The sequence below is a fragment of the Siphonobacter sp. SORGH_AS_0500 genome (assembly GCF_031453245.1).
Lineage (GTDB): Bacteria > Bacteroidota > Bacteroidia > Cytophagales > Spirosomataceae > Siphonobacter.
On sequence record NZ_JAVIYT010000008.1, the window covers coordinates 173,015 to 230,685 of the forward strand.

Below are 57,671 nucleotides of genomic sequence, written 5' to 3' on the forward strand. Positions count from 1 at the left end.
AGCAGCGTTTCACGTCATATCGACCCGAATGCGACTTCTTTTCTGGACGCTTACATTTTCAGTTGGCTTCACCCTTTTCCGGTGGCTGTCGGGCTGTTTACCGTAGCCATTTGCGGCTATCTGGCCTCGATTTATTTAATTGGAGAAACCGAAACACCAGAAGAGCGGCAGCGTTTTATGGCGAAGGCCTGGATGATGAACTGGGCCGCCGTTGCTTGTGGAGTTATTGTGTTTACCGCCGCTTATTGGGAGAACATTCCTCTGATTCAATGGGTATTCGGAGAGATTTGGGGAATCCTGGGCGTAGCAGCGGCAACCATTTCAGTCATGACACTCTGGTTTTTTGCCCGTAAAGGATTTAATAATATCCTTCGAATATTAGCTGGGTTTCAGGTAATGATGATTCTCTTTGTGGCGACCTATCAGCATTTCCCTAATATCATTTTACTCAAAAACGGAGGTTACCTGTCGCTCTTAGAGCATAAGGGTGACGACAAAACCATCGTTGCTCTAGGTTGGGCTTTAGTATTGGGAAGTCTATTCATCCTGCCATTTCTGATTTATCTCATGTATAGTTTTCAAAATAAAGATAGAGAAGATTCCACGGTGTACGGAGATGTCTAGGCTCATTAGTAAAAAAGGCGAACTCTTTCGGAGAGTTCGCCTTTTTTAGGCTAATACGTTCAGGTAACCTTTCTGATTCTCTATCGCTAGCGTTACTTCTGGAACATTTTCCAGGATCTCATCATCGGCGTGTACGTGTGGCCCATCCCAACGAATCCTGAAATGACGTCCTTTAATGGCTGGAAAAGGAAATGTTTTTTCTGAACCATCGCATAAACTCAGGATGTATTTTCCGAACGTTTCTTTTTCTTCTTCACTGATACGAATCAGCTCAAACCATCCATCGCCAAATTCTGAATAAGGAGCCAAGGCCAGATTGGGGCCAATAGATTTGATATTCATGATTTCCAGAAGGATATATTTTCCGGAATAATCCTGACCATCCACCTGCAACTGACAATCCCGGGCTTCGGCTGTCATGATTAATTCATACAAAACGGTTAAGGCAAAATTGAGTTCTTCTTCCGGCTTCTCCGGTTTTTCTACCGTTTTCATTACCTGCATCAATCGTGGAAATAGTCCACAGCCAAAGGCTTCAATGAAGAAATGTTCTTCCGCTAACCCCCTGATAAAACCCACATCAAAACTTTGCGGGACTTTTTCTTTCCAGGATTTGATAAGGTCTTTGGTATCTTCCATTGCTCCCAGCGTTTTTGCAATGTTGTTAGCAGTACCGAGTGGTAACACCGTAAAAGGAATAGAAGTGGGAACGCTTCCGTTTAATACCAATTCTTTAGCCACGCTTCGAACAGTGCCGTCGCCTCCGGCTACCACCAATAGATCGGTTGCAGAGGGCAGATGTTGGGGCCAGTCTTCATCTTTGGCCGAAGAGTACTCACAATGATAGCCTTCGTTTTCGATCGTTTGGATTAGTTGCCTTTCCGAATGCTCCTCTTCCCCTGCGGACGGATTGTGAATGAGTTTTATAGTTTTTATAGCCAGAGTCATCGTCTGAAGTATATAGTGGTGCTGAGTACTGATTCTTTAGGTAAAGCCATTAATAGCTAATGAACCATTTGAAAACAATCTCTGAAATATCTGTATTCGTTAAAAAGAAGTAGAAAAGGCTCCTCAAATCTACTCACTTCTCCCCTGCCCTGGTTTTCTTGCATGCAATCCTACTGCATTCAAAACTCTCTAATCATTACTGTTATGCGAATTTTAGTCACTAATGACGACGGGATTTATAGTCCGGGCATTGCGGCTCTAGCCCGAATCGCTACCAAATTTGGCGAAGTATACGTCGTTGCTCCTGATGTTGAACAGTCTTCAATGGGTCATGCCGTTACGCATTCGCGACCCTTAACTATAAAAAAATCAACGAATTCTTTCGGTGAAAATATCTCTGCTCACCGGGTTAACGGCACCCCTGCCGACTGTGTCGCTCTGGGCACGCACCTGTACGCGGACGTGGATGTAATTCTCTCGGGTATTAATATGGGTCCTAACCTGGGTAACTCCATGTGGCACTCGGGAACACTGGCAGCAGCGAAACAAGCGGCTTTGTTTGGCCTGAAAGGCATTGCCCTCAGTACACCCGTAGGTAATGCTGACCCGGATTTTGATGCTCTGGCTCCTTTTGTTGAAAAAGCCATTGCCCTGGCATTAGAAGACAACCTATCGAATCTTATTAACATCAACTTCCCCCCTAACCCTACGGATTTGGTTTGGACGCGGCAATCCGTTCGCCAATACGATGGCCATGTGGTTCCGGGGGTTGACCCTATGGGCCGTAAACATTACTGGTTTACGGTATCTCCGCTGGAACCTGCCGAAGAAGGTACCGATCGTTGGGCAGTTGAAAATAACCTGGTTTCGATAACTCCGTTGCGACTGGATCTGACTGACGAACAAGCTTTGCTCCGCGTATCGAATACCAGTGTTTAAAATTTAGAATCCGTAAACATTTAAGCGGTCGTTGATAGGCTGGTTTCCCGAACGCAGGAAGGAACTCTTTAGGGCGTTCGTTTATATCTCAAAAACTGTCATTCAGAGCGAAGAATCTTATGACTTTTGGGGGCAGGCGGTAACTTCACTAAGCTAGCCCCGTCCCATTCCAATAGAAGGTCTCTCCCTTCGTTCGAGATGATAGAATCGGAAGTATAACGGCAGGTTTCTACCTGCCGTTATACTTCCGATTCTGTCATTCACAGTAAAATTGAAATCTTCTTTTTCATAGATTCCTCACTAATGCGGGATCTATTGTTTCAAATAAATCAATTGAAAGGCTCTATAATTTTGGATAAAAAAAGTTCTTTCTATATTTGTCATAGAGAAAATTTTATCCTTAAAGCCTATGCTTACGCCTGAAAAAGCGATCCGGTTTTTAAAATCTAAACCCGCTTTGAATTTATCCCAAATCGAAAAAGAAGCGGGAATTCCTTCAAAAACTCTTCACAAAGCTCTTTCTGAACAGAACGATATTCCAGCTAAACATTTACAGGCCTTGGATACAGCTCTGCGGAAATACGGTTATTCCGACGATCAGCTTAATAAAGCTCAGGTTATTTCCATCGTTAATCACAAAGGTGGTGTCGGAAAAACGACAACGGTTATTAACCTTGGCAAAGCTCTGAGTTTGCTCGGCAATCGGGTGTTACTTATTGATATGGATTCACAAGGTAACCTATCCCAGTGTTTCGGTGTGCACGATCCACAGGAGCAAATCATCGATGCTCTGTTGCATAACTCTCCCCTACCACTCATCCCAATTACAGATACCTTATATCTAACGCCTTCTGATATACGCATGGCGTATAAAGAGTCAGAACTGGCGAATGCCATTGGGGCGGATCGGCGTTTGGCGTTAAAACTGGAAGAAGTCCGTGAGCATTTCGACTATATTCTGATTGACTGCCCTCCCAGCCTCGGTATCTGCACTACCTGTTCGTTGGTTGCTTCTACTTCCTGTGTCGTTCCTATTCAGCCTGAAGCCAGTGCGTATCACGGCGTAGAGAGTTTATTTAACCGAATCGCTGAAATTCGAACCTACATCAATCCTACGCTTACGGTAAAAGGCATCGTGTTTACTATGGTTCATAAAAACCAGAGTGTGCACAAGAGCATGATGTCTCATATTCGGGAGAATTACAAAAACTTCCCAATCTATAACTCCATTATTGAAGTCTCAACCGTCATTAAGCAGTCGCAGGTGGCGAAAGAAGACCTATATACCTATTCACCCAAATCGGTTTCCTGGCAGCAGTATGATAAGCTGGCAACTGAACTAATCGCTCTTTAATATGGCTAAAAAAGACTTCATGAATTTAATGAAGGAAAAGACGACGAATCTGAAACCTTCCATTTTGTCTTCCGAAGAACATATTAAAAGTCAGATCACGATTCTTCAGGAATTAAAAGAGCTGATTCCACCCCTTACGCCCGACGAGCTTCAGCAGCTCGAACAGAACATTCTGAAACATGGCGTAAAGGACCCGGTGACGATTTGGGAAACGACTACTTCCATTGCCGGGATTGACGAACAGTCATTGCCCGTTTATATTCTGATTGACGGCCATAACCGTTTCTCCATTGTTCAGACCCATCACCTGGATTTTCGGATTAATCTAGTTCATTTCGGGTCTATGGCTGAGGTGAAGGATTACATGATTGACCACCAATTGGGCCGCCGTAATCTGACTCCTGAGCAAGCTTCTTACCTGCGTGGACTTCGGTATTTACAGCAGAAAAATGTACGGGGAGGTAATCAATATTCCCCCGAGCAGGAAAATATTTCGGTTAATCTCGGGAAGGAATATGGCGTGAGCAGCCGAACCATCAAGCGGGACGGAGACTTTGCAGCAGGCCTGGAAAAGCTTACGACTGAGTTTAAAAGCGATATTCTTTCGGGTAAACAGAAGCTTCCCAAAGCTAGTATTAATGCGATTTCAAAGGTTAAAACGAAACAATTATTCAATACACCTGAAGAGGTTCAGAACGCCATTTCCGCATCTCCTTTTTCAGAAGATGTGACGGAACGTCGACAATTACAATTGGAAATCAAGACTTTAGCTTCTGGTCCTTTAACTAAAGAAATTTGCGAGACTTTGGTTCAACGCATTCAGCAATTCCAAAATTTACTCCAACCAAAGTGACAGCTTGTCACTTTGGTTTTCACATCTTAGTCTCCAAAAGCAAAGTGACAGCCTGTCACTTTGCTTTTTTTATTAGCTTATTCTAAGACAAAGGGACAAGCTGTCACTTTGGTTTTTGTATCGATTATTTGCTTCTCTATGTGATCAAAGAAACTGTCTGTTCCTTTTGTGTCATAGGCTCAGTAGACACAAAGTGACACATTGTCCCTTTGTCTTTTCATTCATTGGTTCATTCTGTGAACTACCGTTAAAAACAGCGTTTCCATCTGATCGAGCAACCAGAGCCTCCTTCCCTTTGGGAACGTCTTGGGTTATGCAGAAACTTTACTAACTCGTAGCGTCGTCCCCTTCTACAGAAGGTTTTTTACCAGGTTAGAGATGATAGTTGGAAAATTTAGTTTATAACGCAGAGCTAACCGCCCGCAATCGTGTTCCCGGATTACATCCGGGGCTATTGATATTGAACCCCGCTGGAGTTGTTATTCAAATCGTCTTATGACAAATAACCCTGGAGGGGTTAAACACGGATAGCCCCAGGCTGGATAGCCCCGGATGTAATCCGGGGAAGCAACATGCACCAACGAAAAATTTTCCCTACACCAAGTAAAGCCACAAAAGGCCCTCAGCTTCTTCGCTTGGTTTCCCGCAGTCGATCGGTTCTAGCCGAGTAACTACGATTTTCTATTTACGAATCTGTAAAATTGTAAACGCAGTTTAACACAAATTTTGGTTTTGAAAGCGTAGAGACGAATTACGACCAGCTGTTGCGAGATTCCATCTCGTCCCTATCTAACGGCACGTTCCCATCTGCCGTTAGGCTCTCAAGTCTGCGATCTAAAATGAAGCTTACCTACTTTGCCATTCTCTATCCGTGAAGGTTTCAGAAGCCATGATTCGGAGTTGGCTTCTGCAAGTATAAATTTTAGATAACCGTTCATAATTTTGAAAAACACAAAACCAAAGGGACAGCGTGTCCCTTTGGTTGGATAAGAGCAGTGACTGATTTTTTAAATCTTTCAAAAATTATTGATAAGTAGAGCGGTGATTAACTCAGGATTGAAAGCAACCTTATCAGTATGCATACAATTAGTCAATGGCAAGAATGATGGACCATTCACTTGGTTGGTATGCGTTTGTCACCAGTTGCCGCCCCAGACTAATTGGACTAATGATGAAGCTCATCCTTTGCTGAATAGTAGATAAGGTAAGCCTCCTACAACGAGCACCAGCGAAAACTTACAAAGGCTCCTATGTTAGTTTATGGGAACGATGTCCATACAAAAGGTAAGTCTTCCTTAGTACATCGGTGACTCAAGGTTAAGCCGCTATGAATTGAGTTATAGATCAAATAGCTAGTGCCCATCACTTTCATTTCAAGTACAAACATCAGGTTAAATCTGAGTTGAGTTATTAGTATAAATAGGACAAAGCCGTAAGGCATTTTTTATAATATAATTCAGATAAAAAACACAATCTTACTCATATACTTAAATAAGTAAATTAATTACTTTTTCGTTGGTGACTCTCCCTAATTATTGAGGGCAATTTGTGATAGATAAGTTTCGTCTTCTCTTTCTATTCATGAGTCTTCCCATCAGGTTAATAACTCTCCTAATAATTAATTGATTCAATAACTGTTGTTCCGAAGCGAGTAGGAGGTAGGCGAACTATCACAAATTGTGAGTAAAATTTGTAAGCCTTTCAAAGCTGACTATTGAATGTCTGGAAGATAAACCGTTAGGATTGAGGAGCAGGTATAATCTTAGAAAGCATCCTGAAAAACAAAACATTACTCATTAGCTGGTAAACAGGGAGTAAGGCTAAGAAATAGAGCAACTATCACAATTTGTGACAAATGAATTAGAAACTTCAAGCGTGCTATTTTCACTAAAACTGATCAAGATCGTTAACATGAATGTTAGTTAACTATCTAATATTCAATACATTAAAAAAACAATGTGTGATAGTTTGAGTAAAAAGAAAAGTAACAAAGCCCTTATTCATCATGTATTATCATTAGGCCTTAACTTCCTCATTCTAAAGATATTACTGCTAACATATTGTGATAGTTTTTGTTCCTAGTATTTCATTCACTATCCGCCACTGCCTTCCGTACAGAATTCACAATTTGTGATAGTTAACTCTCTATAAACTTCCTACAATCTAAACCATATGAGTCATTCCATTGATTTACAGATGATTATCTCTAACAAATTGTGATAGTTAATAAGATGGATAGGAGACCCCAGCAAGTCTATCACTAAAACCACGTGGGAAAGTTTGGTAGAGGGCACTCACAAATTGTGATAGTTTGTAGGATGCGAGATAGCTATTGTACGATTGTCATCTTATGAAACCTATTTAAAGTACTGATTATAAATAGTTTACATACATTAAGTTAGAAACTATCACAATTTGCACGTGCCCGGAACCTGAATATTCAAGTATCACAAAAACACTTCCATTCTATTTTCCAATCATAAGCTCCATTTCAACATTTACTTTTTTCTTCATTTCACCTTTAAAAACCCTTCAAAAAATCATCATCAATTTCTGTTTGACTGTTTTTATATATTATTTATATATATTTCCCTTAAAAAATCAGTTTGTAAATCATTCACTATCAATGTGTTATGAACACATTTTGGGATGAACTATCACAGATTCCACGTCTAAGTATCACAAAATGCACGTGCATCTATCACAAAATGCACGAATAAGTATCACAAAAATCACGCAAGTTTATTACCTTGCAGACGTGGAATCTGTGATACTTATTGAGATCGCTTCCCTAAACCTCTGATGTAAGTCCTTTAATCGCGTCTGGAAGTGGATAAAAAGCCTGTTACTCGTAAAAATGTCCGTAAGAAAAAGCGAAACAACACCGTCGTTCTGATTCGTAAATCTAACGCTCTGGTGGAAGCTCATTACAAATTTACGATTTGGGAAACCCGTGTGTTTGCCAAAATGATTTCCATGATTGATTGGGAAGATAGCGACTTCAAGGAGTATAAAATATTCTTTCGGGACATTATTCAGGATTTCGGCCTTCGCAAGGATGGACGAACCTATGATGACCTGAAAGAAGGGGCTAGAGGATTGATGAGTAAAATCATCAAACTCAAAGTAAAAACAGAAGGCGTGTACGAAACGCTGGAAACACCCATCATTGGGGGTATTAAAACGCCTGACGATGTGCATCGGAAAATTGTGCAGTCAAAACGATTCGACGACGACCGGGTTTATCTGAAGGTATCCTTTCACCCTGATTTAAAACCTTTTTTAATTGAGCTGAAAGAACGGTATCTTGTATACGAAATGGCAAACATTCTCGATTTGTCCAGCCCTTATACCGTTCGGATCTATGAGCTACTCAAGCAGTACGAGAAACTAGGGGAGAGAACCATTGAATTGCAGGAGTTGAAAGCCATGCTGGGCATGGAAGAAGAATATAAACTCTACGGTCACTTTCGGGATCGGGTGCTGGAGAAGGCGAAGGAAGACCTGCGTAAATACACCGATATTCGGTTTGAATACGAAGGGGTACAGGCCAAAAATTATCCTTACGAGTTACCCGTTAAACTGAAATCTAATGCGGTAGTCGCGATTCGTTTTTATAACATCACTAAAAACGACGCAAGCCAGTCGCCAGGTAAGCCTTTTCTGAAAATCAGCAAACCGACCAAAGTCGAAGAACCAGAGGAGATTCCATACGCTGAAGAAGTTCCTCAGGTACCGTATTTCGACGAAATCTACGCATTGGTCAAAAACTACGTTTCGGATCAGACCGTTTTGCAGTGGCTGAGTAAGTCATCAATTGAACACATTCGTACCAGCATTCAAACCACGCTGAAACAGACCCGAAAGAAAAACTCGTCCATTCAGAATATTGGAGGGTATCTGAATACGCTCATTCTGTCTCCGCCCTTATTCGGTGGGGCAGAGGCACCTAAGACGGTTACTCAAGCTCCTCAACTAGACCGGAAAGCGATTCAGGATGAGCTGGATCGCCTGAAAAGTCAATGGTACGAAAAGCAGTATGAACTCATTCGCGACTTCTTATCCATTCGCCCGGGTTTACGGATGGAATTGTTTCAGCAAGCCAAAAAGACGGTTCCGTTTTCGTACGATCCTAAAATGACGGATGAGCAGAACTACAAGGAAAAAATGCTGTTTGCCACCGCCGTTTGGGAGTTAGCCCGTACCTATTGTCAGGATGAACTGAGCGTTCTCGAAAAGAAATATTTACCCAGGCTAAAGGAAATGGAAATCAAACTATCTGCCTGAATTTTTATCAGGAAGTACATTTCATTACCTTACCAGCTCGTATGCGTTTTTGTAACAAACCTTGACCTCTATGACTACTTTGCAAACACGCCGGAGTTTCATCAAGTCTGCGGCTGCATTGTCATTGTTTAGTATTGTTCCCCGTCACGTTTTGGGCAAGGGGTTTCTGGCTCCGAGTGATCAGTTAACAAAAGGAATTATTGGTTTGGGAGGGATGGGGAGAGGGCATATTCCTTACGCAGGCACTCGCGTAGTCGCTCTTTGCGATGTGGATGAAACCCACCTGAAACAAGGGCTAGAACTGGCTGGTGGAGCGGGAATTAAAACGTTCAAAGATTACCGGGAACTGATTCAGTTACCCGAAGTCGATATTGTTCATATTGCTACGCCGCCGCACTGGCACGGCCTGATGGCTATAGATGCCGCACGAGCCGGGAAAGACATCTGGTGTGAAAAACCCATGACCCGAACCATTGGCGAAGGCAAACGGGTCAAGGAAGCCGTGGAACAATACGGTCGTATGTTTCGCCTGAATACTTGGTTTCGGTTCGAATCCACGTTTTACGGGATGAAAACTACCGTGCGTCCCATTAAAAAACTGGTTGAAAGTGGATTACTCGGTTGGCCGTTAAAAGTTACTGTTAGTAAACACACGGGGTTTGACTGGAAATTTTACTGGGTGGGTAAAACCAATCTGGAAAAGCAACCCGTCCCCAGCGAATTGGATTATAATGCCTGGCTTGGCCCGGCACCCTATAAGCCTTACAATGCTCACCGGGTGCATGGCACCTTTCGCGGGTATTGGGATTACGATGGGGGAGGGCTGGGCGATATGGGCCAGCATTACCTGGACCCAATTCAATATTTTCTGGGAAAAGATAACGAAAGCCCAATCAGCGTAGAAATTGATGCTCCTCAGCAGCATCCCGAGGCTGTAGGTACCTGGCGAAGAATTGAATACACGTATGCGGATGGCTGCAAAATTATTCTTGATGGAGAAGGGAAGGACGAAGGCATCCCTTACATCGAAGGACCGAATGGGAAATTGTATCCTGAATTCAAATCAGATATTCCTGATTTGAAGAAAAAGCTGGACGCCTTTCCAGACCCGTCCCCACAGGTAACGGATTTTCTGGAGTCGGTTCGGGAACGTAAACCTTTTGCCCTGAACGAACAGAATGGCTATCGGTCCTGTACGCTTATTAACATGGGCATTGTGGCTTTACGGTTGGGACGTTCACTCAAATTCGATCCTGATCGTCAGGAATTTATTGATGATGAAGCCGCTAATCGCCTCATTGATCAGCCCATGCGGGCACCCTGGGTTATGGGTTCATAGATGTTCGTTCGTAAATCGCTCTCAATCATGAAAAAAACGTGGTTACTCTTCAGTCTGGTATTTCCTTCCGTAGCCTGGGCTCAAAGTGATAAAATAGAAACGACGCTGGATCAGTTTCCCGCCGCAGATGCGGAGCATTTGCGTTCGGCTCTAACTGAACTCAATAAGTCAGGAGAATCCGGAATTCTTGAACTGGCTGCAGGATTAAATCAACCCGGCGACCATAGCCGGGCAGAATTTGCATTATGGAGTTACTCGGCTTACGTGGCCAAAGGTAATCACCCGGCAGATCGTCTACGCAGTTCACAGGCTTATCAGAAAGCTCTGAAAGCCAGTAAAGATCCTGAGGCACAAGCTTTTCTCATTACCCAATTACAACTGGTGGGCAAAGACGAGGCCGTACCTACACTGGCTACTTACCTGAGTGATGAACGTTTGGCCGATCCTGCTGCTCGGGCTTTAGTCAGTATCAACACGCCCGCCGCTCAGAAAGCCATTGCTTCAGCTTTACCAGCCTCAAAAGGAGCCGCTCAACTAGCGGTGCTTGAGGCGGCTGGAAAAATGCGAATCCAGACGGCTCAGCCCCTCTTTCTCAAATGGGCTAAAAGCCCGGATTTGAACGTGAGAAAACTGGCACTGTATGGACTGGCAAATCTGGGCTTCCCCTCGGCTCAGCCCCTTTTGCTGGCTCAGGCTTCAAAGGTTCATTACGAGTACGATCCCAGCGAGGCAACGAATGCGTATCTGTTGTGGCTAAAGCGGGCAGGCGAGAACCCAAAGCAGACCGGAGTGGAGAAAAACGTTCTGGAGCTTATTAAATCATCGAAAGGGCAGACGAGGTTGGCTGCGGAGCAGATCGTGCTGGAGAAGGCAAATAAAGCGGCATTTACGGCTTTTGTAGAGCGAGTTAGTAAATCAGACTATTCTGCGGCTGATAAATTCCATCTTTTGAAGCAGGCGATGGAAAAAGCATCGACTACGGAACAGAAACGGGTAGTTCTGAAAGAATTGGCTCAGGTGGATTATCCGGCGGCCTTGTATTTGGCCAGTACTTTTCTGGAAACAAAAGAACTTCAGAAAACAGCCGCCACAACCGTAGCCGAGTTATCGCTGGATCTTCCTGAATTATGCACGTTTAAAGACCGTGAACTCATTTCCAAAACCTTTCCTTTCATTTCCAGTACTTTACAGGAAGAATTGCGGAAACATCTTTCCATCATGCCCGAACTATATGGGTTGAAAGAGGAGGAAAAGAAAGAAGGCTTTAAAACCCTGTTTGATGGTTCCAATCTGGAGCAGTGGACGGGTAACAAGCAGGATTATATCATCGAAGAAGGAAACCTTGTGATTCGCCCTTCGGGTAAAGGCCAGGGAAATCTGTACACCAAAGATGAATACGCTGATTTTGTATTCCGTTTTGATTTTCAGCTAACCCCAGGAGCCAATAATGGTCTGGGGGTGCGGGCACCGCTTGAGGGAGATGCGGCGTATACCGGCATGGAACTTCAGATTCTGGATAATGATGCTTTCGAGTATAAAAACCTGCAACCGTACCAATACCACGGTTCCGTGTACGGGATCATCCCGGCGAAGCGGGAGGCGATGAAACCCGTAGGCGAATGGAACTCCGAAGAAGTTACGCTGAAAGGCACGCGTGTAAAGGTCGTCCTGAATGGAGTGACCATCTTGGATGGTGACACGGCTGAAGCCACCAAAGAAGGCACGCCGGATCATAAAGAACACCCCGGACTGAAAAGAACATCCGGCCACATCGGTTTTCTGGGACACGGATCAGTCGTAAAATTCCGAAACATGCGAGTAAAAGAATTATAAGCATTTCGCTTCTCATCCAAAGCCCCACAAATAACGTATAGTTTATATCGTTAGTTGTGGGGCTTTGGTTTGGCTCACGTGGCGATGATTAGCTACCGTACGTATGCATAGATTGAATAACTATTTCTGAAGTACAAATCATAAACAGACAATAGATCATGTAATCGCATAAAATTGATTTTTAGTCTACAAAATCTATAGATTATACTTGTATTTAAAAAATGCCCTTCTACCTTTGCCTCGATCTTTGGTTCTGCCTACACTTTAATAGGATAATCATCTTATAAACCTCAAAGACTGAGCAAATTCCGCCTGATACTTTGCTCATGCCTTGGAAAGTTTGTTGAAGTCTTAGATATATAGTCTATTTATTCTATATATCTACTAGTAATTAATATGTTATTGAAAACCATTTGAAGAGCAAGATTTTGATGAAACCTTACCTGTCTTCCGTACCCTTATCATGGAGGTTAACCCTTATTGCAGGAGGACTCAGCCTGAGTAGTGGGCTTGCGGCCCGACCTCCTGAAACCCATGCCTACGTATATTCCCAGCCCCGCATTCAGATTAACGGAAAAGTGCTCGATGAGAATGGCAGTGGTATCCCTGGAGTAAATATTCAGATCAAAGGCTCTTCGAAGGGAGTCACGACGAATGCCAATGGGGAATTTCAAATACCAAACACCGAAGTTTCTACGCGATTAATTATCTCATTCATCGGGTATAAAACCCAGGAAATTGTGGTTGGTAATCAGACGAATCTACGGATTCAGTTAGTGCCTGAGCAAAGTCAGTTGAGTGAGGTTATCGTCGTAGGGTACGGTACTCAGGAGCGTAAAAATCTGATTGGCTCAATTAGCAAGATTGATCCTTCAGAAACAAAAAATATACCGACGGGAAGTTTCGATGCCCAGCTACAGGGTAAAATTCCCGGCGTTCAGATTTCCAGTAATACGGGCGTTCCCGGCGAAACGGTAAATATTCGTGTTCGCGGAGCGACTTCAATTAATGCCGATAATGATCCTCTGTACGTCGTAGATGGCGTTTTTATCAACAATACCAGTTTGCAGTCCATCGGGACAGGTGGGAAAGCCACGTCTCCCATCGCTGACATCAATCCTAATGACATTGAAAGTATTGAGGTTCTGAAAGATGCCGAGGCAACGGCTCTGTATGGTTCTCGCGGGGCCAATGGGGTAATCCTGATTACCACCAAAAGAGGTAAGTTCGATCAGAAACCAAAGATTAGTTTTAACGCTTCGACGGGCTGGAATAAGGCCGCACGGCTTTGGGACTTGACCACTGGCCCCGAACACGCTCAATTAGTTAACGAATGGTGGATTAATACCGGAAAAGATACGCCCTCACTCAATCGTACCGAAGCAAATCGTCCCTTCCGGCCTGTCAGTGAAGGCGGTCGGGGCTTACCCGAAGAGCAAAAAACGTATGATCGATTAGGTGAACTTTTTCGAACGGCCCATCTGCAAAACTATGATCTCTCGCTGGCGGGAGGTACTAACGATACCCGCTATTACATTGGCGGAAGTTATACCCAGCAGGAAGCCATCATTAAGCCCATCAACTTCGAACGAGCCAGCTTTAAGATTAACCTCGATCAGAAGGTAAATGACAAAGTGCAGGTAGGGGTGAGTAACATTCTGAGTCGAACGTACCGCAATCAGGCCCGGGCCGGGGATGGCCCACAAGGTGGATTGCTGCAAGCGGCCTTACATACGCCTACGTATCTTTCTCCGTATGAAAATGGCGTACTGGTAGGCCGGGCAGGTTTTGATAACCTAACGCTACTGCTTGAGAATTATGACGTTCACTCCATCAGCCTGCGTTACATTGGTAACCTCTACGGCGAAGCTGAATTGTTACCCGGCTTAAAGTTCCGCACGAGTTTCGGGGTTGACTATAATGGTTACGACGAATCTGAATACTGGAACAACCTGCTCATTGCGGGAAGTCCTTCGGGTTTAGCGACTTCTTCACAGACGCAATTCTCCAGTCTGTTAAATGAGCAAACGCTGGCTTATCGCAAAACAGTCGGTAAACACGGTTTTGGACTTTTAGTAGGGAATAGCTTGCAAAGCGATGTACTGAAACGTACTTACGCCGAAGGTCGTGGTTTTGCCAACAATGCCTTTACCCAGATTTCTTCGGCCTCTACCACGGCTGGTTCGCAGAGCTGGAGTAAGAACACCCTGGCTTCCTTCTTTGCCAAAGCCGATTATAATTACGCTGGAAAATACCTGGTCAATGCCAGCGTTCGGGCCGATGGTTCTTCGCGTTTCGGTAATGACCGGAAATGGGGCTACTTCCCATCCGTCGGAGCTGCGTGGCGAATCAGTCAGGAAGAGTTTTTGAAGAGCGTACCGGTGCTGAGTGATTTGAAATTACGGGCTAGTTACGGGATAACGGGTAACCAGAACGGTATTGGTAATTTCGCCGCACAGGGATTGTGGACCGGTGGAGCTTCGTATCAGGGAAATCCCGGGATCGCTCCCCAACAGTTAGGCAACCCCGATTTGCAGTGGGAGAAAACCCGGCAATGGAACGTGGGTCTGGATGCGTCCTTGTTTGACGGACGGTTATCGGCTGAATTTAACGTGTATAATAAATACACTACGAACGGACTATTACTGCTAACGCTTCCCAGTACTACTGGTTTTAGCACGTATTGGAGTAATGCCGCTGAAATCAGTAACAAAGGTTTTGAAGTAGCCTTGCAATCGGTGAATATTCGAACGCCGGAATTGAAATGGACCACGAGTCTGAATTTGGCTCGTAACGTCAATAACATCGAGAAACTCGAAACGCCTTTACGGTATGGCAGTCGTGATCTGATTCTTCAACAACAGGGTTCGCCGTTGTATTCCTTCTGGGTATACAAGCAGTTATACGTCGATCCGCAGACGGGTAATGTGGTGTATGAAGACGTAAACAAAGATGGAAAAATTACTACGGCTGACCGTCAGATTCTCGGTAGCATCTGGCCTAAGCTCTTCGGTGGATTGACCAATAACCTGACTTACAAAAATTTTGATGTGAATCTGTTCTTCTCGTTTTCGTACGGGAATAAAATCTACAATCATAACAAATTCTTTGGCGAGGGCGGGGGAGCCCGCGATGCCGCTCGCGTGATTTTCGCGAGTAACAATGCTCGCTGGCAGAAACCCGGCGACATTACTGACGTGCCTCGTCCTGATGGCGTAAATGTGAATAATTACCGGGACGGCGGAAGTCGTTGGCTGGAAGACGGCTCGTTCTTACGACTACGTTCGCTCACCGTGGGGTATACGTTCCCGAAAAACTGGTCGAAAAAAGCAGGTCTCGAAACCCTGAGACTCTACGCGGCGGGCAGTAATCTCTGGCTCTGGACAAAATACACGGGTCTCGACCCCGAATCAAGTGCCAGCAGTGATCAAAACCAGCAGGGGATTGATCTCGGTACGCCACCCCAGCCCGTGGGTTTGCAACTGGGTATTAACGTGACTTTATAAATGACATCCATGAAAGTACATACCTATCTTATTACGTTATTCAGTATCACGGCTTTAGCGTCTTGCCAGAAGTTTCTGGACGTGAAACCCAAGGAATCCATTTCGGATGCCGTGACCATTACCGATAAATCTTCTGCTGAAACCGCCGTTCGTGGCGTATACAGTGCTCTGGCTGGCAGTAATTACTATGGGACCAACTTTCAGGCCATCGGTTATTTGTCGGGTGATAATGTGCAGTGGACGGGCTCGCAGTCAATTGTGCAGGAATTTATTAACCACCGGGTAAACGCCGATAATGGCATGGTCAGCGGTGTCTGGACTGCTATTTATCAAACCATTAACCGGGCTAATAACGTTATTGTGAAGGTTAATGAAGTAACCGATCCTACGCTGACGGATGCCCTGAAAAAACAGTACATCGGCGAAGCTTACTTCATTCGGGCACTGGCTTATTTCGACCTGGCTCGTATCTGGGGTGGCGTTCCGCTCATTACGCAGCCTACTGTTCGTCCGACGGATAACCGGGGTATTGCCCGTAGCACCCAGGCTGAAACGTACGCTCAGGTCCTTAAAGATCTGGACGCTGCTGAGCCTTTGTTAACCAATACGGTGGATCGCTACCGGGCTACGCAGAAAACGGTTTGGGCCTTAAAAGCCCGGTATTATCTCTATCAGAAAGACTGGGCTCAGGCGGAAGCGTATGCCACCAAATTGATCGGTGAAACAACCAATTATAGTCTGATTAAACCTTACAGTGCCTTTTTTGCGAATAACGTTCGCGGTACCCAGGAATCCATTTTTGAGATTTTCTATAACGGAACCACCGAAATTAATGCTCACCGGGGGCAGTGGCAACCGCAAACAAACGGTGGTACCCGCCAGTGGGCACCGAGCGACGCTCTGGTAACCTTGCTCAATGATGCCTCTGTAGCAGGAAACCGTAACACCTTAATTGCGAAGGATAACCAGAATCGTTGGTACGGCAATCTGTATTACCGCAACCCCGGTTCAGATCCTTCTTACGTCTTACGCATTGCTGAACAGTACCTCATTCGGGCCGAGGCCCGGACGCAGCAGAATAAGCTAACCCAGGCGGCTAGTGATCTCAACGCGGTTCGGGATCGGGCGGGTTTAACCGCGACCACCGCCACTACTGCCGATGCTTTATTACTGGCTATCGAAAACGAACGCCGGCTGGAATTTGCCCTGGAACCGCATCGCTGGTTTGACCTCGTTCGCACGAACCGGGCGGGAGCCGTACTAGGAGTAACCGACCCTAACCGCTACGTTCTGCCCTTACCCATTGACCAGTTACTTGTAGACAAAGCACTTGTTCAAAACGAAGGTTATTAATCTCAATCGCTATGGCAGCTACGCTTGAAGTGTCATCGTCCCAATGGACTGAAGCAGAGAAAATTCTCTTCCGGTTTGTTTTTATTTATTTTTTCATTCAGGTTGTTCCGCTGGATTACAAGTATTACGCTCAGCTCTTGAGTTGGGATCGTTTAGGCTATCGGGAGATTTTTTACCTTTCGCGGTACAGTCCTAAATTCATTAGTGGAGCAGACAGTTTTCTCAATTGGGGTATCGTCGCTGGTATCGCGGTAGTTGGTTCAATCATCTGGACGGCCCTGGATAAAACTTCCACGGAGTATAATCGACTCTATTACTGGCTTCGCGTGCTGGTGCGTTACCGCTTGGCCGTGGGTATTCTGGCGTATGGATTCCTTAAGTTTTTCCCGGAACAGTCGCCGCTGCCTTCGCTGAGTCACCTGAATACGAACTACGGCGATTTTTCGGCCTGGAAGCTGTTTTCCATCAGTCTGGGTGTTGTACCTACCTATGAATCGTTCTTGGGTTTAATGGAAATCGTGGGCGGTTTACTGTTGTTGCATCGTAAAACGGCAACCATTGCTACGCTCATCATTTTGCCTTTCACCGGAAACGTCTTTTTCTCTAATCTGGCTTACGAGGGGGGCGAATACGTGTATAGCCTTTATCTGATCAGTCTGGCTCTGTTCCTGTTTTCTTTCGATGCCATCCGTCTGTTCAATCTGTTATCACTGGAAAGGGCAACCGTACCCAACCGTTTCCAACCCGTATTCTCGGAAAACTGGCAACGGACGGGCCGACTCCTGGCTAAGGCTGGGTTTATCATCTTCTTCGTTTTTTTCTACGGTTACCAAACCTATGCGAGTCACCAAAAAGGCCCGTATCAGTATCCCCAACAACCGGGCTTAACTCAGGCAGCGGGCGTGTATAATGTGAGCAGTTTTAAAGTAAATGGGAATGAGTTACCCTATTCCAAAACCGATTCGCTCCGGTGGAAAGACGTGGTTTTTGAAAAATGGGCTACGCTGAGCGTTCGCTCCAACCGTCCGGTGTTGATTGATTCACTGAATACGGAAGAAATTTTCGCCGAGGATTCCCTTCGCAATTACGAGTCCACGGGTTCGATAGGGCGGCATTATTATTCCTATCAAATTGATACGGAACATCAGACGCTTCACCTGAACAACAAGAACAGCCATTATAAAACCGAAACGCTGGTGTTGCATTACGAGCGTCCATCAGCTAATCTGATCATACTGTCGGGATTGAATGAAAATCGGGATTCGATCCGGGTCGTATTGGATCGGTTGGATAAGAAATACCTGATTCATGAAGCTAAAAAAGTCGGTCGTCGGAAAGGCCTTAAACTCTAAACGCCATGTCATCTTTTCCTCTGGAAACCCCCACGTCGCAGGTCAATTGGGTTGAACAGCCCGCTTCACCCAAGCCCTGGTCGAAGCTAACGAAATTCCTGTTCCGGGTTGCTTTCGTGTTTTTTGTGAGCATTTCACTGCCGAATGATCCGGGTTGGTACAAGGACCTGTTTACCTTCGACTGGACCAGCCTGCATTACCGGGATCTTTACGACATCGCCCGTTTCGGTTCAGGACTCAATATTTTTGGTAATAAAATCTTTGGCAGTACCCTAAACGGTTATGCTACTTGGGTGATTACCCTGATTTTTGCGGTAGTGGTTGGCGGTATTTGGACCGTCATTGCCGAACGTAAAAAGCCGCAACCCAAAGAATATAATCTGCTCTATTACTGGCTTCGTGTTGTGGTACGTTACCGGGCTGGCATTGGCATCATCGGTTTTGGGTATACTAAACTGTTCCCCACGCAACTGCCTTACCCTTCGCTGGGCGTGCTTAATACGGATTTTGGTGATCTAACGCTTCAGAAAATTTACTGGCTATCCATCGGTGTTGTGCCCTGGTATGAGGTCTTCGCCGGAGTGGTGGAAGTGCTGGCTGGAGCCCTGTTATTCTTCCGGGCTACTACCTTCTGGGGGGCCGTATTACTCTTTGGAGCCTTGGCCGACATCGTTTTTGTTAATTTTGAATACGACGGCGGCGTTCACGTGTACAGTTCTTACTTCGTGTTACTGTCGGCTTTTTTACTGATTTATGACATTCCAAAGGTTTATAACCTGCTGATTAAAGAGCGATTAACCATTCCCGTACATTATTACCCCACGTTCAATAAACCCTGGCAGAAATGGAGTCGAGTGCTTTTGAAAACGGGTGTAATCGGCGTGTTCATCGTTTGGTTCTTCTATTTACAAGGCGTAAACTTCCTCTACGATCCTTATAAACAGCCCGCTTTAAAAGGCATTTCGGAGTTACGGGGTAATTACAACGTAACCGAATTCAAGGTTAACAATCAGGTTATTCCTTATTCTCCTCTAGACAGCGTTCGCTGGCAACAGGTTACGTTCGAGAAATGGACCTCTCTGACCTTTAAAGTCAACCGTCCGGTTGATCTGGATTTATCCAATGGCGGCGGCTCGCCCATGCGGGACATTAACCGAACCTTTGAGTTAACGGGCGTAGCGGGAGGGCAACGCGTCTTTTATTACGAAGCCGATACCGTGAATAAAGTGTTGTATTTACAGGATAAAAACCGGGGAAGACAAAACCGCGAAACCCGTGAGATTGAAGGAAAAGCGGCTCGTTCGGATCGGAAGGAAAAACCCGCAGAAGATCCCTGGATTTCGGCGAAGACTCGTAAAATCATTGGTTCGGAAGACGAAAAAATACATCCGTTGGCCCGTTCAACCCGTCGGACTCGCGGCATGGTTACCGAGGCCGAGGAACCCGGAAAGGAAAGCACCAAATTCGTGGGCTGGGATCAGAGTAACAACGGTACCGTGAAAGCTCAGGCTCCCCTTCGTAAACGCATGATTTTACATTACTCAGCCATTAACGGTGGGAACCGGGTGATTTTAAAGGGCATTGACGAAAACAAAGATTCCATTCAGGTGGTGTTAGATCGGGTGAATCGCAAGTATGCTCTCTCGGAAAGTACTTTAAAAGCGGGTAAGTACGATTAATATATGAACGCAGTTTTCAAAATTACCTTGTCGATACTGATCCTTGGTTGGGCGAGTGGCTTTGGATCTTTTTCAAAGCCATCGTCTGGGGGAGTGTTCACATCAGATACTATTTTCAATTTTGGTCGCCCGGCCACTCTGGCGGATATTCAACGCTGGGACATCGACATAAGACCCGATGGCAAGGGTTTACCTAAAGGTTCGGGGACGGCTCAAAAGGGGAAATCCATTTTTGCTCAGAAATGTGCGGCCTGTCATGGTGTGACGGGCGTGGAAGGGCCGAATGACCGATTGGTTTCGACCGATTCATCCCAAGGAAAAGCCATTGGGAATTACTGGCCTTACGCCACGACGGTGTTCGATTACATTCGCCGGGCCATGCCTTTTAATCAACCCGGAACGCTGACGGACGAGGAAGTATACAGTTTAACTGCCTTCCTGCTCGAAGCCAATCGGGTAATCAAACCCGGAGCCGAACTGAACGCTCAAACGCTTCCGGCAGTTCAGATGCCCGCCCTGAAAAGGTACATCCTCGATGATCGTAGGGGTGGGCCCATTATTCGCTAGTACGTCATGAAAGTAATACCCGGAGAAAAACCTACGCTGCTGCAAACCAAGGTTAGCCGACGAAAACTGCTCGGTGGAGCTGCCGCCGTAGTTTTAGCCGAAGCTCCCTTTGCCAGTGCCGTTCAGGCTGCTGTTACACAAGCGGAGTTAACAGACCCTACTAAAATACCGGGTGTTCCGCCGGGGCAAGTCGGTACTCGTTCGGCATTCGAGAAACTTGTTAAAAAACCTTCGGATATCTCGTCAAGAACGCCATTACAGGATTTGTTCGGCACCATCACTCCCTCAGATTTACACTTTGAGCGAAACCACAACGGCGTTCCAGCCATTGATCCGGCCAAACATGAGTTAGTGATTCACGGGATGGTAGAAAAACCCCTGGTGCTCACCTTGGCAGATTTAAAACGTTTTCCTTCGGTTTCCCGCATCTGTTTTCTGGAATGTTCGGGCAACTTCCGTTCGGGCAGCGAAAAATTAAGCCCCCAGGATATTTGTGGACTAACCAGCCAGAGCGAATGGACGGGCGTCATGCTTTCCACGATTTTCCGACAGGTAGGCGTGAACCCGAAAGCAACCTGGTTTTTAGCCGAAGGTTCGGATGCGGCAGTGATGACCCGTAGTATTCCCGTACAGAAAGGGTGGGACGATGCCATGATTGTTTACGCTCAGAATGGCGAAGCGATTCGTCCCGAGCAGGGCTATCCTTTCCGATTATTCCTACCCGGCTACGAAGGAAACATGAGTATCAAATGGTTACGGAGAATTGAGCTTTCGGATGCTCCGTACATGACTCGTGAGGAAACCTCTAAGTATACTGAACCCGTGAAAGATGGGAAAATCCGCTACTTTAGTTTTGATATCGACGCCCGTTCCATCATTACCTTTCCGGCCTATCCGGCTCAGGTGCAAAAAGGTTGGATCGAAATTCGGGGCATCGCCTGGAGCGGAAGGGGAAAAGTGCAGCAAGTGGAAATCAGTACCGATGCCGGGAAAAGCTGGAATCCGGCTCAACTCAGCGGTCCTGTCCTGGACAAAGCTCATACGGGCTTTCGTTACCTCTGGCAATGGGATGGTCGCGAAACGGAAATTCAAAGCCGGGTAACGGATGAAACGGGTTACCAGCAACCGACCTACAAAGCATTAGCCGCTGCCCGGGGAAGTAAGGGGGGCTATCATTTTAATCCCATTACGGGCTGGGTTTTAAAGCCCGATGGCCGAGTTCTTTTGAGGAATGGGTAAGGAAAATTAAGACATGACAAAAAGAGATTTCGATGCGGTAGTGGTGGGTTCAGGGCCGAATGGACTGGCGGCAGCGATTACCTTGCAGGAAGCAGGACTTTCGGTTCTGGTGGTGGAAGGAAAATCGACGATTGGGGGCGGGCTTCGCACGCAGGAGTTAACCCTGCCCGGTTTTAAACATGACATTTGCTCGGCCATTCATCCCCTGGCGGCAGGCTCGCCGTTCTTCAATACCTTACCGCTCGAAAAATTCGGTCTGGAATACGTGTATCCTGAAGTGGCGGCGGCTCATCCTTTTGATCAGGGTAACCCCGCTGTTCTCTATCATTCCATTGAAAAAACGTCTGAGACGTTAGCAGAAGATCAGGAGCGTTATGCAACCATGGCCCGTTTTCTTACAAAAGTATGGCCAAAAATTGCCGTCGATACCCTCGGTCCTTTAGGTTTCCCTTCGCATCCCTTTGATTTTGCCCGTTTCGGTTTACACGCTTTACCTCCGGCCACCTGGTTTAGCGGACTTTTTAAAAGTCAGCAGGGGAGGGGGTTACTGGCCGGAATGGCCGCTCATGCTATTCAACCCTTGAGTAACTGGACGACGTCGGCGATTGGTCTGGTATTATTGACGGCGGGACATTTACGCGGCTGGCCCGTTCCCAAAGGAGGTTCAGCATCCATTGCCAAGGCATTGGGGGCTTACTTTGAATCAATTGGCGGAAAGATTCAAACCAATTTCTACGTTACTTCTCTGAAGCAGCTGCCTTCGAGTCATGCCGTTTTATTCGATATTACACCAAAGCAGCTTTTGAAAATTGCGGGACACGAATTTTCGTCTTTGTATCGAAATCAGTTGAGTCGGTATCGTTACGGCATGGGTGTATTTAAAGTAGACTGGGCATTGGATGAACCGATTCCTTTTAAAAATGCCGAATGCCGAAAAGCCGGAACGCTTCATCTAGGTAATACGCTTGAAGAAATTACGCATACGGAAAAACTAAGTTCCGAAGGCAAACACCCCGATAACCCTTTTGTGCTACTGGCTCAGCAAAGTCAATATGACGCTTCGCGGGCACCCGAAGGAAAACACACGGCTTGGGGCTATTGCCACGTTCCGCACGGTTCTACGCTGGATCGTACGGCAGTAATCGAAAATCAGATCGAACGCTTTGCTCCGGGTTTCAAAGACCGGATTCTGGCCCGCCATACGTTTAATACCGCCGAAATGGAAGCGTATAATCCTAACTACATCGGTGGTGATATTAATGGCGGAATTCTGGACATTGGTCAGTTATTTACCCGTCCGGCCCTGCGACTCTCGCCCTACCGTACTTCCAGAAAAGGGTTATACATCTGCTCTTCTTCCACGCCACCGGGCGGGGGCGTGCATGGCATGTGCGGGTATCACGCCGCCAAGCGGGCCTTAGCAGATGTGTTTAAGATTAAGGAAAACCGAAAGTTGGTTCCATGAGTAAGAATCTAGCTTTGTCTTTAAAACATTTATTGTCCCCCGCAGTCGCTCGGCTCTAACAACTGGCTATAGACTTCTGGCCGATGTGATGCGACGATCAGCGGGCCACAGAACTATCTTTCCCAAACAAAAACAAGCTTGCAGCCATCGGCCAGAGGCCTACCAGACTACATCGTCACTCGGCTAGAGCCGAGCGGCTGCGGGGGCAATTTTACTAAGCTTAACACCGCCCCATTTTACCACTGTCTTTTATTTCGTTCAAGAACTTGTTTCCTGAAAGTATACTTTTTTTCGCTATTAGTGAATATTAACTCAATGTAAAGAGATAGTTGAGATTTGCTAAGACAACTAATTCTTTAGTTAATATAATATGTGTAATTATTATATTATTTCGTAATGCGGCCTTAATACCTAGGTCATATTGCTGTAGTCTCTTTGCGGGAAATTTCTTTCAAATTCCCGCTATATGAAAAACAGTTTATTTGCTGTCCTATTACTCGTGTGGGGCTCGTGCTGGTTTTGCCAGCCTCTGCTTGCCCAAACTACTCAGGCCTCGATCTCCGGGGTTATCTCAGAAAAAGAAAATATGCCTCTATCCGGGGCAACGGTAACGATCAAAAACCTCTCTACGGGTTTTACGACCGGAACGGTTACGAATGCGAAAGGGGAATATTCCTTCAAAGAACTACCCCTGGGTGGTCCTTACGACGTGAGTGCAACCTTCGTAGGATATGGCGAGCAAAAACGCTCAGGGTACATGCTAAACCAGGGCGACGCTGTGCGTGTAAACCTGACCGTTCAGGAGAAAGAGCAAAGCCTGGAAGTAGTTCAGGTGGTGGCTTCTGGTCTGAAAAATAAAATTGAAGACATTGGTACAGCAACGGCTGTTTCTGCCAAAGCCATGCTAGCGTTACCCGTCAATGGCCGAAATTTTACTTCATTAACGGATTTGTCTCCCCTGAGCCGGGGAAGTAACCTGTCGGGTCAGTTAGGTTCTTCCACGAACTATACGATTGACGGGATGACCGCAAAGAACCCGACTTCTGCGGGTGCTACCACTAGCCGAAGCGGTGCTCCTTATTCTATTTCCATTGAAGCCGTTCGGGAATTTAAAGTAGTCACTAACCAGTACGACGTAACTTTCGGCCCGGGCCGGGGGTGGTACCGTCAGTGCGGTAACCAAATCGGGTACGAACAAATTTACGGGAAGTATCTTTAACTATACCCGGGCCAACTGGCTGTCGAGCCCGTATGACATTCGTGGTAACCGTCGGAATGTTCCTTTCTCGACGAACCAGTATGGTTTTTCATTAGGCGGTCCGATCATTAAAGATAAATTACACTTCTTCCTCGTTTGGGATCACCAACAAGACTCACGTCCGCTGGTAATTGCCGACATTCAGTCTCCCGCGGATGAAAACCGTTTCAACGTAACAACGGCTACACTGGATCAATACATTGCCATTGCCCAGAATAAATACGGCATGTCCAGAACGGGTCGTCAATACGGTACGTTCGATAAAAAACGTGGTTCAGACGCTGCTTTTGCCCGTATTGACTGGCAAATCAATAACAAGCACCTCTTGACGGTTCGTAATAACTTTACTTACGATCTGAACAAACTGGGATTGGCTGATAATACGGCCATCAACCTGTATGAGTCCTACGGGAATGACCTGAACTGGGATAACAGTTTTCTGGCGACGCTGCGTAGTTCGCTGAATCCTAAAATTACGAATGAATTAAAAGTACAGCATTTATATACCTATCAGAAAAGTAGTCCCGGCGATCAGTTACCGGCGGCTAACATTCCTCGGGCCATTGTTGAAAACGTTCCATCCAAGTTAAGCGATGGAAGAACTGTAACGACGGCCATTCAGATGGGCGGGCACCGGTTTGCTCAGGAATCTTTCAAGAACAACGTTATTCAACTGGTTGATAACCTTTACTACAACACGGATAAGGTTCAATACACCTTTGGACTGGACCTGATGTATACGAACGCCTATTCGGTGTATGGTAGCGAAGTCAATGGACGCTTCCATTATAACGTCGATACCAAGGCAGGGACAACGGCTTTACAGAATTTTAATGATCTCAAGCCCTACCGTTATTACCGGGAAGTACCTTTGATGAGTGATTGGGGAGTAACCGGGAATACGTTAAACGCTGGTATTTATGGACAGATGGAGACGAAGTTAGCTCGGGGGCTAGACATGACAGCTGGTTTGCGTTTGGATTATACCTATTACCCTTCATCGCCTTTCAACCAGACTGTGTTTGACGAGCTGGGCATCCGTACGGATCATAAACTGAAGGCTTTCGTGGTGCAGCCCCGGGCTCAGTTTACCTGGGATGTCAACGAAAATCATAAAGACTTCGTCCGTTTTGGAGCCGGTATTTTCGCCTCTGACATCAATAACTACATGGTGATTAATAACCTGACATTTGATGGAAAACACCTGGCGACGGTGGATGTACGTTCTCCGAATATCCCAACACCAGACTTTAACGCCTACCGCAATAACTTCTCAAGCATTCCAAGTCTGGCTCAGTTCCAGTTACCGACTATTAACACGAATGCTCCAGACGCTCGTATTCCGGTATTGTACAAAGCAAACATTTCCTATAGCCACTTCATTACGGACAAGTTTCGCGTAGGAATCGCTGGATATATGTCATTGGGACGTAACAACTACATGTACGTTGATCGTAACATGGTGGCTGATCCTCTCTTCCGTTTAGCGAATGAAGATAACCGGGGCGTGTACGTACCTTTAAGCACCATGCCTGAGTCTGGAGTACCCGACTGGTTAGAAGGACGGATCAGCAAGAAATTGGGTCGCGTGCTGGAATTAAACAGTCAGGGCAAAGTAAATCAGTTTGCTTTTGTTGCCGACGCAACGTATCAATACTTCAAAGACGGAGAAATTACGCTGAGCTACACCTGGAATGATGCTCGTGATAATACTTCCTACAATGGTAACGTAGCCAACACGGCAACGCTTTCATTACCTGTGAAAGATGATCCACGGGATTTGAGTCGAATGACTTATTCAGATAACCATTTCCGTAGCAAAGTAGTATTAGCGGCGACTTCTCCTTCGTTCTTAGGCATTACGATTGGTGTTCGTTACTCAGGTATTGGAGGTACGCGTTACTCCATGCTTTCGGGTGCCAATAATAACGGCGACTTCGTAGGTACCAACGATCTGGCGTTTATCTTCAACCGTTCCAATGGAGAAGTTCCCCAGAACGTGCGTGCGGGTCTTCAGTCCATTTTGGATAACCCAGACGCAAGTCAAAGCATCAAGGATTATATTCTCAAATACGAAGGTAAAATTGCCGAGCGTAACGGGGGTATCAACGGTTTCTTTGGTACGTTTGATGTACGGGCCAACAAGAAATTTAAGCTCTACAAAAACCACGCTCTGGAAATCTCTGCCGACGTATTTAACTTCGCTAACCTACTGAATAAGAATTGGGGAGTTACGAAGACGTTTGGAAATCAGACCTTATACGGTTTAGGCGTACCCGCGGCCAATGGAAATGCTGCCATTCCTGGCTTCGACCGGACCGCTCAACGCTTTAACTACCGGGTAAATACGGCGGGTGTGGTCAATCCCTCCGGTAATCCTTACCAGATTCAATTGGGAGCCCGTTACAGTTTCTAGGCATTTCTACTTTCGATAGAAAAAACCCGGTAACCTCAACGTTACCGGGTTTTGCTGTTCAGGGTCTACGCTTTGGGTAACTTTACGAAAAACTGGGTGCCCTGATTCTCAATACTGTTAAACCAGATTTGTCCTCCGTGAGCCATTACAATTTGTCGGCAAATGGCGAGGCCTAAGCCAAAAGGCTGTTCCCCTGAGGTGCCCGCTCGTTTGGCGGTAGTGAAGAACTCGAAAATATGCTTCTGTAAAGATTCAGGAATGCCAATGCCCCGATCCTGCACGGAAATGATAACGTCATGCGGGAGTTCCTCAACCGTTATGTGAATGGTTTCACCCATGTCACTAAACTTAATGGCATTTCCCAGCAAGTTCCCGATCACCCGAAATACTTTTTCCCGGTCAGCCCGAATGGTTACCTCCGGTGTGTTCAGAGAAATGATCTGCTGTTTATCGTCTGCTTTATGACGCAGCATATTAACGCTGGAACTTAATAGCTCACGAAGCTGAACCTCTTCTTTCTGAATATCCTGATTCGCGTTGACGTTCACCTGTAGCAATTGGCTAATCAGGCTGGTGGCATTCATGGAGGCGGTCTGAATCAGGTTGAGTAATTCAAGTTGCTCTTCGGTGTAATGTCCATCATACAGTAAGAGCTGAGTGGCGGAATGTACGGCTCCAATAGGGTTTCGAAGATCGTGTGCCACAATTTTCATCATCTGCTGGTTCTGCTGCTGACTTTCTTCCAGGGCTTTCACGGTATCTATCATTACAGTATTTTGCCGGGCAATTTCTTCATTAAGTAAGGTTAGCTCAGCAACGTTACGCTGGGCATTTTTCCAGTTTCGGTAGACTAAAAAAGCAATACTCAGAATCGTTAAGGTAACCAGAAGGATGATGGCGAGCGATAATTCCTGTAACCGGTCCCGTTGTTTGTTCAGAGCAAGCTCATAGTCCCGCTCGGTCTGGGCCATGCTTTGGCTGATGTCTAGTCTTAATCCTTTGCGTTCCTCCCGCTCATTTTCATCGCTGTAACCGATATAACTCATCAGATGGTGAGCGGCGGTCTCGTAATTTTTCTGTTCATACTGATACCGACCGCTAATTTTCTGATATTCAAAACTGACCTCACGGCTGGGGTAACGCGACAGTGACTCCGCTAGTTTTTGAAGTTCCTTATGAACCTTGGGGTAGGCTTTATTTTTAAGGTACAGTTCAATTAAACTAAGCTGTGACAATTGAGCGTTCTCAATGTCTGAACCTAGCCTGTAATTAGTATCAATGCAGGCTATAAACATTGTTTCGGCTCGGCTGTAATCTTTTTTAGCCATATAGGCATCTGCCTGATTACTCATCACCACTACCTTGGCCAGCGACATGAACTGCTGCTGGTTGGGGTAATTTTTTTCTTCCTGCCGGATATATGCCAACGCCCGGTCATAGTAATAGAGAGCACTGTCCAGATCACCCAACTGGCGATAACTCAAACCGATATTATCCAGACTGCCCTGTTTCTCTACAAAGGTTAACTCAAAACCTGCATCCGGCTGGCAATTCTGTAATTCCTCGAATTCCTTTTTGTAGTACTCAATCGCCTGATTGTACTTTTTGTCCCCATAGGAAACCATAGCGATACGCCTGGAATATTTACTCAACTCACAGGTTTCACCCGCTTCAATCAATACCAGTTTTCCCTCAAAATAGTACGGATACACTTCCGAATACCGTCGTTGCTGAAGTAAGTCATCACCTTTAAAAAGTAAAGCGTCGGCATAGTCTCTGGGGTATTTTTTCTGAACGTCAGGTGATTTAAATAAAGAAAGCAACTCATCCGTAGCTTTTCTAGCCTGTTTGGAATAGTTAGAATCTTTTTGATACAGTTGACGTAAAATTTTCAGATGTTTGATTCGATCTCCTGCACCTGGCTGGGGTAGCGTTTGCATTAATGAATCAAGCAAATGAATGGAATAGGGCACACCTTTTTGACGGGCCAGACTATCTACCTGATCAAACCAGGCCTGCCACTGTTTCGGGTGATCCACCCGATCCGTAGAGGTCCATTGGCAACTGAAAAAGATAAGTGCAGGCAAACAAATCAGGCAAATACTAAGATAATGTCGCAAGGCAGAAAGGGCATACCACCTTTGATTATCAATGTTCATTAGATATTTTCACGTAAGTACCGAGTTTATAAAGGAGAGCTATTCAACACAAGTATGGGAAATCTTTCACTGTTTTTTACCTAAAATAAGCGTTAAACAACACGGTTTGTCAAATGATAGCCTATATAAATAAATATTTAAACTTATTATAAGTATAAACTATGTAAACCTCATTCTGTTTTTAGAGTACTATCAACATAAATCAAATAAAAACCCCCATGAAGATCTACGTTCTTCATGGGGGTTTTTAGTAGTATAATTTATAGAGATTACTTCAGGTGAGCACGCAGCATCCAGGCGATTTTTTCGTGGGTTTCCATCACGCCCGTTACCCAGTCGGAGGTACCTGCGTCTTTATGAGCTTCATCGAATTCCTTGATGTTACCCCGGATGAATTCGATAATGCTTTCATGATCCGCCAGCAATTTCGCGATCAGGCTACGACTATCGTTACCACCTCCATCTTTTTCGGTGAGGTGGGTAAGGTCGAGGAAGTTTTTCAGCGTACCGGGAGCATAATGTCCTAATTGACGAATACGCTCAGCTACCTCATCTACGATTTCGGCAGACTGTTTATATAATTCTTCGAAATATAAATGCACAGAATGGAAGTCTATGCCTTCCAGATTCCAGTGAGCATTCAGAGTTTTAGTATAAAGGACAAATTCGTCAGCTAATAATTTGTCAAGCTGATGGGCAACGACAGCACGATTTTCAGCAGAAATACCAAGGATGTTTTCCATAACTATTATGAGTAATTGAAGATTTGATAAGAACCAGTGTTAGGTTACATTATTAATCACAAAATAACCATGCTAGAACCTACTAGGTAATGTCATTTTTTATAATTCGTACTAAGATTTAATCTGCATTAATTTAAACAAGTCGAGCAATTAAAAACAACATTCGAACCGCAAATCAGGAGAGATGAGGATTCTTACTTGACTCTGGAGGACAGGCTTGAAGGTGTAAAGGCAGGTGAGAACCTGCCTTATCGTAGCAACGAGATAGAAACTCGCACTATTGTTTCAGTAGTTATGGGCTACTTAGTAGGGTGGGGGGCGATGAGTTGAATCTGTACATAGCCGCCACCATCTAAGCTTATGCCTTTCTTGAATCCATTGGCATCTCCCGCCGGATCGAACTCATAGATGAACGCTTCGGCGTTAATCGGAGCGATAGAGGTATAATATTTGCCGTTATAAACCAGCGGCGACCGCACCATGCCTACCGGACTCAGGGGGGAGTTCATAAGGGTAACTTTCTGATTTTTTAAATCAAGCTTCACCACCTGAGCAATGTTTTTGTATCGATCACGAATGGAAGTCATCATTTCCTCAAATTGCACGGTTCCGAAAGCGATGCCATTGCTCACGTAATTAAGACCCATCAGGCAGGCTTGCTTGCCCAGCGGAGTTGTTACATCGAAAAAGTAATCCTTATCAAAATCAGATTCCCCTTTTTTAATACGAACGATTCCTGATTTTCCACCCAAACCCGTCCAGAATTTCCCTGCACTCACCACAAAATAATGGTTGCCGTCTTCGTCTTTATCCAACGTGGATAGGTAATCATACCCAATTCCACCAGCGGTAGCTTTGGTTTGAATAACCTTCATGTTGTTCATGGAAGGATAGTCATAAACCAGTGCCCGAACGCCATCCACGACGAAAGATTTGCCCGCGTTATCGTAGAAGTAACCACCGAGAATAAACTTACCATTGTCAACGTAACCTTTACCGGGGAAAAACTCTACTCCTGGTTTACTAGCATCGAAAGGGACCTGAAGGGTGCCCTTGCTGGTTACTCTGAAGTCGGCGATATTGATCAATGCCCAGCCGATTTTTCCGTTGTTTCCCGAGTCCATGGCACCCAGTACCAGCAAGGTGTTATCGTCTACAATGTTGAGCGACTGGAAGTAGTTGGGGACAATACCATCAGTTAACAGATAGGCTTTTTGCTGAATGCTGCCATCTTTACCCATTTCGTACTGAATAAATTTCTTTTCGGGAAGATTCATCAGATACACATATTGCTTATGCCAGAGATAGCGGGAACCATTGGCTTCCAGGCCTTTGCCTTTAAAGGACAGCGACCCTTCCATCAGCGAAGGCGTGGCGGCTACGTATTGCAAATCCTGAGTCCAGCTAGCAATGGTAAAATGTTGAGGGCCCTCGGCGGTAACATTTTCTTCTTTTTTACAGGAAAAGAGATAAACGGCCAGGCCTACCGAAAGCAGTAAGACGGATAGAAACGAGGTTTTTCGAAAACGGGTGATCATGGATTTTTGAATTATTGAAACTTACTTACTGATGAAATATCTGATTTTGAGGCTAATAAACCGGCCCGGCTTTTGGAGCAGATAATTGTCGTATACCTGTCGATCACCCAGATTCCGGCAATCAAGACCCAGCGTATACCGTCGGTTGGGCGTGGTATAATTCACTCCGGCATCCTGAACAAATTGCGTGGGAATTACCTTTTTGGTAGCCCTGGCACCCAGACTGGGCCACCCTAAAAAGTATTGAGGTACGTAATGGGTACTCACGTAAACCGATAGCGAAGAGCCTTTCTGGAGAAAATCCCGTTTGGTAATCTCCGCTTCGGCATTGGCCAGCAGATAAGGGGTGTTTCGCAGCCGATCATTATAGACGATGTTGCGGGCTCCGGTAGAGTTGTATTTCAGTTTGTTCCTCAGATCCTGATACGTGACGTTAGCCGTTAATGATAGCCATTGGTTGTATCTATATCGAGTTTCTGTTTCAATCCCCGCACTCTGAATGCGATTGAGGTTTTCGTAACGAGCGGTGCCAAAAAGATCAGCTTCTCCCAGCCAGATTAAATCGCGGGTAAATCGGTAAAACAAGCCTGTGGACCAGTCTAGCTGGTGTAACTTCCATCGATACTGTTTCTGTAAAGAAGTGTTGACATTGAAACTGCGTTCAGGCTTGAGGTTAACGGCATTCAAAATGGTGTTACCGTCTCCGAGTAATTCTGCGGCTTCGGGTAGGCGAGTGGCATTTTCAGTGGAAGCCTTTAGTAAGGTGGTAGGGGTAAGAAAAGTGCGGGCGGCCAGGCCAAAACCCCAGGTCTGGTTATGCTGGTAATTAGCGATGAGTTGTTTCTGGCTGGAACCTTGGTAATCATAAAGATTTGTACGGGCAGAATAGTGATAATGCTTCGTAAAAAGGGTCAGACTTTTGTCGGCTTTCGTTGAAGTAAGCTCATACGACAAAGCAGAGATTTGCTTGTTCAAATGCTGAGGCTCGCGAAAAGGAATAGTCCATTCTGCCGTAGCCAGAGCATCCATGCCAGTGCGTCGAGTAGATTGCCCGGTATAATTGAAACGAAGTGTATGCTGGGCTGCCAGTGAATAAGTAGCATTCAGGGTAACCAGAGCCGTGCGATCATTGAAGGTATATCGGGACTTTTGTGAACGAATGCCTCCGAGTTCTCCGTTTACATTCGAAGCAATTACCTTTCCCAGCCAGTTATACTTCTGGGAACTGGTATCAATGGTCATGCCGGTAAGCCGATTAAAAAGGGCGGAAGCTTTAACGGAAAGACCCTGGGTTAGAAAATTTTTCTTGGCGAAAGTCAACCCAGGCATCAGGAAAGATTCTTTATACCGAACCTTACCGTAGACAAATGCCATCGTACGACCCGTCTGAATGCCTTTTTCCAGATTGGAACCCGTAAGGCTTAACAGAAGCTGATCGGCCCATTTAACCTGAGTAAACCCTACTTCGAACCGAGCGTTGATGGATTGAAAATCGTCATTGAATCGCCTTAATTTCCCAACATTGGGTAAGGGCCGACCGTCATCGCCTGCGATTTCGATGGTCGGTCCCCAGACTTTGTAGGTATTGGCTGAAGACGAGTACGAAGCCTGACCGACCCAGGTAAAACCACTTGAAGGATGACGATAACGGCCATTTAGGGCAGCCTGATGGGTGCGAAAGGAACCTATACTATACGAGGCATCCAGGTATTGATGGACATCCTGCCGACGGATGATATTCACTGCCCCACCTAAAGCATCACTCCCCAATTCGATAGGGGTAACGCCTTTGTAGACTTCGATCCGATCAACTAGGTTAATGGGAAGGTTATTAATCCGGTAAGAAGATCCGAAGCTTTCCATGGGTATCCCATCCAGGAAAAACTTAACCGCCTTACCCGAAAGTCCATGAATGGAATAGGTAAAATCCGAACCCGTGCCGCCTGTTTCCCGAACCTGAAGCCCCATGGTTTGATCCAACAGGCGATTCATCGCAATGGTGCGGTTTTGAACACGAACGGCATCGATGGCCTCCACCGAAAAGCCTTGCTGCACCACGCGTTTCATTTCTGACTTACCACTAACGGTTACGTTCTTTAAGTCCTGAGCCTGCTCGCTGAGTATAAGTTGAAGCGTATCCGTTCTTGGAAATTTGAGTACCTGCTGATAAGCTCGATACCCCACACCAGAAGCGTGAAGGGTGTACGTTCCTGATGGAATAGAAGGGAAAGAAAACAAACCCTGATCATTCGTTCGGGTACTTCGCTGAAGTTCCTGAAGACGAATATGAAGACCAGATAAGGGCTGTCCCGATGCCGATTGAACCCGCCCCCAAATCATTCGGGGCTGGCTGGATTGCGTCCATCCCAAAGAAGATAAGGACAAAAGAATCCCAATCAGCAAGAATTTTTTAACTTGCATTGCTTTACTAGTTGCCAAACGGTAAAAGCTAACCCTGTTTTACGGGGTTACCCGGTCGTGTAGCTCGAACTACACGACCTTTTTTATAAATGAAAACGGTCAATCAATCGTAAACTAAACGGACGGGGAATTTCATCATTGAGTTCGTCCGTCGTGGCCGTAATCAGGTTAAATACATTGTCTGTCATGGCGAGGAAAGTCTGTCCTTTTCTCAGATAAAATTCCTGCCGATGGGTACTGGCTTCCTGTTCCAGCCAGAAGTGACGAGCCTTGCTCACCTCGGATTCCGCAGTGATGGAAACGGCTCCGCTAAATTCAATCAGAGGAGAGTCCTGAAAAATACTTTCCCGGATTTCACAGCGACTGCCGGGTTCTACGACAACTTTTAATCCTTCCAATTGGATCGTTTGAGCGGTCAACTGCTGATTGTGAATGATGATCGCATTACTTTCAATAAAACCCACATATCCCATCAGAATCAGGATACTCGCCGCGATTACTGCTTTTGTAAAGGCACCTAACGATTGATAAGCAGGGGTAAATAGCGTCAGACGAGGGGGATTATCGAAGATTTTTTGCCAAAGTCGTTTCCGAATTTCGGTTTCTTCTGTAGTAGAACGAATGTATGATTCCGGTACATCGACAAAGGCATGTTCTTCCCGAAGCCAGTCTTCAACGGCCTGCTGTTCAGCAAAGGTTGCCAACCCTTGATAGTATCTTTTCAGCAAATCGGGAGTTACGTACATACGTGCCTTTTTTGAATAGTTGCACGAGACGAAGATTCCCCCCTATGGGAAAGAAAATATTTTTTAGTCATCAGCATGCTTACTTGTGGAGGTAATCGGCGAGCTGCTTGCGAAGAAAGTGTAACGCTCGGGTTAGGTAATTTTCAATTGTTTTTTCAGAAAGAGAAAGCTCTGCTGCAATCTGGCGATTACTAAGGCCCTGGTTCCGGCTTAACTCAAAAACCCGACGCGACTGGTGGGGCAACTGAACGGTCAATTCCTCTAGTCGGCGACTAAGTTCATTAGATAGTACCTGATTTTCGGTGGTCAGGTCTTCTGCGGGTAACGTCTGAAGGAGCTGGTTTTGGTGTTTTTGGCGAAGGGCTTCCTGGCGGTAATGCTCCGCAATTTTCAGTTTAACGCACCGGAAAAGGTAATGTTCCAGAGGACCATTAATGATTAAGGTATCCTTTCGTTCCCAAAGAGATTTAAAAATATCCTGAACAATCTCCTCTGCCTGATCTGAATTCTGAGTGTAGTAACGGGCCAGATCGTACATCTTTTTCCAATAGCGATTATAAATCTGCTCAAACTGGCAGATGTCGCTAAAGCATACGGATGGATGGATGGAGTTCGCCAAGAGGAATGAATTTTCGTCAAAGCTAGATACTATTTAGAAAGATTACAAATAGTGAGATTATTATTATAGAATCGACGGAAAGCAGGCATGGGAATGAATGGCTTACTGGGGCCATTTCGTAGATGTTCGCGTTAGGAAAACTACAAAGTTCATCCATTCAATATGCTATAACTATTGTATGAAACGGATAACGCAGATTCGTGATAAAAGCATTTATAACACTGAGCGTCGCAGACGCTTTTCTCAGGTATCTGCGACATAGTAGCCTACAAAAAGTAATAGTGATTACTCTCCCGCCCTGTCATCCAGAGCGAAGCGAAGGACCTTATTCTCGTTGCGACCTTAGGTTGGTTTTAGGGCAGCACCTCTGGAGCGATATTCCAGCATTGCCCTATTCTCCAGCAGGTCTCTTACTTCAGTCGAGAGGCCAGAAAGAAAGGTTCGTTTAAACCCCAAACCTATCATTCAGAGTGAAACCTAGAGACTTAAGGGTCTTCCCGTTCTTAATCGGTGATCGTTTTAAATAAAATGAGGGAAGGGTTGATCCTGTAACAGGATCAACCCTTCCCTCATTACTCGATACGGAGGTTAAACCTCATTCGAAAGACCCCTTTAATAGCCTTTACTGCTTACGTTCAGATCCCATTGATCGGTCCATCGGATGACAGGCTGATCGTTTTCAAAGGATATGGGTAACCATAGGTATCGACTGTCTTTTAAATCCTGCGGATTCCATCGGTCAGCCATGAATAGAAAAGCGTCGGGTTTGCCATGAATCGGTTGTACATACGTAGACTGCCCACCGAACGTTGTCTTTGCGGAAGGTCCCTGCATTGGATCGCCCACTAGTTTCCAGGGACCATAGATGGAAGAGGCTTCGTGGACGCTTGCTGCATTTGGTGCCCATCCGGTGCATCCGCTGGTGATGAGATAGTACCGATTATTTCGCTTGAAAATAGCCGGAGCTTCCCGGTGTGCACTGAACAACAGAGAATCCTGCGTAGTGGCACCCAGATAGTCGTCGGTTAGTTTTACCACTCGCAAATCATAGTTATCCTGCGAAGAATACATATGATAAGCCGAACCATCCTCATCCACGAACAGCGTCATATCCCTCGACATGTTTCCGTTGGGACGAAAACTGGATAGGAATCGGTACGGCCCCGTAGGTTTTTCACTAACGGCAACACCGGCCCGGGCGGCATCGTATCCCTTTCCAGCCAGTTCCAGGTGAAACCACATGACATACTGCTTCGTTTTAGGGTTATAGATGACCTTGGGTCTTTCCATGAGGCAACCCACGGTAATATCACTCGAAGGATCGGTAGACTGACTCAGAGCGACTCCTTCGTTTTTCCAGTGGGAAAGGTCTTTCGATGAATAGACATTTACCCCTTCTGATGCCGTTTTCCCGCGTTTTTCACCAAACCAGTAATAGGTGCCTTTGGAAAACAGCAGTCCACCGCCGTGAGCGTTGATGACTTCTCCACGATTGTCAAGCCAACGCTCGCCTGGTTTGATCACCAACTGCTTGGTTTGGGCTTGAGCCCTTCCCAGAAGGGTAAGTCCAAGCATCATCGCTAGTGCGAGTAATCTGTTGTGTACCATAGAAATTACAAGTGTTTAGGATACGAGTAAAGGTGCACGGCTTTCGTTTTGAATCCCTGCTGATCCTGTACATAGTTAACTACTACGCCAACCGTTACTTTAGTGGTGGCGGTTAGTTTGAACGTAACCCTCGGTTTATCGAATGTAGCAAACAAGACGGATGTACTGGTTGCGATGTCGGCATAGTCGGGCAAGGTGCTGGCATTAGGAGCTACGACTACGTACGATACATCTTTCGTTCCCTGCCAAACCCAGGGGGAGGGGTCAAAAGCATAGGTCCCGGCGGGTAATGTGATGGTCTGGTAAAGTTTTCCATTTTTGATAAGCGGAGAACCCCAACCTGATTCCATATCCATGGTTGGCCCATCACCATCCTTAGAAAAGCCACCTACGCCGTTATGGCTCAGGGCTCCGCTGCTGGCTACCCAATCGGCCAGCGTACCCCAGCGTCCTCCCGGATCCATGGCTGAGGTAACAAACGGATTACCTGGGTTTTTGATGTACTTGCTGGTAACTTCCACTGCTGGTCCAATTACCAGAGCATCTACATCCACAAGCACAATGGTTTTACTGGCAGTTGCACTCAGTCCGAACGGTGTAGGATTCGCCAGACCAACGGCCAGAGCCAGTATTTTACCCGAATAATTTGCCTTTTTCAACTCATTGATATTCAGCGTCAGGTAAAAAGTCTTGGAAACACTGTCCCCAGCAACCCGAATGCTCTTCGGTAAGGTGTACATGGAGGCAGGCATGAGAATCGTATTGGCATCCAGCGTTTTGTTGGTAATGAGTTGCTGGATGGTATCCGTGTCTACCTTCAAGTCAACCGAGTAGCTGGTACGGTTGATTCCCGAAAGACTGACACCGAGAATAACATTGAGTTTCTGCTGCTCCGTATTCAGGGTATAATTGAAGGTAGATGAATCCGTTCCAACCGGAACTACATAATTGATGTTGACTCCGCCGGATTGATTTACTGCCTGAGGCATGTAAATTTTTGAAATCCCATAGTCATAGAGGTTCTCTTTTTCACAGGAGCTGATCATGCCCACCAGAAATAAAAGCACCCCGAGGCGAATGAAGGATAGTAGTTTCATACGTTATTCGATGAATGGCTCCAGGCGTATTACCAGCCCGGATTTTGATTCAAGACACCACTAGATTTATTGATCTCGACTTGAGGAATGGGGTACAGATACATTTTGCTGGCATCGAATACCCGGTTTTCAACGACGATAGTATTATACGTAAAGGTTCCGCCCGTTTTACTTACCGCCACCCCTTTAACAGGGCTATTGAGAACCGAACCAGCCTGTTTCCAGCGAAGCAGATCCCAGTAACGATGATTTTCAAAGGCTAATTCCACCTGACGCTCCCGGCGAACAGCGGAACGAAAATCTGAAGTGCTGGTAACCGTTACATCAGGCATACCCACTCCTGAACGACTCCGTACCTGATTGAGAGCCTGGCGGGCCGTTAAGGTATATCCGTTGGCATTGTCCGGGCCGTAGGCTTCATTCATGGCTTCCGCGTACATGAGCAGCATGTCGGCATACCTGAAAACAGGCCAGTTGTGAACAACGGTCTGGCCTTGTACCAGATTCAGACCATCGGCCAGAAACTTCTTGAGGTAGTAGCCCGTGCGACTCGCGTTGGTTTTTCGCATATCGTCGTTTCCCCCGGCTGACTGGTCAATGGTTCGGCCATTCCAGCTACTGTTGTTCGTAACGACGGTAAGTGCCAGGCGGGGATCGCGATTGGCATACGGATTGAGAGAGTCAGGCTTGCCTTTGTATTCGTAGGCGTTCACCAGGTCCTGCGTAGGTGTAATGCCACTAGCACCCCCAGCGGTAGCAATCGGATAGTTTTTCCGCTCAAGATCGCTATTGGCGGGGTAACGAATCGCCCAGATGGTTTCTTTACTGGTTAGGGTGTTATTTCTCAGGAAATAATCCCGGTAGCTATTATCCAGACCATACTGACCCGCTCCAGCGGCAAAAACCAGCACATCATTGGCCGCTGCTGCCGCTGCTTTCCACTTGGATACGTCACCCGACGAATTGTGCAGTGGGCTAGCTGCGTACAGTAACGTACGAGCTTTGAGAGCCAGGGCCATGCCTTTGCTAACCCGTCCATCATTGTTGGTGAAAGAAGACGTTTTCCAGTTAACCTGCAAGCTGTCTTTGTAGCGATCCAGGTCATTGACAATGAATGAAACTACTTCGTCATAACTAGCTCTGGGCAGGTTCATATTATCCTGCAAACCCAGCGTACGCGTCACCAGAGGAACGCCACCGTAGCGTTTGATTAGCTCAGCGTAATACCAGGCTCTGAGCACCCGTGCTTCAGCCCGGTACCAGCCGATGTTCAGGACATCGTTCTGGTAATTGGTTTTGCCATTCACCGAAATGGTATCACGGTTGATCGCTAGGCGAGCTTTATAGTCTGCGGAGTTTTCCAGGAAAAAGTTTGCGGCTCGAATACCGGAGTAATAACTAGAATAGTAATTATCCGGATTGGATAAGGCATTCCAACTGCCATTATTAAAGAGCAAAGCAAGCGAACTTCCCGGAGAGGTTTGTACGGCCTCATCAGAAACTGGAGCAAACAAATTGTTATCGAGAATGGCAAACTCATTCCGCAAATAAGTATACGGAGCGTTGGCGTAGGAGAACAGTGTCGAATAGTTAGACGAAAGTGTCTCCTGAGTTTGGGATGTATCGATTCGGGTATCCAGAAATTCTTTCTGGCAACCGACGAGTAGCCCCAGTACCCCTATGGAGAAAAGGATAGATAAGGTTTTCATGCGTTCCTTAGAAACTTAAAGTGATGCCAGTATTGTACGTTTTCAGACCTGCGTAGCCAGAGATGGTTTCTGGGTCGATGTTATAGTGCTTGCTCAAGTAAGACCACGTAAAAGGATTTGTGGCATTGACATAGATCCGCACGTTTTCCAGATGAATTTTATGCAACAACTGGCTGGGCAGTGTATAACCAATTTCAATATTTCTTACCCGTAGGAAACTACCGTTTTTCATCCAGAAAGTTGAATTCAAATAGTTATTCATATTGGCTTTGGTTGTAAATCTGGGATAGGTAGCCGTAGCTCTGGTATCGATACCTTGATCCGGGTAATAAGCCCAGGCCTGTCCGGCAGAAGGATATACATTGGTATTGTCAACAAATGCAACGGCCTGATCTGTATTCAACAGATTTACACTCCGATGAGCTGCACCCTGTAACAAGACGGAAAAATCGAAACTCTTGTATGAAAGTCCAGCGTCGAATGCGTACGTCCATTCGGGTAAGGAAGTATACTTCATGGGTGAGACATCATTCAGATCTACTTTTCCGTTCCCGTCAGTGTCCTTATACCGTATATCACCGGGTTGTACACTACCAAAGGTTGGCTGGGCAATTCCCGATTTAAGGGTTCCATCCGCATTGAAATCAGTTACATCGTAAAATCCAACCGCTTGCAGTCCCAGCGTCGTCTGAATTCGCTGACCCGTCAGTCGGCTGAATGCATTCACTGGAGCAACTTCGCCCATTTGCTTGACCTGGTTATGGGCATACAGGGTCATGGCGTTCAAATGATACTTTACATCACCTACCTTATCTGTAAAGTTCAGGGCGAGCTCAAAGCCTTTGTTGGAAACGATTCCCAGGTTACGATAGGGTGGGTTGGCTCCAAACACACCTGGTAAGGTATAATCTACTGTCACAATACCTGTTCGCTTATTGAAGAAGCCATCTGCCGTAAGGGAAAGCTTATTCCACAACTGAAGGTCTACCCCTACGTTATAACCCGTATTACGTTCAGCACGGATCTCAGGATTGGCCGCATAGGATGGAGCAATTCCGCTATTGCCATTCAGACCATTATTACCCGTATAGTAGGTGCCGCTTCCCGTAAAGTATTGCTGGTACAGGTATCGGCCCTGATTAGACTGATCGAAGCCTGATTGGCCTGCTGATGCCCGAACCTTAAGAAAGGTAATGGCCTTATTCTGAGCCAGAAAGTCTTCTTTAGATACTACCCAGCCTAACGAAAGGGCGGGATAGAACGCCCAGCGATTTCCCGGAGCATAATTATCTGAACCACTGTATCCGGCAGATAACGCAAGTAAATACTTATCATCATACGAATACTGGAATTGACCACCCAGGTTTTGGTAATGATAGAAAATGTTATTACCGGTATTCAGTCCACTCGCATTGATATTCCAATCCAGCATGTAATCACTGAGGAAATAATTGAGATCTGCCGATAAGGCATGTTTTCCTACGGAACGCTTGTACGCGGCGTTCAGCGTTATCTGTTGCCAGTTGTACTGATTCGTGGGAGACGAGCCAATCGACGCGATATCCGTAGCCTTATCGGTTGTAGTATTCACGCCATTATTAAACCGGGCATAAGAAGCGGTCCGACCGAGGGTATTCCGCGTCCAGGTGTTGAAAGAAATGGCCTGCCCAATGGATAAACCTGGGGTAATGAAGTCCAGATTTTCCTTCAGGTTAAAGTTTGCCTGTAAGGTACGATCGTGCGTTGCAATGCGGCCCAAGGCTAACAGAGAGGCTACGGGGTTATCGGGATACAGAGACGTTCCTGACCAGTTTTGGGTATTACCATCCCTCACCTGATAAATGTTGGAAGGATACGATGCCAGATTCCGCCACAACTTCGGACCATTATAGTTGGGATATTGACGATCTTCGATACGTCCACCCAAATCAACTCTTGCTTCAAAGATCTTGAAGAATTTAAAATCAAGATTGGTTCGAAGGTTAAATCGCTGAATCTGAGCATTAGAAGTAGTCGCCGACGTAGGCACATTGTACAGACCCGTTTGTTTCATGTAGTCGAGTATGACGGCATACTTAGAAACCTGATCCCCACCGGTAAACGACAGATTGGCATTTTGGTACCGACCATACTTCTTCAACGTTTCCGCATACCAGTCTACCGAAGGGGCTGTTCCGTTCTGATAAGCCTGAAGTTGGGCATCGGTATACTTGGGTGACCACACGAACGTATTGTTATTCAAAGCATAGTTATCATTGCTTATGGCCTGATTATAAAGACGAGCGTAATCGTAGGATCCATACGGCTTGTTGATCCGCAAAGCCTGCTGCAAACCAGTAACAAGGTTGAACTGAATCTGAGGTTTGCTAATCGTTCCCCGCTTGGTCACAATCCACAGAACCCCATTTGCTCCTTTCATACCAAAGGCAGCCAGCGAAGCGGGATCTTTCAATACCGTGATGCTTTCAATTTCGCTGGGAGACAGGTACTGGAAATAAGAGGAGGTAGTAATGAATCCGTCTACGCAGATAACTAGATCAGAATTATCATAGGTACCCAGTCCGCGAATGTTAAGAGTCGCAGCATCATACCCTGGCTCGCCAGAGTTCTGGCGTACAATTAAACCCTGTAAGCGACCATAGAGGGCATTAGTCACATTAGGCACGGGAGTCTTGGCAATCGTTGTTCCAGAAATGGAAGAAGAGACTAACGGCCCTGTGGATGAGGTAAGAAATGGATTAGACTGGCTCATGCCCGGAGCAAAGAGCGGTGTTGCCTTAAGACTATCTAATTGCTGTGAGTTTGCGTTTAAACATGTACTCCCAAGCACTAATGCGAATAGCCAGGCGGTCCGTTTATTGACGTATAGGTGGTTTTTCATCTAGAGTAAATACGTTAATCAGGCCTAATACCCTGGATTTTGAACAATGATGGCTTTGTTAACCTCCGTTTGAGGGAAGGGATTCAGATACTGGCGGGGAGCCCAGAAACCCTGGTATTCGATTTTGCTTTGGTAATTGGTATTGCCCGTCATCTTGGCACCGTTTCCATTGTTGAAAGCAAAGGTTCGGATGGAGCCACCAATGATACCTGATCCGATGTTTTCGAGTTTCCAGTGTTTGATATCCTGAAGACGGTAATTTTCCGCGAAGAATTCTGCCGCCCATTCGCGTTGGATGATCTTCCGTAAAGCGGCCTGATTGGTGACCGTAACGGCAGGTAAACCGGCCCGTTGGTGAACTTTATTGAGTCGTTCCAAAGCTTTCGCGGTCTGGCCTGATTCGTTATAGGCTTCAGCCGCACTTAAATACAGGGAAGCAACCCGGAAAATAGGAAACTCAAACCAGCCTCTGGAACCAGCCTTGTAATAAAACTTGGTTGATCGGGCACAACCTGTCATTTCCCATTGGAAGGTATTCTGATTGCTCCAGGAGTTATCGCCAGGATTGTTCCAGGCATCCATTTGCCAGGGTTGAAAACAGGCTTTAAAACGGGCTTCCATCTCCTTCATTTTGCTCAGGTAGTCTGAGAAAGGTAAGGGATCGCTGCCTAGTGTTGGCCAGCTCTGGTCGGTTCCATCCTGCTTGTAATAGGCTTCCAATTGGGTAGTCATCAAGGCGTTTCCATAAGCCTGCCAGTTGTGCAGGTTGTAGAACGTATTCATTTGCCAGCTTTCGTTCGACTTGTAGGCCAGAATTACTTCTGCATTGCCGGGGGTAGAAGTAGCGGTGCCATAGTCATCCAGGGGATTACCTGTATTAAGAAGACGGAAGCCACCGTTGTTTTCAGCCTCTGCCAGGGCAGCTTCGGCAGCCTGAGCAGCGGTTGTCCAGCGTGAAGGGTCATTATTACCCAGGCAAATCAATGCGTTGTTTACGCCGAAATCCAGATAAGGCGTTCCGGTATTGAACAAAGGTCTTGCCGCGTACATTAAGGCTTTGGCTTTGATCGATAGAGCCGCCGCTTTTGTCATTCGGCCCGAAAAGGTGTCTGGCCACTTGGCGGGCAACACCGCCGCTGCCTGATCACACCAGGAGACAACGGAATCGAGTACGGCTTTGACAGAACTCCGGGGAACGGCCAGATCTTCAGCGGCCTGGAAACTTCTGGAAACTAATGGTACACCACCCCAAATGGTTAACATTTGGCCGTAGCGGTACGCCAAGAGGGCCTTCATTTCGGCTTTTACCACTGCTTTATCCGCCGCAGACATATCCCGAACCTTATCGATGTTTTCTTTGACGAGACAAGCCTGGCGAATGGTCGTATAGTTGTAATTAAAGCCATCCATATCCTGACTGCTGCCATTGGCATTCATCCCGGTGATGATGATTCCCTGTGAAATGGTCCAGCCAAAACCGTAGTTAAGACCTCCCGTCAGGTTTTCGTGAATCATGGAATTCCAGAAACCCTGATAAGGTAAGCCCTGAGAAAGGTTCTTCTGGTAGGCTTCTGCAATAGCCGACTGTGCCTTAACGGTCGTGGAAAAGACGGAGTCAACCGTGGTAGCACTTGAAATAGGTAGCTGCAGAAAGTCGTCCTGACAGGCACTAAAAAGCAAGCCAAACAGGGCTAATACGATGATATTGAGTTTCATATGCTTCTGAAATGAACTTAGAATTGGATACTTGCTCCGATATTGAAAGTGCGAGTCAACGGGTAGAGGTATCCCATGGAGTTTTTGCCCGTATCAGCCTGTTCGGGATCAATTCCATTGATGAGGTGGGAACCCCACGTAAAGAGGTTGTTGCCATTTACATACAAGCGTACCCCCTGCAAATGCGTGGCTTTCAGGAAAGAGTTATTCTGCTGGAACGTATAGCCGACTTCAAGGTTTTTCAAGCGAGTGAAATCATTTGACTTGAGCCAGAAATCACTCAACTGGTTGTTATTAGACTGACCGCCACTGAAAGAGATGGTAGGGTAATAAATGGGCTGTCCTGCGGCATATTTTTCAGGAGTCCAGCGTCCGTCATAGGCATATTGCATCACGGCACCTACGTTTTTGGCGAAAGGCGTGCTGAGGATATACCCATACTGAGGGAAAGACCCCTGTTTTGTACCAATGAACAGAGCGTTGATATCAAAACCTTTGTAGGAAAGACCTACGGAAAAGTTATACGCTACCCGTGGCAGGTTAGAATAGCCGATGGGCACCAGATCCTGATTGTTGAGGATACCATCGCCGTTAATGTCACGGAATTTGATATCTCCCAGTTTTGCCTGATTACCGCCAAACGTATTGTAGGGACGATTGCTGAGTTCTTCCTGGGTGTTGTAGAAGCCATCCGTCCGCAGCCCTTTATACTGGCCGATGGAATACCCAGTCGAGTTCATCCAGGGGTAAGGGTAGGGAGCTTCCGCCCGATAGTCAATTCGGTTACGAGCATAGGAGAAGGTTCCTCTGACAAAGTACTGAACGGCTCCTACTTTATCGTTCCATTCGCCGAAGAGTTCATAGCCGCGGTTACTAACCCGTCCTACGTTAGCCGGAGGTACGTTCCAGTCGGGCACACCATAGGTACCGGGAATCGTTCCCAGGGATACCAGAATGTTGTTCCGATTTTCCCAGAATAAGGCCGTGTTTACGGTCAGACGATCCTTCAGGAACCGGAATTCAGCAGCCAAGTTCGTTTTCCGGGCACGTTCCCAGGTAATGGCCGGATTTCCTAAGGCCGTTTCCTGAGCCCCGCTGAAGTAGGGGTTGGCACTGGACCCATCGCTTCTGCCGAAGTAATAACCCCGACCGTTGTAAGCCCAGGTGTTAGGCAGGTATAAGTAACGACGGCCACCTAACTGGTCGTTGCCTACTTCTCCGTACGAACCCCGGAATTTTACCCAGGTAACTAGATCGTTTTTAGGGAAAAACGATTCGTTGGACAAAATCCAACCGGGCGAAACGGAGGGGAAGTAACCGAATCGTCTACCTGGAGCAAACTGCTCACTACCGTTGAAGCCCATGTTAAACTCAAACAGGTAGCGTTCTTTGAAATTATACGTAACCCGTCCGACCAGACCCATCAGACCAGAAGGGGTGTTGTAACCCTGTCCGTTGGCCGTAAACCGCTGAGCGTTTCCAAGGATCAAACCCGTAACCGTATGATCTCCAAAACTGTGATTGTAATCAATCGCAGCTTCCAGATACAGTTTATTCCAGGACCCATTACCCACGTTATCCGCCGTAGATGTAGGACTGATCTGTCCACCGATGAAAATTAGATTGGCTGGATCCGATGGGTTTCGCATAGCACTGAACTGCGGAACGCTAACCGTTTTGGCAAATCCTTTCGTGTAGCTATCATCATACGCAACGGATACCCGCGAGCTCAGACCCGGCGTGATGTATCCCATCGTATGTTTCACCACGAAGTTACTGGTCAGGGTGGTGGTATACATGGTACGGGTTCCCGCCGTAAGGAGTTGAGTAAGAGGCGTATATCCTCCTCCTCCCTTACTGCCAACGGGATTGGTTGGATCGCCGGGTAATCCTACGAAGCCCGTTACCAAACGTCCGTCTACGATACCCGGACCAGAGAAGGGGCTGTTTTCCAGAATACTCTGAATGATGTTCTGATAGCGGTTTCCAAAGTCTCCAGAAGAGTTACCCGCTCCGGGTACTTTGGCAATGGAAGTCTGACCGGCCATGTTGAACGATACCTGGAAATTCTTGAAGACGTCTATATCGACATTAGACCGGAAGTTGTACCGATTGAAATAAGGGTTGGTATTCGATCCTCCGTACTTTGTGTTGTTCAGAATACCTGCCTGCTGGAAATTCCCCAGCGAGACGAAGTACTTTAACCGGTTGGTGCCGCCCGATACGTTCAGGTTATACTGTTGCTGCCGACCTACGCCGCCGAATTGCTCCTTGTAATAGTTATTGCTCGTGTAGTACAGAGCCGGACTATTCAGCAGAGCTTGTTTCTGGTCAGCCGTGAGGTTCATGGCATTTACCTCGGCGGGGGTATAATCCCGGTTATTCTGAAACTTCCAGAGTTCGTCGTTCGAGAACAGAAGCTGGTTGTAACTGTTATCACCCGAAGCCTGAGCATTTCGAACGGCTTCGTTGCGAAGCAATCCAAACTCATAAGAATTGAGCGTTTCGAATAGGGAAGAGGCTCTGGTAAAGGCCTGATTCGTTGAGAAACTAAATTGAGGACGATTGGCCCGACCACGTTTAGTAGTAACGATGATTACCCCGTTTGCCCCCCGAATCCCGAATACAGCCGTAGCAGAAGCATCCTTGAGCACACTGATGTTATCAATTTCGTTGGGATCCATGGCGTTCAGTACCGTATACGGCTGTTCGGTAGGCTGTTGAATCCCGTCGATTACGATGAGTGGATCGGAGCCGTTTAGCGTAGATATCCCCCGAATCCGAATGGTCGTGGCATTTTGTCCAGGCTCACCACTGTTCTGGATACCGCTAATACCAGCCGCCCGTCCAATCAACATGTTGGTAATGTTGGCTACTGGAGTTTGCAGCAGGGCTTTGCTATCGACAACGCTGATTTCGCCCGTCACGGTCGGAAGTTTCTGCTGACCGAAACCGACAACGACGACTTCATTCAGTGCTTTATGATCAGACTCCAGTTGAATGGTAAGATTGGTCTTGTTGCCAATGGCTACAGCCTGCGATTGAAAACCAATGTAGGAAATGACCAGAACCGGATCTTTAACGTTATCGGGTATACGTAAACTAAACCGACCGTTGCCGTCAGTTGTAGTACCCAGATTCGCCATCCCTTTTACGGAGATGGTTGCCCCGGCCAATGCGGTCCCTTTTTCGTCTTGTACCGTACCGGAGATGATAGTGACGACCTGCGAGGGTGATAGGGGCGGAGCAGGATTTTCATAGGCATGTAAAGGCAGGTGCATTGCCGAAACCTGCCGGTTTCCAGGCAATGCACCTGACAAAAGCGTTACTCCGGTAAAAAGTAGCCCTTTTAGTGGTAAACGTTTTTGAAACATAATTCTCATTGTTTCGGACCTTGATTCTTGAGTGAACGGCCTAGGGGGAATAAAAAAAATTGGAATAGTTCAAAAGTAGAGGAGTGAGGGCAGAGCAGGGGGCGTTTTTTTCGTCAAAAAGAAGGTCCGATTTAGTCAATAGTCCCTATACTGACCAAGTACCATTTCTTTTTTCTGCTGAAAGGTTTGAGAACCCTGCTTTTACCCTCAATTTTCATGATTCTGTGCATTAGGGTAATATAATCTAATTCTAAACAGGGTTGAGGCGGCGTATCTTTTACTTAATTCGCTGTCTGCTTCGATTTGAGGTTTTTGAGTATAAAAACGCAGATTTGCACCTGTAGCTTTAGGAGATTATCTAGAATTAAACGTGCCCTGATTAGATCCATATAGTGTCTTTACTATGTTTGCCCAGCGATAGCCTACCCTAGTAACGTCCTGTGCCTGGAGTAGGAAGAATGGAAGCCTATCAGTAAGACTGCACTGGCTAAATAGAAATCTGCTGATTGACGGAAATGAGGATTCAGCAACAAAGGAGACTCAACGTGATGTAGTATAGTATATTTCTAAAAGTATAAAGATGGAAAGGAAATATAGCCTAAACTTTGGAAGGCCTTATGTACAGTTGGAACTAATGAAGGGATTATTTTTTTGAAACTTAATAATGAAGCCAGCGAGCATACGGATCACTTATCTACTATCATACATTTAAAAATTATGACTCTGTCACTTGAAGTACTTAACGAAGTCATTCGTAACCGTCGCAGTATTTTTCCTCCGAGCTATACCAGCGAAGAAATTTCCATTCAGGAAATTGAAATGATTCTGGAAAATGCCAATTACGCTCCAACGCACCGATTGACCGAACCCTGGCGGTTTACTATTTTCAGAGGTAATGGACTATACAAACTAGCGGATTTTTTAGGAGAAACCTATCGTAGTCAGACGACGCCTGAAAATTTTTCGGAAGCGAAATACGAGGGTACTCGCCAGAAAGCGTTGCGTTCAGCTGCTGTGATTGCCATCAATATGGAGTTACATCCCGAAAAAGTACCGGAATGGGAAGAACTGGCTGCCGTAGCTTGTGCCGTTCAAAACATGTGGCTGACCGCTTCGGCCATGAGAATTGGTTCATACTGGAGCACACCCGGAAATCTGGATAAGCTCGGGGCCTTTTTAGAACTCAAGCCTAATGAAAAGTGCGTAGGACTGTTTTATATGGGACGATTTGATGGAATCACGAAACCTGCCGTTCGAAAACCCATTATTGATAAACTGACCTGGATTGAAGATTAACAATTTTCTGAGCGGTTGTTTTTTATGGTAGACCTGCTCAGTAAATGTATTAACCTGCAAGAAAGGCTCTAAAGTTTACAGTCGTCGGATCTTCATGCGACTTATGAAACCTTTACCGATAGAATCTGGCAGCAGCTGTTAGTGTCTAACTTCCCAAAAGTTTTAAATTTTTGGGAAGTTAGATAAAGGTACGTAAGCCCTTCGTTTTGCTTGGGCTAGTAGATTCCACAAAAGTATCAGGGCCTCCATTGATCGTTGCCAGTCAGAATACGTTCAGGTGTATACGTCTTTGCTTCTTCAGCCGTCAGCGTTTTTGCCCATTTAACGCGGTTCGTTACTTCCGTGCCCCGACTTTCATACTCGGCGTATAAAACGGTTTTCTCATTTTCCGCATTCTCCCAATTGTTCCAACCTTCGGGTACGATGTGTGCACCCATTTGCGTGCGAATGAAAACCGTCTTTGCCCAGGGTCTCCAGGGGCGGCCCAGATACACTTTTTTCGCCGCTGGATCGGAGATTAATTCGCAGTCCAGAAATACAAATCCATAGGTTTGATAAGCTGGCGTCGCAGCGGCGGTGATGTATGAATCTGAGAGGCTTTTAATACGGCAGGTTTGAAAAACGGCAATTGATTTACCAAAAATGAAGTCAGTAGTGCCTTCGATGTAGCAATTCTGGTAATACTGTCGACTGCCTTCACGAGCCGCGTACAGCGTATCCTGATTACCCAATAAAATACAATTTCTGCAAACAAAGCGGTCGCCTTCGACGTGTAAGGCAACCGCCTGACCGACGCGTCCGGCAGTATTTCGAATCGTCAGGTTCTCCAGAATAATGTCGGGAGCGTCCACAAGAACAGTGTAAGAAGTATACGTGCTGAACTTAGCGTTGCCCGTTGCGTCTTTACCCTTTGGATAATCTTTTCCCGAAAAATCATCGCCCGTAATAATCACTCCTTCTCTACTTTCTCCCTTGATGTGAATAGTAGGTTTCCAGGATGGAATGACCAGCTTTTCTGCGTAAATGCCGTTTTTCACCAGCAAAGTGACCCGTACCTGCATATGATCTCGGAAGGAGTTCACGCCTTCCTGAATCGTTTTGAAATCGCCGCTGCCGTCCTGAGCTATGGTGTAGGTGATGGCCTGGATGGGACTTTTTTGCTGAGCCGCCAGACTCAGCGTTACCAGCATGAAATAACCAAAGAGCAAAATTCTTTTCATCGTAAGTAGTAGGGAACGGATAAATCCGCTCGCCGGATTTAAGTGAGTCGATTCTGTTTTTCGGGTTTGTATAAGTGCTCTTTCCTAGATCTGATACCCAACACGAAGGTGACCAATGCTTCTGAATGCTTCGAGCCCTCAGATGGGTAACGGAAAGGTAACCCAAGGAAAGGGCACATCAATGCACAGTATTTGGTTGTTCAGTAACAGGAAGACCTGTTTTTCCACTACGAACCTTACTCCCAGCAAATATTAGTCTGATTGATTTTCAGAGGCAACCGAAGAAATGGCTCAGGACTTTAGGGCTATTGTCTCGCCTTGGACTTATAGGTAATTGAATAATATAAGGTATCATGTATAGTCTTAAAAATTTTAAACAGGTCTTTAGTAAGTTGTCTGACAAGGTTTCAATAAAAAGGAAGAGAGTAGGTAGGCTTTCGTACGGATGCAAACACCGTTGGAGGCGTTCGTTTACACCCCGATCTGTCATCCAGAGCGTAGCGAAGGACCTTATGATCTTTTGGGGCTGCTTCCCCGGATTTCATCCGGGGCTACTCGTGTTTAACCCCTTCGGGGTTATTTGTCATAATACGATTTGAACAACAACCCCAGCGGGATTTAATATAGGTAGTCCCGGTCTGGATGGACCCGGATGAAATCCGGGGACACTGGGGGAGGGATATCGAAATACAAATTAAGGTAGAGACGCGACTTTATCGCGTCTTGCTGGGGAATGGGAGTATATGGAATGTAGCCTTTATTGCCTCTTACCCCAGACGCGATAAAGTCGCGTCTCTACTAAAAGAAGATGTTACTTTAAAACGCTCTTCGTTCAACTATTAGCCCTCGTTTCCAAGCCGGATTGGAAAGAAGAGCGTCTAGAACGCTGAACGTCGCAGACGCTTTTCTCAGGCATCCGCGACACAGTCGAGGACGAGCATAGTCTAAAGGTTGAAATTCTGAAAGCAGTTAATGATTCATTTCTTCAAATCCAACGGTAACCCTGAAACCATGAAGATAGCTTCTGACGCTTTCTCCGCTACGTATTGATTCGCCCAGCCTTGTAAATCAGTGAACTGGCGACCTAGAGCCGTTTCGGCGTGTAAGCCCATCCCAATTTCATTGGATATGATGATCAGCGTTGCAGGAATTTGTAACAGAGCATCAATCTCAGCTTTGAAAGCAGCTAAGGTTGATTCAAGGTTGCTGTCATGGTCCATGAATAAATTGGTTAACCATAAGGTAACACAATCAATCACCACGACCCGATGAGCCAGGGGCAGTCCGGCAAGATTTTTCTCGGCTTCCAGACTGGTCCATTCAGGACCGCGTTCCTGCTGGTGTCGCTGGACCCGTTCGGCAAATTCCTCATCCCAAATTTTAGCCGTGGCTACGTAAACGGGATTTTCTGACCAAGCCTTAGCCCGCAACTGGGCGTAACGGCTCTTGCCGCTGCGGGCTCCTCCCGAGATATAAAGGATCATTCGGCAGATTTAAAACGTTTGTAAAGGAATAGTTGCCATTTCTCCTCGGCCACTCCCGCCTGATCCATCTCGGCCCGGGCCAGAGTAAAAAACAGATCGGACAAACGATTAATATAGGCTGGAATGGCCTCGTGAACCTCATCCGTTTTAATCAGGGAAACCAGTCGGCGTTCGCCCCGACGCATTTGCGTACGAATCATGTGGCATAGGGCCGACACTTCATTCCCGCCGGGTAACAGAAAGTAATCCGAAGGAGAAGTCATCGCCGCCTCCAGTTCATCAATCCAGTTTTCGCAAAATTCGGCTCCGTCTACGGGCATAGGGTTCTTGTTTTCTTTTTTCGCGTCCGAAGGGCGAGCCAGATGCGACATCATGTCCATCATGTCCTTCTGAATTTTGTGAAGGTTGCTTTGCCAGGCATGTTCATTGCCCAGTTTCACCCGTAACAAACCAATAGTTGAGTTGACTTCATCCAACGTTCCAATGCATTCCATGCGAACATTGTCTTTATCAACCCGGCTGCCGCCAAAGAGTCCCGTCGTGCCTTTATCGCCTTTTTTTGTGTAAATCTTCATTGTCAGTGCGGTATGAATACCGATTGGAAAGTTCCTGTAATAAATCGTGAATAGAAGTAACGAAGGTTTGTTCATCAATAAACCATCCTTCGTCGGTAACTTGAACGGAATGTCTGGCCGATGCCTGAATTTGATACCCTTCGCGTGATAAGGCCCTTCGCGTCCAGAAGTAAGCGGCGGAATTACCCTGTAACTCCAAGGCTGGTCCCGTTGGAGCCGGATACATTTGAAACGTTCCGGTGGTACGGTCAAACGCAAAACCAGAAGCAGCGAACGTTCGCTCGAAGGACCCGTTGAGGACTAAATCTTCGGGAACGCCGTGCTCAAATTCTCCTTTAGCTCCCAAAAGCCATAATTCATCCGCTGCCTGAAGGGCCAGGTCCAGTTCGTGCGTAGAGAGCAAAATAGCTTTCCGGGTTTGTCGGGCCAGTTCGTGTAACAACCGCATCAGTTCCACGCGGCTGGGTAAATCGAGATGAGCCGTGGGTTCATCCAGTAAAATCAAATCCGTGTCCTGAGCCAGAGCACGAGCCAGCATTACTTTTTGACGCTCGCCATCGCTTAACTGAGGTAAGCGTCTGTTTATGAACGACTGAGTGCCCGTTAGTGCCAGAGCCCATTGAACTCGTTCCTGGTCTACTGAAGTTAAGCTTCCGAGCCAGTTGGTATAAGGCGTCCGACCCAGAGCGACCAGTTCACCAACGGTTAAATGACCCGCTTCGACCCGTTCGGTTAAGACCAGACTTAATTTTTTAGCCAGTTCAGTCGGCGGAATATGAGGAAGTCGTTTATCTCCTAGATATACGTCCCCCTCTAAGGCATTTTGTAAGCCCGAAAGGGTTCGCATGAGCGTGGATTTCCCGGCTCCATTGGGCCCGAGTAAACACACGAGTTGCCCTGCCTTGAGCTGAACGGATAAGGGTCCCGCCACCCGATGATTGCCATAACCGATGCTTAAGTGACGGGTATGTAATAACAGGTCTGCACTCATGAGAAAGAAGCTCTGAGGTTATGACGACTAACAATCATCCAAATCACGACCGGAGCCCCAAGCAAAGAAGTAACAACATTGATCGGTAAAACCGACTGGGTGCCGGGTAACTGAGCAATGCTATCGCAAACCAGCATTAAGATACTACCGATTAATCCACTGGCCGGGATGAGAATGCGGTGATTAGAAGTGCCCAGCAACGAGCGAGTTAAGTGTGGTACGGCAATCCCAATAAAGCCGATGGGTCCGCAAAAGGCTGTGATACTTCCCGTCAGAATGCTGGTACTGGCCAGAATGATGGTGCGGGCCCGGCCTACGGTTAAGCCCATACTACGGGCATACGCTTCGCCGAGTAATAAACTATTTAAAGCCTTGGACGAAGCAAAGGCGAGTATTAATCCGAAAATCACCACGGTAGAAAGCACAAGCAGATGATAATCTACCACACCGCCCAGCGAGCCAAACGTCCAGAGCAGGTATTCCTGCAATTGTTCGGGTTGACTGAAATACTGCCAGATGCTAATGATGGAAATCGTGATGGTTCCCACCATCACACCAACAATGAGCAAGACGACATGATCACGTATCCGTCCAGCAATTGACAAGACTAGCAATAACACCATCGCCGAACCCAGCGAGGCCATGAATACAATCAGCCAACTGCCTGAAATCCCTAACTGACGAATGGCATATAAACTCGTTACACTTCCGCTACCTAACATAATAGCTGCCACCCCCAGCCCAGCCCCGGCGGTAATGCCCAGTTCCGAAGGTCCCGCGAGTGGGTTTCGGAATAAGGTTTGCATTTGTAACCCACTTACTGACAGTCCCCAGCCCACCAATACGGCGGTAAGGGCTTTAGGCAAACGAATTTTTTCAATAATGAAAAGCCAGGCCGTTTGTTCAGATTGTTGGGTAAAGAGAATACGGGCCACTTCCCTGGCTGGAATCGATACCGAACCAAGCGTAAGGTTTACTAAGAAACACACCACGCTCAGCAGAATCAGCAGGCTGAATAACAGCGGTCGGGTCATTGCAGTTTTTTGTAGTAATACAGCTCGTAATCGGGTAAAAGCTCCGGGTGCAGAATCTTAATCAGGTCGGATAAAATCAGATGCGGATTAACCGCTCCCGACTCCCAGTAATCATTCGATCCACGAGCATTGGTCCGTTTGCTATAGTTATAGAGTTGACCCGTTTTGAAAGCCTTAAAATCTCCGTAACGGCTATCTTTATCAAGAATGTCTTTCTTCGTATCGCGACCGCTAATGCCGACATTCAACCAGTAATCCGCTTTCAAACCAATGGGATAAACGGCTTCAAAATTGAGAGGTAAGCTTCCCGTTGCCTTGACTTTGTCCCAGTGATAGGTAGTGCCCGCGTCCCGAAAAAACTGAGCCATATAGCTATCTCCGTTCGGAACATACCAGGCATCTTTATAACTCGTACCCGTGATAATGCTGGGCTTGTTTTTTAGGTTTTTAGTCAGGCCCGCCAGGCGTTTGTATTCCTTTTCAACCTCAGCGAATTTCTGATTAACCAATGCTTCTTTATTCAGCAAAGCCGCCATCAGTTTTACCCATTCTGCCCGTCCCAGCGGCGTATTTTCTACCCATTCGGAGTTGATTAACACCGGCACGCCTGCTGCGTTCAGGGTCTGGTACCGATCCATGCGGGCATTAGGTTGCCCTACGGTCATCACCAGATCGGGTTTTAATGCTACCAGAACCTCTTCGTTAAGCGTCTGATCTTTACCGACCTGCGTAATTTTCTTTTCATTAATCCGTTCAATGACTTTGGGTGATGATACGTATTTCAAATCGCCCAGTCCAATTAATACGTCTTCTGCCGAGAGAAAACTCAGCAAACCAATGTGGAGTGAAGACATCCCGACCATGGTTCGGAGGGGAATTTCAATAATCTGCCGATCTGCATACCCTTTGGGCCGGGGCGTACCGCGTTGCAAGAGGATGTAACGAGCGGTATCCGTGGATTTTTCAAAGGGACTGAGAATATCGACTACCTTATAGTTGGGTCGGTATTGAATGCGGAAGCCTCTGGCGTGGCTAAGTTTTACTTTTTCGGGAAAGTAATCCTGTTTAACTGAAATGTCGCCTTGTTCAGAGACGGAAGAAGTAGTACTGCATTGCGTAAAGCCTGCCATGCAGCCCAGGCTAATGAGCAAACCGAAAGCCCACCGGGTCATTGTTTTCCGGCTGGAAAAAATAGAATAATGCATCATGGTTCGTACCAGCTTTTCATCCGAAAGCTGTCGGGGGTTAACCATCAAGGCAGGTCTTCTGACTCATTCCCTCCCAAACTCCTTCCCAAGCTAGGCTCAGTGGATGTGTGTTTGGAAGTTTTGTGTGTAGGGTTTTGAGTTTTGGGTTTTGAGTTAGTCTGGCATTTGGCAGAATCAACACAAAACTCTATACTCAAAACTCATTCAACTCAACTGGAATTTACAGCAGCGGAGACTGTTTCGGGTTTACACCGAATTCCCTTTTAAATACCTTCCTTTATACAGGAGGCATACCTTCATGTATGAATGAAGGGGCAAATCTACGAAGAATTAACGGGCGGGAAAGGCTTCAACGGAAAGAAGTCCTGTCAGAGCAGAGGTGACGAAAGTAACTCGCTCATTTACTGGACCTTTGGATAATTCCAGTAACTCATACCCGCAGGTTTTGTAAACGCTGGCGATGGCCTGATAAAGCTCCTGTGCTTCCTGAAAACTTTGCCAGCGTTCGTCGTCGTTTACGTAAATTTCCAGCCAGGGCGGCGTCATAACTATCTGGTTATGGTACCGATAACGCCGAGCAGCTGTCAGGAAATCTTTGGAGACCGGTAAGCCGCCAACTTTCAGGTAAGCAATGATATCAGGAATGCCGCGATCAAAAAAGGTTAGCTCGGAAGGACTGTTTTCGAAATCCCTAATCATGGCCTCCAGAGCCAGCCGGGCAAAGCCTTCCAGATTTTTCCAGGGAACTAAGTCAGATTGAAGCTCCACTTGCTGGCGAATTAACCGACGGGAAACTTCTGCGGAAGTGGCATACCCCTGTTTCTGCAAAGCGTCAATTAAGGTAGTTTTCCCCGCCCCCGGTCCTCCAGAAATCACAATTCGATGCCTCATTTTTCTAAAACTAAAGGATAGTACATGTCGATAAAATCTTGTGTACCCGTTATTTCAGAGCTATAACCCACATTTAGGGAACAAAGCCATGAACATGTAATATTTTTTTCTCCAGAGCCAGACAGAGCTATTTCACCCTCGCAATCAGGCTGAATTTGCTTCCCGAAAGCAATAGTTAATTGTTCTATTCAAAGGGTTCTTCGTTGGTGCTGGTCTGGGGTAAGCTCGTATTGCTAATCAAATGTTATCCAATTTTTCGATTTCTTTCTTCACTTCTTCCAGCAGTTGCTGCTCGGTAGGTAAATAGAGTTGGTATTTACTGGTAATGATGGTTTTGTTACTTTCAGGCAAAGATATTTTGACCATTGCATCATTTTTATCGGTGCAAAGCAAAATGCCGATGGTGGGGTTTTCAAATTCCTGTTTTTCGTAGCGGTCATAATAATTTACGTACATCTGCAATTGCCCTAAATCCTGGTGCGTGAGTTTTTGAGTCTTTATTTCAATCACTATGAAACATTGCAACAAGCGGTTGTAAAATACCAAATCCACAAAATACTCATCCCCGTCGATATGGATTCTTTTTTGCCGGGCTACAAAAGCAAAGCCATTACCCAGTTCTAAAATAAAATCCTGCAAGTGGGTAATGATAGCCGTTTCCAGGTCTTTTTCGTAATACGATGCTTCTCTTTTAAGCCCTAAAAACTCCAGCACCATTGGGTCTTTAATGATCTCTTTGGCATCGGTGGGTTGTTTTTCATTTCGGGCTACGGCCAAAACGGCCTGTACGTCATTGCTCAACAAAAGTCGCTCAAATAACTGACTGTTGATCTGGCGTTCGAGTTGCCTTGCCGTCCAATTGTTTTTTTCAGCTTCTGCTATATAAAATTCTCTTTTGTCTTGATTATCAATACGAATAAGTAACCTGTAATGAGTCCAACTGAATTGCGAACGCAGTGCGTTCGTAATTGGGAACGTACGGTAAAACTGCCGATTCATCTCTAACTGTCGCACCGAAAATCCGGTCCCAAATTGGGGTTGAAAAGTATCGGATATGGATTTTATCAAAAAGGTCCCGTAAGTAGCCCGGTCTTCGCCCTGCTGCTCTTCCTCAACTATTACTTTTCCAATATGCCAGTACATCAGCACTCGCTCAAAGTCCACACTACGTATGGCTTTTTGCTGGGCATTGGCAATAATGGACTGAATTTGTGATAGGATATTTTTATTCAAATGCATGGGATGGCTTGTTAAAACTTTCGCTTTGGCAATTGGCCAAATTAGTCAAAGTAGCTAAAAAAACAATGGTCGTTTTTATGCAGATTTTATAGGGCATCAATGATTTTCTA

General features: G+C 46.2%; 36 protein-coding genes, 1 pseudogene and 1 riboswitch (1 of these 38 cut by a window edge). Of the genes and pseudogenes, 16 read left to right on the forward strand and 21 right to left on the reverse strand.

The window, feature by feature from the left end:
- A protein-coding gene (locus QE357_RS24035; RefSeq protein ID WP_309713576.1) for a cytochrome d ubiquinol oxidase subunit II crosses the window boundary here: on the forward strand, positions 1–624 show its 3' portion. Its footprint begins 408 nt before the window's first position; the window shows 624 of its 1,032 coding nt (coding positions 409–1,032); its start codon lies off the left edge, out of view; the stop codon is at positions 622–624.
- 45 nt (positions 625–669) lie between these two features.
- Here the strand turns inward: QE357_RS24035 and QE357_RS24040 are convergent, their stop codons facing one another.
- Positions 670–1,572 (reverse strand): diacylglycerol kinase family protein, encoded by a 903-nt coding sequence (locus QE357_RS24040; RefSeq protein WP_309713580.1) that lies wholly within the window; start codon positions 1,570–1,572, stop codon positions 670–672.
- A 204-nt stretch (positions 1,573–1,776) separates the two neighbouring features.
- Between QE357_RS24040 and surE the strand changes: the two genes are divergently transcribed.
- The 14 genes and pseudogenes from surE to QE357_RS24110 all read left to right on the forward strand — a co-directional run bounded on the left by surE (position 1,777) and on the right by QE357_RS24110 (position 27,012).
- Positions 1,777–2,511, forward strand: a complete 735-nt coding sequence (gene surE / locus QE357_RS24045) for a 5'/3'-nucleotidase SurE (protein ID WP_106636064.1) — start codon at positions 1,777–1,779, stop codon at positions 2,509–2,511.
- Positions 2,512–2,920: 409 nt separating this feature from the next.
- A complete protein-coding gene (locus QE357_RS24050; protein ID WP_309713585.1) occupies positions 2,921–3,865 on the forward strand; it encodes a ParA family protein in 945 nt (314 codons plus the stop codon).
- Between the two features lies 1 nt (position 3,866).
- A complete protein-coding gene (locus QE357_RS24055; RefSeq protein ID WP_106636062.1) occupies positions 3,867–4,718 on the forward strand; it encodes a hypothetical protein in 852 nt (283 codons plus the stop codon).
- Between the two features lie 2,829 nt (positions 4,719–7,547).
- Positions 7,548–9,005 (forward strand): replication initiation protein, encoded by a 1,458-nt coding sequence (locus QE357_RS24060; protein WP_157830255.1) that lies wholly within the window; start codon positions 7,548–7,550, stop codon positions 9,003–9,005.
- Between the two features lie 70 nt (positions 9,006–9,075).
- On the forward strand, positions 9,076–10,344 hold the full coding sequence (locus tag QE357_RS24065; protein WP_309713592.1) for a Gfo/Idh/MocA family oxidoreductase: 1,269 nt from the start codon (positions 9,076–9,078) through the stop codon (positions 10,342–10,344).
- Between the two features lie 27 nt (positions 10,345–10,371).
- Positions 10,372–12,177, forward strand: coding sequence for a family 16 glycoside hydrolase (locus QE357_RS24070; RefSeq protein WP_309713595.1), 1,806 nt, complete (start codon positions 10,372–10,374; stop codon positions 12,175–12,177).
- Positions 12,178–12,608: 431 nt separating this feature from the next.
- Positions 12,609–15,683, forward strand: coding sequence for a TonB-dependent receptor (locus QE357_RS24075; RefSeq protein WP_309713983.1), 3,075 nt, complete (start codon positions 12,609–12,611; stop codon positions 15,681–15,683).
- A 9-nt stretch (positions 15,684–15,692) separates the two neighbouring features.
- Positions 15,693–17,036, forward strand: a complete 1,344-nt coding sequence (locus QE357_RS24080; protein ID WP_106636166.1) for a RagB/SusD family nutrient uptake outer membrane protein — start codon at positions 15,693–15,695, stop codon at positions 17,034–17,036.
- A gap of 11 nt (positions 17,037–17,047) precedes the next feature.
- The gene (locus QE357_RS24085) at positions 17,048–18,388 is read left to right on the forward strand and encodes a DoxX family protein (RefSeq protein ID WP_309713600.1); all 1,341 of its coding nucleotides are present in this window, start codon (positions 17,048–17,050) and stop codon (positions 18,386–18,388) included.
- Positions 18,389–18,393: 5 nt separating this feature from the next.
- Positions 18,394–20,067 (forward strand): hypothetical protein, encoded by a 1,674-nt coding sequence (locus QE357_RS24090; RefSeq protein ID WP_309713602.1) that lies wholly within the window; start codon positions 18,394–18,396, stop codon positions 20,065–20,067.
- A 93-nt stretch (positions 20,068–20,160) separates the two neighbouring features.
- On the forward strand, positions 20,161–20,634 hold the full coding sequence (locus QE357_RS24095) for a c-type cytochrome (protein WP_309713605.1): 474 nt from the start codon (positions 20,161–20,163) through the stop codon (positions 20,632–20,634).
- A 6-nt stretch (positions 20,635–20,640) separates the two neighbouring features.
- Positions 20,641–21,873 carry a sulfite dehydrogenase gene (soxC, locus tag QE357_RS24100; RefSeq protein WP_309713608.1) on the forward strand — a complete coding sequence of 411 codons (1,233 nt, stop codon included), beginning with the start codon at positions 20,641–20,643 and terminating at the stop codon, positions 21,871–21,873.
- Positions 21,874–21,886: 13 nt separating this feature from the next.
- Positions 21,887–23,338: an NAD(P)/FAD-dependent oxidoreductase gene (locus tag QE357_RS24105; protein WP_309713612.1), complete on the forward strand. Its 1,452-nt coding sequence runs from the start codon at positions 21,887–21,889 to the stop codon at positions 23,336–23,338.
- 466 nt (positions 23,339–23,804) lie between these two features.
- Positions 23,805–27,012: pseudogene (locus QE357_RS24110) on the forward strand (carboxypeptidase regulatory-like domain-containing protein).
- A 65-nt stretch (positions 27,013–27,077) separates the two neighbouring features.
- Here the strand turns inward: QE357_RS24110 and QE357_RS24115 are convergent.
- The 12 genes from QE357_RS24115 to QE357_RS24170 form a co-directional block, all read right to left on the reverse strand.
- Complete coding sequence (locus QE357_RS24115) at positions 27,078–29,099, reverse strand: ATP-binding protein (RefSeq protein ID WP_309713615.1); 2,022 nt, start codon at positions 29,097–29,099, stop codon at positions 27,078–27,080.
- A gap of 341 nt (positions 29,100–29,440) precedes the next feature.
- Positions 29,441–29,914 carry a Dps family protein gene (locus QE357_RS24120; protein ID WP_106636053.1) on the reverse strand — a complete coding sequence of 158 codons (474 nt, stop codon included), beginning with the start codon at positions 29,912–29,914 and terminating at the stop codon, positions 29,441–29,443.
- 299 nt (positions 29,915–30,213) lie between these two features.
- Positions 30,214–31,452: a DUF4374 domain-containing protein gene (locus tag QE357_RS24125; protein WP_309713619.1), complete on the reverse strand. Its 1,239-nt coding sequence runs from the start codon at positions 31,450–31,452 to the stop codon at positions 30,214–30,216.
- A 21-nt stretch (positions 31,453–31,473) separates the two neighbouring features.
- Positions 31,474–33,873, reverse strand: a complete 2,400-nt coding sequence (locus tag QE357_RS24130; RefSeq protein ID WP_309713623.1) for a TonB-dependent receptor plug domain-containing protein — start codon at positions 33,871–33,873, stop codon at positions 31,474–31,476.
- An 83-nt stretch (positions 33,874–33,956) separates the two neighbouring features.
- Complete coding sequence (locus QE357_RS24135; RefSeq protein WP_309713627.1) at positions 33,957–34,619, reverse strand: hypothetical protein; 663 nt, start codon at positions 34,617–34,619, stop codon at positions 33,957–33,959.
- Between the two features lie 79 nt (positions 34,620–34,698).
- Entirely contained in the window at positions 34,699–35,238 is a 540-nt protein-coding gene (locus QE357_RS24140; protein ID WP_307144211.1) for an RNA polymerase sigma-70 factor, read from the reverse strand.
- A gap of 612 nt (positions 35,239–35,850) precedes the next feature.
- On the reverse strand, positions 35,851–36,846 hold the full coding sequence (locus QE357_RS24145; RefSeq protein ID WP_309713632.1) for a glycoside hydrolase family 43 protein: 996 nt from the start codon (positions 36,844–36,846) through the stop codon (positions 35,851–35,853).
- A gap of 5 nt (positions 36,847–36,851) precedes the next feature.
- Positions 36,852–37,943, reverse strand: coding sequence for a DUF5013 domain-containing protein (locus QE357_RS24150; protein WP_106636047.1), 1,092 nt, complete (start codon positions 37,941–37,943; stop codon positions 36,852–36,854).
- A gap of 29 nt (positions 37,944–37,972) precedes the next feature.
- Positions 37,973–39,652 carry a RagB/SusD family nutrient uptake outer membrane protein gene (locus QE357_RS24155; RefSeq protein WP_309713636.1) on the reverse strand — a complete coding sequence of 560 codons (1,680 nt, stop codon included), beginning with the start codon at positions 39,650–39,652 and terminating at the stop codon, positions 37,973–37,975.
- Positions 39,653–39,659: 7 nt separating this feature from the next.
- The gene (locus tag QE357_RS24160; protein WP_309713639.1) at positions 39,660–42,533 is read right to left on the reverse strand and encodes a SusC/RagA family TonB-linked outer membrane protein; all 2,874 of its coding nucleotides are present in this window, start codon (positions 42,531–42,533) and stop codon (positions 39,660–39,662) included.
- A 24-nt stretch (positions 42,534–42,557) separates the two neighbouring features.
- Positions 42,558–44,249, reverse strand: coding sequence for a RagB/SusD family nutrient uptake outer membrane protein (locus tag QE357_RS24165; RefSeq protein ID WP_106636044.1), 1,692 nt, complete (start codon positions 44,247–44,249; stop codon positions 42,558–42,560).
- 17 nt (positions 44,250–44,266) lie between these two features.
- Complete coding sequence (locus QE357_RS24170) at positions 44,267–47,623, reverse strand: TonB-dependent receptor (RefSeq protein WP_309713642.1); 3,357 nt, start codon at positions 47,621–47,623, stop codon at positions 44,267–44,269.
- Positions 47,624–48,340: 717 nt separating this feature from the next.
- On the opposite strand from QE357_RS24170, the gene QE357_RS24175 reads away from it, so the two are divergent.
- Positions 48,341–48,919, forward strand: coding sequence for a nitroreductase (locus QE357_RS24175; RefSeq protein ID WP_309713645.1), 579 nt, complete (start codon positions 48,341–48,343; stop codon positions 48,917–48,919).
- Positions 48,920–49,155: 236 nt separating this feature from the next.
- Here the strand turns inward: QE357_RS24175 and QE357_RS24180 are convergent, their stop codons facing one another.
- From QE357_RS24180 to QE357_RS24215, 8 genes are all read right to left on the reverse strand, one after another.
- On the reverse strand, positions 49,156–50,139 hold the full coding sequence (locus QE357_RS24180; protein ID WP_309713648.1) for a pectinesterase family protein: 984 nt from the start codon (positions 50,137–50,139) through the stop codon (positions 49,156–49,158).
- A 977-nt stretch (positions 50,140–51,116) separates the two neighbouring features.
- Positions 51,117–51,623 carry a bifunctional adenosylcobinamide kinase/adenosylcobinamide-phosphate guanylyltransferase gene (locus tag QE357_RS24185; RefSeq protein ID WP_309713651.1) on the reverse strand — a complete coding sequence of 169 codons (507 nt, stop codon included), beginning with the start codon at positions 51,621–51,623 and terminating at the stop codon, positions 51,117–51,119.
- Entirely contained in the window at positions 51,620–52,198 is a 579-nt protein-coding gene (locus QE357_RS24190; RefSeq protein WP_309713654.1) for a cob(I)yrinic acid a,c-diamide adenosyltransferase, read from the reverse strand. The genes QE357_RS24185 and QE357_RS24190 overlap by 4 nt, the downstream gene beginning before the upstream one ends.
- Positions 52,170–53,189 carry an ABC transporter ATP-binding protein gene (locus QE357_RS24195; RefSeq protein ID WP_309713657.1) on the reverse strand — a complete coding sequence of 340 codons (1,020 nt, stop codon included), beginning with the start codon at positions 53,187–53,189 and terminating at the stop codon, positions 52,170–52,172. Before QE357_RS24195 ends, QE357_RS24190 begins: the two co-directional genes overlap by 29 nt.
- A complete protein-coding gene (locus tag QE357_RS24200; protein ID WP_309713660.1) occupies positions 53,186–54,223 on the reverse strand; it encodes an iron ABC transporter permease in 1,038 nt (345 codons plus the stop codon). Before QE357_RS24200 ends, QE357_RS24195 begins: the two co-directional genes overlap by 4 nt.
- Positions 54,220–55,476, reverse strand: coding sequence for an ABC transporter substrate-binding protein (locus QE357_RS24205; protein WP_309713663.1), 1,257 nt, complete (start codon positions 55,474–55,476; stop codon positions 54,220–54,222). Before QE357_RS24205 ends, QE357_RS24200 begins: the two co-directional genes overlap by 4 nt.
- Positions 55,462–55,744, reverse strand: a riboswitch (cobalamin riboswitch). (Overlaps the previous gene by 15 nt.)
- 17 nt (positions 55,745–55,761) lie before the next feature.
- A complete protein-coding gene (locus QE357_RS24210; RefSeq protein ID WP_309713666.1) occupies positions 55,762–56,322 on the reverse strand; it encodes an AAA family ATPase in 561 nt (186 codons plus the stop codon).
- Positions 56,323–56,559: 237 nt separating this feature from the next.
- Complete coding sequence (locus QE357_RS24215; RefSeq protein ID WP_309713669.1) at positions 56,560–57,561, reverse strand: PDDEXK nuclease domain-containing protein; 1,002 nt, start codon at positions 57,559–57,561, stop codon at positions 56,560–56,562.
- Between the last annotated feature and the right edge of the window lie 110 nt (positions 57,562–57,671).

Coding starts and splice junctions, on each gene's coding strand:
- QE357_RS24205 (WP_309713663.1), bottom strand. CDS start 55,476: ATGGTTAACCCCCGACAGCTTTCGGATGAAAAGCTGGTACGAACCATG.
- QE357_RS24050 (WP_309713585.1), top strand. CDS start 2,921: ATGCTTACGCCTGAAAAAGCGATCCGGTTTTTAAAATCTAAACCCGCT.
- QE357_RS24135 (WP_309713627.1), bottom strand. CDS start 34,619: ATGTACGTAACTCCCGATTTGCTGAAAAGATACTATCAAGGGTTGGCA.
- QE357_RS24145 (WP_309713632.1), bottom strand. CDS start 36,846: ATGGTACACAACAGATTACTCGCACTAGCGATGATGCTTGGACTTACC.
- QE357_RS24065 (WP_309713592.1), top strand. CDS start 9,076: ATGACTACTTTGCAAACACGCCGGAGTTTCATCAAGTCTGCGGCTGCA.
- QE357_RS24170 (WP_309713642.1), bottom strand. CDS start 47,623: ATGTTTCAAAAACGTTTACCACTAAAAGGGCTACTTTTTACCGGAGTA.
- QE357_RS24070 (WP_309713595.1), top strand. CDS start 10,372: ATGAAAAAAACGTGGTTACTCTTCAGTCTGGTATTTCCTTCCGTAGCC.
- QE357_RS24080 (WP_106636166.1), top strand. CDS start 15,693: ATGAAAGTACATACCTATCTTATTACGTTATTCAGTATCACGGCTTTA.
- QE357_RS24215 (WP_309713669.1), bottom strand. CDS start 57,561: ATGCATTTGAATAAAAATATCCTATCACAAATTCAGTCCATTATTGCC.
- QE357_RS24195 (WP_309713657.1), bottom strand. CDS start 53,189: ATGAGTGCAGACCTGTTATTACATACCCGTCACTTAAGCATCGGTTAT.
- QE357_RS24040 (WP_309713580.1), bottom strand. CDS start 1,572: ATGACTCTGGCTATAAAAACTATAAAACTCATTCACAATCCGTCCGCA.
- soxC (WP_309713608.1), top strand. CDS start 20,641: ATGAAAGTAATACCCGGAGAAAAACCTACGCTGCTGCAAACCAAGGTT.
- QE357_RS24185 (WP_309713651.1), bottom strand. CDS start 51,623: ATGATCCTTTATATCTCGGGAGGAGCCCGCAGCGGCAAGAGCCGTTAC.
- QE357_RS24085 (WP_309713600.1), top strand. CDS start 17,048: ATGGCAGCTACGCTTGAAGTGTCATCGTCCCAATGGACTGAAGCAGAG.
- QE357_RS24125 (WP_309713619.1), bottom strand. CDS start 31,452: ATGATCACCCGTTTTCGAAAAACCTCGTTTCTATCCGTCTTACTGCTT.
- QE357_RS24190 (WP_309713654.1), bottom strand. CDS start 52,198: ATGAAGATTTACACAAAAAAAGGCGATAAAGGCACGACGGGACTCTTT.
- QE357_RS24165 (WP_106636044.1), bottom strand. CDS start 44,249: ATGAAACTCAATATCATCGTATTAGCCCTGTTTGGCTTGCTTTTTAGT.
- QE357_RS24210 (WP_309713666.1), bottom strand. CDS start 56,322: ATGAGGCATCGAATTGTGATTTCTGGAGGACCGGGGGCGGGGAAAACT.
- QE357_RS24150 (WP_106636047.1), bottom strand. CDS start 37,943: ATGAAACTACTATCCTTCATTCGCCTCGGGGTGCTTTTATTTCTGGTG.
- QE357_RS24120 (WP_106636053.1), bottom strand. CDS start 29,914: ATGGAAAACATCCTTGGTATTTCTGCTGAAAATCGTGCTGTCGTTGCC.
- QE357_RS24105 (WP_309713612.1), top strand. CDS start 21,887: ATGACAAAAAGAGATTTCGATGCGGTAGTGGTGGGTTCAGGGCCGAAT.
- QE357_RS24055 (WP_106636062.1), top strand. CDS start 3,867: ATGGCTAAAAAAGACTTCATGAATTTAATGAAGGAAAAGACGACGAAT.
- QE357_RS24075 (WP_309713983.1), top strand. CDS start 12,609: ATGAAACCTTACCTGTCTTCCGTACCCTTATCATGGAGGTTAACCCTT.
- QE357_RS24130 (WP_309713623.1), bottom strand. CDS start 33,873: ATGCAAGTTAAAAAATTCTTGCTGATTGGGATTCTTTTGTCCTTATCT.
- QE357_RS24180 (WP_309713648.1), bottom strand. CDS start 50,139: ATGAAAAGAATTTTGCTCTTTGGTTATTTCATGCTGGTAACGCTGAGT.
- QE357_RS24160 (WP_309713639.1), bottom strand. CDS start 42,533: ATGAAAAACCACCTATACGTCAATAAACGGACCGCCTGGCTATTCGCA.
- QE357_RS24200 (WP_309713660.1), bottom strand. CDS start 54,223: ATGACCCGACCGCTGTTATTCAGCCTGCTGATTCTGCTGAGCGTGGTG.
- QE357_RS24090 (WP_309713602.1), top strand. CDS start 18,394: ATGTCATCTTTTCCTCTGGAAACCCCCACGTCGCAGGTCAATTGGGTT.
- QE357_RS24175 (WP_309713645.1), top strand. CDS start 48,341: ATGACTCTGTCACTTGAAGTACTTAACGAAGTCATTCGTAACCGTCGC.
- surE (WP_106636064.1), top strand. CDS start 1,777: ATGCGAATTTTAGTCACTAATGACGACGGGATTTATAGTCCGGGCATT.
- QE357_RS24155 (WP_309713636.1), bottom strand. CDS start 39,652: ATGAAAACCTTATCTATCCTTTTCTCCATAGGGGTACTGGGGCTACTC.